General features: G+C 67.5%; 55 protein-coding genes. 36 read left to right on the top strand and 19 right to left on the bottom strand.

Annotated features, from left to right (window positions below; translation table 11 throughout):
• Positions 1 to 660: 660 nt before the first annotated feature.
• The 8 genes from AC07XP_RS04315 to AC07XP_RS04280 are packed head-to-tail and all read right to left on the bottom strand — an operon-like array spanning position 661 to position 5060.
• Positions 661 to 1200 carry an Xre family toxin-antitoxin system antitoxin gene (locus AC07XP_RS04315; RefSeq protein ID WP_495263900.1) on the bottom strand — a complete coding sequence of 180 codons (540 nt, stop codon included), beginning with the start codon at positions 1198 to 1200 and terminating at the stop codon, positions 661 to 663.
• Positions 1197 to 2057: a metallophosphoesterase gene (locus tag AC07XP_RS04310; protein WP_495263899.1), complete on the bottom strand. Its 861-nt coding sequence runs from the start codon at positions 2055 to 2057 to the stop codon at positions 1197 to 1199. The genes AC07XP_RS04315 and AC07XP_RS04310 overlap by 4 nt, the downstream gene beginning before the upstream one ends.
• The gene (locus AC07XP_RS04305) at positions 2054 to 2506 is read right to left on the bottom strand and encodes an HAD domain-containing protein (RefSeq protein WP_495263898.1); all 453 of its coding nucleotides are present in this window, start codon (positions 2504 to 2506) and stop codon (positions 2054 to 2056) included. The genes AC07XP_RS04310 and AC07XP_RS04305 overlap by 4 nt, the downstream gene beginning before the upstream one ends.
• Positions 2507 to 2537: 31 nt before the next feature.
• The gene (locus AC07XP_RS04300; protein ID WP_495263897.1) at positions 2538 to 3482 is read right to left on the bottom strand and encodes a metallophosphoesterase; all 945 of its coding nucleotides are present in this window, start codon (positions 3480 to 3482) and stop codon (positions 2538 to 2540) included.
• Positions 3479 to 4015 (bottom strand): HAD domain-containing protein, encoded by a 537-nt coding sequence (locus AC07XP_RS04295; RefSeq protein ID WP_495263896.1) that lies wholly within the window; start codon positions 4013 to 4015, stop codon positions 3479 to 3481. The genes AC07XP_RS04300 and AC07XP_RS04295 overlap by 4 nt, the downstream gene beginning before the upstream one ends.
• Before the next feature lie 26 nt (positions 4016 to 4041).
• Positions 4042 to 4257 (bottom strand): DUF2384 domain-containing protein, encoded by a 216-nt coding sequence (locus AC07XP_RS04290; RefSeq protein ID WP_119554461.1) that lies wholly within the window; start codon positions 4255 to 4257, stop codon positions 4042 to 4044.
• Between the two features lie 21 nt (positions 4258 to 4278).
• The gene (locus AC07XP_RS04285) at positions 4279 to 4719 is read right to left on the bottom strand and encodes a hypothetical protein (RefSeq protein WP_495263895.1); all 441 of its coding nucleotides are present in this window, start codon (positions 4717 to 4719) and stop codon (positions 4279 to 4281) included.
• A gap of 2 nt (positions 4720 to 4721) precedes the next feature.
• Entirely contained in the window at positions 4722 to 5060 is a 339-nt protein-coding gene (locus tag AC07XP_RS04280) for a hypothetical protein (RefSeq protein WP_495263894.1), read from the bottom strand.
• Positions 5061 to 5255: 195 nt separating this feature from the next.
• Between AC07XP_RS04280 and AC07XP_RS04275 the strand changes: the two genes are divergently transcribed.
• The 16 genes from AC07XP_RS04275 to AC07XP_RS04200 all read left to right on the top strand — a co-directional run bounded on the left by AC07XP_RS04275 (position 5256) and on the right by AC07XP_RS04200 (position 21389).
• A complete protein-coding gene (locus tag AC07XP_RS04275; RefSeq protein ID WP_495263893.1) occupies positions 5256 to 5510 on the top strand; it encodes a helix-turn-helix domain-containing protein in 255 nt (84 codons plus the stop codon).
• Positions 5511 to 6476: 966 nt separating this feature from the next.
• Positions 6477 to 7676: a pyridoxal phosphate-dependent aminotransferase gene (locus tag AC07XP_RS04270; RefSeq protein ID WP_495263995.1), complete on the top strand. Its 1200-nt coding sequence runs from the start codon at positions 6477 to 6479 to the stop codon at positions 7674 to 7676.
• A gap of 7 nt (positions 7677 to 7683) precedes the next feature.
• Positions 7684 to 8454 carry a 2-keto-4-pentenoate hydratase gene (locus tag AC07XP_RS04265; protein WP_495263892.1) on the top strand — a complete coding sequence of 257 codons (771 nt, stop codon included), beginning with the start codon at positions 7684 to 7686 and terminating at the stop codon, positions 8452 to 8454.
• Positions 8455 to 8468: 14 nt separating this feature from the next.
• The gene (locus AC07XP_RS04260) at positions 8469 to 9248 is read left to right on the top strand and encodes an SDR family oxidoreductase (protein ID WP_495263891.1); all 780 of its coding nucleotides are present in this window, start codon (positions 8469 to 8471) and stop codon (positions 9246 to 9248) included.
• 33 nt (positions 9249 to 9281) lie between these two features.
• Positions 9282 to 10070, top strand: a complete 789-nt coding sequence (locus tag AC07XP_RS04255) for an ABC transporter ATP-binding protein (protein WP_070063414.1) — start codon at positions 9282 to 9284, stop codon at positions 10068 to 10070.
• Between the two features lie 33 nt (positions 10071 to 10103).
• On the top strand, positions 10104 to 10892 hold the full coding sequence (locus AC07XP_RS04250; RefSeq protein WP_495263890.1) for a transporter substrate-binding domain-containing protein: 789 nt from the start codon (positions 10104 to 10106) through the stop codon (positions 10890 to 10892).
• A gap of 44 nt (positions 10893 to 10936) precedes the next feature.
• On the top strand, positions 10937 to 11629 hold the full coding sequence (locus AC07XP_RS04245; RefSeq protein WP_062480466.1) for an ABC transporter permease: 693 nt from the start codon (positions 10937 to 10939) through the stop codon (positions 11627 to 11629).
• A gap of 2 nt (positions 11630 to 11631) precedes the next feature.
• Positions 11632 to 12351: an ABC transporter permease gene (locus tag AC07XP_RS04240; RefSeq protein ID WP_062480468.1), complete on the top strand. Its 720-nt coding sequence runs from the start codon at positions 11632 to 11634 to the stop codon at positions 12349 to 12351.
• A 13-nt stretch (positions 12352 to 12364) separates the two neighbouring features.
• Positions 12365 to 13165: an inositol monophosphatase family protein gene (locus AC07XP_RS04235; RefSeq protein ID WP_206167823.1), complete on the top strand. Its 801-nt coding sequence runs from the start codon at positions 12365 to 12367 to the stop codon at positions 13163 to 13165.
• Positions 13166 to 13236: 71 nt separating this feature from the next.
• Complete coding sequence (gene pdxR / locus AC07XP_RS04230; RefSeq protein WP_492698929.1) at positions 13237 to 14721, top strand: MocR-like pyridoxine biosynthesis transcription factor PdxR; 1485 nt, start codon at positions 13237 to 13239, stop codon at positions 14719 to 14721.
• A 246-nt stretch (positions 14722 to 14967) separates the two neighbouring features.
• Entirely contained in the window at positions 14968 to 15348 is a 381-nt protein-coding gene (locus AC07XP_RS04225) for a hypothetical protein (RefSeq protein ID WP_062480474.1), read from the top strand.
• A 301-nt stretch (positions 15349 to 15649) separates the two neighbouring features.
• Positions 15650 to 16255 carry a DUF6891 domain-containing protein gene (locus AC07XP_RS04220; protein WP_495263889.1) on the top strand — a complete coding sequence of 202 codons (606 nt, stop codon included), beginning with the start codon at positions 15650 to 15652 and terminating at the stop codon, positions 16253 to 16255.
• Positions 16252 to 18048, top strand: a complete 1797-nt coding sequence (locus AC07XP_RS04215) for a VanW family protein (RefSeq protein ID WP_495263888.1) — start codon at positions 16252 to 16254, stop codon at positions 18046 to 18048. Before AC07XP_RS04220 ends, AC07XP_RS04215 begins: the two co-directional genes overlap by 4 nt.
• Before the next feature lie 16 nt (positions 18049 to 18064).
• Positions 18065 to 18670 (top strand): hypothetical protein, encoded by a 606-nt coding sequence (locus AC07XP_RS04210; RefSeq protein ID WP_495263887.1) that lies wholly within the window; start codon positions 18065 to 18067, stop codon positions 18668 to 18670.
• A 17-nt stretch (positions 18671 to 18687) separates the two neighbouring features.
• On the top strand, positions 18688 to 20352 hold the full coding sequence (locus tag AC07XP_RS04205) for an FxLYD domain-containing protein (RefSeq protein ID WP_495263886.1): 1665 nt from the start codon (positions 18688 to 18690) through the stop codon (positions 20350 to 20352).
• A 44-nt stretch (positions 20353 to 20396) separates the two neighbouring features.
• Positions 20397 to 21389 carry an LLM class flavin-dependent oxidoreductase gene (locus tag AC07XP_RS04200; protein ID WP_495263885.1) on the top strand — a complete coding sequence of 331 codons (993 nt, stop codon included), beginning with the start codon at positions 20397 to 20399 and terminating at the stop codon, positions 21387 to 21389.
• Between the two features lie 3 nt (positions 21390 to 21392).
• Here the strand turns inward: AC07XP_RS04200 and AC07XP_RS04195 are convergent, their stop codons facing one another.
• On the bottom strand, positions 21393 to 23111 hold the full coding sequence (locus tag AC07XP_RS04195) for a long-chain-fatty-acid--CoA ligase (RefSeq protein WP_495263884.1): 1719 nt from the start codon (positions 23109 to 23111) through the stop codon (positions 21393 to 21395).
• A 145-nt stretch (positions 23112 to 23256) separates the two neighbouring features.
• Here AC07XP_RS04195 and mnmA point away from each other — a divergent pair, with 145 nt between their 5' ends.
• Positions 23257 to 24357: a tRNA 2-thiouridine(34) synthase MnmA gene (mnmA, locus tag AC07XP_RS04190; protein ID WP_495263883.1), complete on the top strand. Its 1101-nt coding sequence runs from the start codon at positions 23257 to 23259 to the stop codon at positions 24355 to 24357.
• 7 nt (positions 24358 to 24364) lie between these two features.
• Here mnmA and AC07XP_RS04185 read toward each other — a convergent pair whose 3' ends face one another.
• The 3 genes from AC07XP_RS04185 to AC07XP_RS04175 all read right to left on the bottom strand — a co-directional run bounded on the left by AC07XP_RS04185 (position 24365) and on the right by AC07XP_RS04175 (position 26101).
• Positions 24365 to 24838 (bottom strand): NUDIX hydrolase, encoded by a 474-nt coding sequence (locus AC07XP_RS04185; RefSeq protein WP_307696908.1) that lies wholly within the window; start codon positions 24836 to 24838, stop codon positions 24365 to 24367.
• 28 nt (positions 24839 to 24866) lie between these two features.
• The gene (locus AC07XP_RS04180) at positions 24867 to 25295 is read right to left on the bottom strand and encodes a DUF4019 domain-containing protein (protein WP_307589863.1); all 429 of its coding nucleotides are present in this window, start codon (positions 25293 to 25295) and stop codon (positions 24867 to 24869) included.
• 83 nt (positions 25296 to 25378) lie between these two features.
• Entirely contained in the window at positions 25379 to 26101 is a 723-nt protein-coding gene (locus AC07XP_RS04175; protein WP_062481504.1) for a response regulator transcription factor, read from the bottom strand.
• Positions 26102 to 26503: 402 nt separating this feature from the next.
• On the opposite strand from AC07XP_RS04175, the gene AC07XP_RS04170 reads away from it, so the two are divergent.
• From AC07XP_RS04170 to AC07XP_RS04120, 11 genes are all read left to right on the top strand, one after another.
• The gene (locus tag AC07XP_RS04170) at positions 26504 to 27634 is read left to right on the top strand and encodes a Re/Si-specific NAD(P)(+) transhydrogenase subunit alpha (protein ID WP_095743297.1); all 1131 of its coding nucleotides are present in this window, start codon (positions 26504 to 26506) and stop codon (positions 27632 to 27634) included.
• A gap of 16 nt (positions 27635 to 27650) precedes the next feature.
• Positions 27651 to 28013, top strand: coding sequence for an aspartate 1-decarboxylase (panD, locus tag AC07XP_RS04165; protein WP_062481508.1), 363 nt, complete (start codon positions 27651 to 27653; stop codon positions 28011 to 28013).
• 49 nt (positions 28014 to 28062) lie between these two features.
• Positions 28063 to 28392: an NAD(P) transhydrogenase subunit alpha part 2 gene (locus tag AC07XP_RS04160; protein WP_062481510.1), complete on the top strand. Its 330-nt coding sequence runs from the start codon at positions 28063 to 28065 to the stop codon at positions 28390 to 28392.
• On the top strand, positions 28389 to 29888 hold the full coding sequence (locus AC07XP_RS04155) for an NAD(P)(+) transhydrogenase (Re/Si-specific) subunit beta (protein ID WP_307696911.1): 1500 nt from the start codon (positions 28389 to 28391) through the stop codon (positions 29886 to 29888). Before AC07XP_RS04160 ends, AC07XP_RS04155 begins: the two co-directional genes overlap by 4 nt.
• Before the next feature lie 100 nt (positions 29889 to 29988).
• Positions 29989 to 31668, top strand: a complete 1680-nt coding sequence (locus AC07XP_RS04150) for a long-chain-fatty-acid--CoA ligase (RefSeq protein ID WP_062481514.1) — start codon at positions 29989 to 29991, stop codon at positions 31666 to 31668.
• A 54-nt stretch (positions 31669 to 31722) separates the two neighbouring features.
• Positions 31723 to 32727, top strand: coding sequence for an ABC transporter permease subunit (locus tag AC07XP_RS04145; protein ID WP_095743299.1), 1005 nt, complete (start codon positions 31723 to 31725; stop codon positions 32725 to 32727).
• A 4-nt stretch (positions 32728 to 32731) separates the two neighbouring features.
• Positions 32732 to 33640, top strand: a complete 909-nt coding sequence (locus tag AC07XP_RS04140; protein WP_493195452.1) for an ABC transporter permease subunit — start codon at positions 32732 to 32734, stop codon at positions 33638 to 33640.
• 17 nt (positions 33641 to 33657) lie between these two features.
• Entirely contained in the window at positions 33658 to 34683 is a 1026-nt protein-coding gene (locus tag AC07XP_RS04135; protein WP_307636116.1) for an ABC transporter ATP-binding protein, read from the top strand.
• On the top strand, positions 34680 to 35702 hold the full coding sequence (locus AC07XP_RS04130) for a peptide ABC transporter ATP-binding protein (protein WP_495263882.1): 1023 nt from the start codon (positions 34680 to 34682) through the stop codon (positions 35700 to 35702). The genes AC07XP_RS04135 and AC07XP_RS04130 overlap by 4 nt, the downstream gene beginning before the upstream one ends.
• A 40-nt stretch (positions 35703 to 35742) precedes the next feature.
• Entirely contained in the window at positions 35743 to 37374 is a 1632-nt protein-coding gene (locus AC07XP_RS04125; RefSeq protein WP_495263881.1) for an ABC transporter substrate-binding protein, read from the top strand.
• A 36-nt stretch (positions 37375 to 37410) separates the two neighbouring features.
• Positions 37411 to 38151: a 5'-methylthioadenosine/adenosylhomocysteine nucleosidase gene (locus AC07XP_RS04120; protein ID WP_495263994.1), complete on the top strand. Its 741-nt coding sequence runs from the start codon at positions 37411 to 37413 to the stop codon at positions 38149 to 38151.
• Positions 38152 to 38160: 9 nt separating this feature from the next.
• Here the strand turns inward: AC07XP_RS04120 and AC07XP_RS04115 are convergent, their stop codons facing one another.
• Together AC07XP_RS04115 and corA are read right to left on the bottom strand one after the other, a co-directional pair.
• Positions 38161 to 38913, bottom strand: coding sequence for a YoaK family protein (locus AC07XP_RS04115; RefSeq protein ID WP_062481040.1), 753 nt, complete (start codon positions 38911 to 38913; stop codon positions 38161 to 38163).
• Positions 38914 to 38970: 57 nt separating this feature from the next.
• Positions 38971 to 39957 carry a magnesium/cobalt transporter CorA gene (corA, locus tag AC07XP_RS04110; RefSeq protein ID WP_056584267.1) on the bottom strand — a complete coding sequence of 329 codons (987 nt, stop codon included), beginning with the start codon at positions 39955 to 39957 and terminating at the stop codon, positions 38971 to 38973.
• A gap of 225 nt (positions 39958 to 40182) precedes the next feature.
• Between corA and AC07XP_RS04105 the strand changes: the two genes are divergently transcribed.
• The 4 genes from AC07XP_RS04105 to hprK all read left to right on the top strand — a co-directional run bounded on the left by AC07XP_RS04105 (position 40183) and on the right by hprK (position 44676).
• On the top strand, positions 40183 to 42300 hold the full coding sequence (locus AC07XP_RS04105; RefSeq protein WP_495263880.1) for an ATP-dependent helicase: 2118 nt from the start codon (positions 40183 to 40185) through the stop codon (positions 42298 to 42300).
• Between the two features lie 322 nt (positions 42301 to 42622).
• Entirely contained in the window at positions 42623 to 42952 is a 330-nt protein-coding gene (gene hpf / locus AC07XP_RS04100) for a ribosome hibernation-promoting factor, HPF/YfiA family (protein ID WP_013538898.1), read from the top strand.
• Between the two features lie 192 nt (positions 42953 to 43144).
• Positions 43145 to 43612, top strand: coding sequence for a PTS sugar transporter subunit IIA (locus AC07XP_RS04095; RefSeq protein ID WP_042581318.1), 468 nt, complete (start codon positions 43145 to 43147; stop codon positions 43610 to 43612).
• A 104-nt stretch (positions 43613 to 43716) separates the two neighbouring features.
• On the top strand, positions 43717 to 44676 hold the full coding sequence (hprK, locus tag AC07XP_RS04090) for an HPr(Ser) kinase/phosphatase (protein ID WP_062481041.1): 960 nt from the start codon (positions 43717 to 43719) through the stop codon (positions 44674 to 44676).
• A 59-nt stretch (positions 44677 to 44735) separates the two neighbouring features.
• Here hprK and fur read toward each other — a convergent pair whose 3' ends face one another.
• Positions 44736 to 45155, bottom strand: a complete 420-nt coding sequence (gene fur, locus AC07XP_RS04085) for a ferric iron uptake transcriptional regulator (protein ID WP_495263879.1) — start codon at positions 45153 to 45155, stop codon at positions 44736 to 44738.
• 85 nt (positions 45156 to 45240) lie between these two features.
• On the opposite strand from fur, the gene AC07XP_RS04080 reads away from it, so the two are divergent.
• From AC07XP_RS04080 to AC07XP_RS04065, 4 genes are all read left to right on the top strand, one after another.
• Complete coding sequence (locus AC07XP_RS04080) at positions 45241 to 45801, top strand: outer membrane protein assembly factor BamE (protein WP_495263878.1); 561 nt, start codon at positions 45241 to 45243, stop codon at positions 45799 to 45801.
• 175 nt (positions 45802 to 45976) lie between these two features.
• Complete coding sequence (gene dapB, locus AC07XP_RS04075; protein ID WP_139702236.1) at positions 45977 to 46777, top strand: 4-hydroxy-tetrahydrodipicolinate reductase; 801 nt, start codon at positions 45977 to 45979, stop codon at positions 46775 to 46777.
• 28 nt (positions 46778 to 46805) lie between these two features.
• Positions 46806 to 47501, top strand: coding sequence for a MotA/TolQ/ExbB proton channel family protein (locus AC07XP_RS04070; protein WP_095743304.1), 696 nt, complete (start codon positions 46806 to 46808; stop codon positions 47499 to 47501).
• Positions 47502 to 47516: 15 nt separating this feature from the next.
• Entirely contained in the window at positions 47517 to 47987 is a 471-nt protein-coding gene (locus AC07XP_RS04065) for an ExbD/TolR family protein (protein WP_062481048.1), read from the top strand.
• A 24-nt stretch (positions 47988 to 48011) separates the two neighbouring features.
• Here the strand turns inward: AC07XP_RS04065 and AC07XP_RS04060 are convergent, their stop codons facing one another.
• The 4 genes from AC07XP_RS04060 to glgX all read right to left on the bottom strand — a co-directional run bounded on the left by AC07XP_RS04060 (position 48012) and on the right by glgX (position 55527).
• Positions 48012 to 50495, bottom strand: a complete 2484-nt coding sequence (locus tag AC07XP_RS04060; protein WP_495263877.1) for a glycogen/starch/alpha-glucan phosphorylase — start codon at positions 50493 to 50495, stop codon at positions 48012 to 48014.
• Between the two features lie 43 nt (positions 50496 to 50538).
• Positions 50539 to 52008, bottom strand: a complete 1470-nt coding sequence (gene glgA, locus AC07XP_RS04055) for a glycogen synthase GlgA (protein ID WP_495263876.1) — start codon at positions 52006 to 52008, stop codon at positions 50539 to 50541.
• 14 nt (positions 52009 to 52022) lie between these two features.
• Positions 52023 to 53360, bottom strand: a complete 1338-nt coding sequence (gene glgC / locus AC07XP_RS04050; protein ID WP_495263875.1) for a glucose-1-phosphate adenylyltransferase — start codon at positions 53358 to 53360, stop codon at positions 52023 to 52025.
• Between the two features lie 91 nt (positions 53361 to 53451).
• Positions 53452 to 55527 (bottom strand): glycogen debranching protein GlgX, encoded by a 2076-nt coding sequence (glgX, locus tag AC07XP_RS04045; RefSeq protein WP_495263874.1) that lies wholly within the window; start codon positions 55525 to 55527, stop codon positions 53452 to 53454.
• Between the last annotated feature and the right edge of the window lie 141 nt (positions 55528 to 55668).

The raw sequence follows: 55668 nt of genomic DNA, 5'->3' as shown, positions 1-55668 counted from the left end.
AGCCCGCAAGCTTGCATGAAAGCCGACAGCAGTTGGCATCGAAGCCGACCCCGAGCGGTCATCTCCTTAGCTCAAGAGCAGGCAGTCACGTGACCGCCTAGCTCGTGTGTTGGTGCGGAGCAGCTATGCAATTCCGCTGCGTGGTTGGGCGACCTGGCCTCAGCGAGCCATGAACGGCTGGTAGGTAGCGCAGCGCAGGTAGCGCGATATGAATGGATTTTTCGGTTCTTTTCTGGCTCTTACGATAAATAAAAGTGACGCCTAGGCTTGACCAAGGCTCGGAAAGGAGAAAAACCATGATTCTGAAAATTCAACATTTCGGCTACCCGTTCAGGAACAACGAAAACGCCGTGGTTCTCGTGATTGGTGAACACCACTACTACGTGTGGTTGAAGGTTTAAACCTTCGAGACCCCTTCGGGGGTCTTTTTTGTGTGCTACGTCGATTCGCTGTAATAGTCCGACGATGGCCGTTCTTGCATGGCGCGCGCACCATGTGTCGGTGATGCCGAACAGGACCGGAGCACCGGCTTGCACGATACGCGCCGGCACCACGAGGAACCCTTGGCACTGCCTGTAGCCACCTGTGATCTCGGCGCCTTCATGCCATTCATCGGCGGTGAATCGGCAGTATCAGTTTCGATACGCCATAGCGCCAACGTCACGCGTAGGCGCCACTCTGAGCACGGGAGAGCATGTTCGATACGAACACTTGGCCCTCTGCAGTGTCCATCAGCTCCGCAGGTCGCTGCCCACCGAGAGCGGGTAAGGGCTGATCGAGCCATTGAGCCACCCATGTTGCCGCATCGAAGCCATCGGGATTTCCGGATGTCTCGATCATGGCTTGTGTCTGCCCAATGAGGCGACTGATTCCCAGCACTCTGGACGACTCTTCGGCCGACAAAGGCAGATTCTTCCTGGCCTTTCGCTGAATGGTCGCGCGCGGCAGGCCAAGAATGATTAGCAGCTTGTCTCTCGGCACGCCCATTTCACTGGCCACCAACTCGATCAAGAGTGCGGGTACGCCGTGTTTGACCAGTCCGACGTGTTCGAGGGGATCTTTCTTGAAAAGACTGACGAAGTCTTCTTTCCTGAGCTCCTTCGATCCGACCTTCGCGGTCCAGACGGACGTCGATTTCGTACGTGGGAGATCATTTGCCTGAGGGGTTAGCCGCGTCATTCGGCATGCGCCTTTGATCATGATTGAGTAATTCCACGAGCCGTTTCAATGGCGGAAGGTTTCACGTCGATGATCAGGGCAGGATCGAACGCTTTGTTCTCGATCCTGCCGCTCCAGTTCACGTAGCCGCGCGGGTTGCACACAACCCGGCAAGAGCGAACTCGATAGTCGAACTGCTGATGCGTGTGACCATGCACCCAGAGCACGGGCACCTCAAAGAAAGTATCTGGAAGCTCGGTGACGAAAGCGCCTGAAGACCAGTCATCAGCGTAGCGCTGCGCCAGTGAGCCGCGATGAGGCGCGTGGTGCGTCACCACCACCGTCGGTCCAGCGAATGGATCCGCGAGCCTGTTGCGCAGCCAGGCCCGCTGCGACTGATGAATCCGCAGCGTGTCGGCGGCCTGAAGTTTTCTTCCCTGCTTGTCGCGCCAAGTATCGGGTTCGGCCGACTCGTCGACCGTGCGGATCAACGCGTAGTCGTTCAGCAGATTGGTCGCCATCTTCATTGCGCGTCCGGCATCACTGACCGGACCTTCGGGCGTCTCGATGGCGAGCGCAAAGTCGGTCCACAGCGTTGCGCCAAGGAAGCGTACGCCATCGATCACCAACTCGTCACCATCGAGCAGATGGACATTGCTGCCTTCGGCTTCGCGGTGCGCCTCGGCCAGTGTCGTGTCCAGGCGACCATCGAAGTACTCGTGATTGCCCAGGAGGTAAATCACGGGCTTGCCGCGAAAGCGATCCGCCGCCCACTGGACGGCACGCTTCGCAGGCGAGTGAATGTCACCGGCGAGGATGACAACATCGAATTCGAGATCAGGTACCGGCTCGAAGGGCGCGAACTCGAGGTGAAGGTCGGAGAGGATCAGTACTTTCATCGAGGTGCTCCTTCAAAGCGAGCGCGAAGCTCGGCGCTGGCCTTGCCGTCGAAGCCGACGAACGAGCCACACAGCACCAGATGATCCTTGCAGTGATCGAACTGCCAATGGGCGTCGTCGAGCGCGACCCAGGACTCGTCGGCCGCATTGTGCAACTGGAGCCAAGCAAGGATCTCTCCTTCGCGCTTCCCATACGGCGGCGGAAGACCAAAGCCCGAATGAGGCGTGGCTCCGAGAATGCGGGCCCGAATGTCGCTGGAGAACGGCTTCAGCAAGGTCTTGTAGAGAAGCTGCTCGCGCCAGGATGAACTGATGACGATCTTCACGTGTGGGAACTCGCGCAGCAACGCCTCCAGGCGTGGCAGGAAGCAGAAGTCGACGCCGCCGTTGAGGATGTGATCTTCCCCCTCCGGATGCAGCACGCCGTCGAAATCTAGGAATAGGATCACCCTGAATCTCCTGGCCCATATCCATCGGCCCTCATACGACACCGCCGTGTTGAATGGCGTTGAGCATCGATCGCACCTTGTCAGAGCCACCCCCGGCCGCGAACGCCGCCGGCGTTTGACCATCGAGCAGTTCGTGCGGCTTGTTTAACCAGGCTTCGGTTGCTCCGCCGAACACTTGGGTCGCGAGATTCAGTAAGTCTTGTGGCGGGCTTTCCAACCCAGCTGCTTCCTGGGGACTCCGCGGCCACGCCAGGTGCGAGCCCATGTCGACGCCGAAGGCCCGGAACGGCGCCGCGGTGGTCATCAAGCCCTCCCCGACATAGTCGATGCACCGGTGGTGGTGGCCGTGAACCACCAGCTGGACGCCGAGCTTCTCGGCGAGCTCGTCGATCACCTGCCAGCCGTGCGGGTGAGCCGACGGCGCCTCGTGCGTCACCAGGATGTCGGCGGGTCCGCTCCGCAGCAACCGCTGGTACTCATCCGGGAAGATTGAGGACCGGTGCTTGCGGGAGATGCCGTCGCGCCACCGTTCCTCGCGCTTCATGGTGCGGCGCATGGCGTCGCTCGATTGGAACGCCGCCTCTTCGATCGGCCGCCGCGGATCCCAGATCTTGCTGCGGAAGATGCCACCCAGGCCCGCGACCTTGTACCCGGCGATCTCTACGATGCGCCCGTGCAGGTTGCGATCTGAGAGTTCGGATCCAAACAGGTGATCGAAATCACCATTCGAATCAGTGTCGTGATTGCCTGGGATCCATGCGACCTCGGTGAGATCCAGGATCGACCCCAGTTCAACGTGCAGAGGCCGGCGCGCCTGGATGTCGCCTAGCAGGATGATCGCCTCAGGCCGGAAGCGCTCGACCGCAGCGATCACGGGCTCGAGGTCGCCATGGGGGTCGCCGAAGAACATCAGCTTTGGCGCTGACTGCTCGTGCTCGGGTCGCGCATGGGGGCCTGACGGGGTGAGAGGTTTCATTTCATGTGCGCCGAAGTGGCGACGAAGCATCGGCCGGCCACAAACCGCAGGAAGTGCGAGCGCAGTTCCTGGAAGCTGTCTTGATCGAATGCAAGCTTGGGATCGGTGAGGACGAGCCGCGCGAAGCCCGCTTCGAAGTTCGAGGGCCAATCGTCAAGTGCGACCCATTCCGCGTCGCTGCGGCCATTCCCATCGAGCCAGGCCTGGATTTCCAACTGGCGCCGGTGGTGGACCACTACATGGGGGTCAATCTGCGGCGTCGCTCCGATGATCCGATGCTGGATGTCAGCACTGAAATAGCGCTGCAACTGCTCGATGCTTTCGGCTCGTCGCCAATCCGACGAGATGACGACATCCACAGACGTGAACTCACGAAGGATCTCCTCCAGGCGCGGCAAATGGCTGAAGAACCTGCTGCTGAACGAGTAGTCCACGCCGACAGGATGAAGAACACCGTCGATATCCAGGAACAGCAAATCGCTGGAATCACCCGTGCGGCCAACGGCATCCTGGGTCAGCGTCGCCTCTGCCATGGGTAGACGGCAAGTGCAGGGCCTCATCACCCAATAAACCCCGCCTGGAAGGACTCAAGGAGATGGAGCACATCGGCGGCTCGCCCCTCGGCTACCAGCGACTCGGCGGTCCTGCAATCAAACAGCGCGAGTGGCTCGTTCCTGTACCAGAGGATGGCCGCCTCGAGGTCCCCACCCGAGACCGCAGTCGCGGCAGCCAGCACTTGCTGGATCGTGCGGATAGATGACTGGATGTCACTCATAGCTCGACCACAGCAGCGTATTCAGGGCATCAGGATCGAGAGCTTGGCGTTCCAGGCCTCACCATCGGACCTGGAGAGCACGGCGACGCGGATCGTCGGGCGGTCGAAGTCACTGGTCTCGAAGAGGAAGTGCACGTGCTGAAAGCGAAAGACCGGATTTCCAGGATATTCAGTCCACTTGAGTTGCCAGCTGTTGAAGTACTCGGAATCGACCGTCCGGGCTCTCTTTCCGCCACTGACGATGCAGGCCTTGCGGGCATCGGGATCGAATAGGATGCAGGTCTCATCCCAATCGCCCAGCATGCGACGCGGGTCGACCGGGAAGAAGGTCGCACCGGATGCCTGGCTTTGCACCCGGAGCAACTGCGCGCGCCCGGTCTGGATAGAACGCGGGGACGCGATCCAGACCCAGTAGAAAAGAACCAAGACGACAGCGAGGGATAGCAGGAGCGGGATTTCCATGCTCAGTTGACCGGCCAGATCTGATGCCGAATGCGGAACGAAGTGCCCATGTAGTAGTGTGTGAACTGCGCTCCGCTCTCATCTTCGAGGACCAGATGTTCGACTTGATCGGCATCGCCGCTGGTTGCCGACCAGATCTTTCGAATGTCCCGAATTTTCCAGCGATCACGATCGCTCTCCATTGGCGCCAGATACTGAAGGTGTCGCAGCGACTGCGGCCCCACGCTCTCGAAGAGATCGAGGAAGTCGCTCTCATAGATCAGCAGAGCTCGCTCCGGAACCTCGAGGTCGTCTTCATGCACTACCCAGGTGGGAAAGAAGAACGGGATCGACAAGTTCAACTGAATCGCTCTCCAACATCTCGCACCAGGCCCGGCCAGCATGGAAGAGATCCTCACCTCATGCGAATCCATCGTCATAAACATAAAAATGAGCCCTATAGGTTGTAGCCCTATGGGATTCTAAATGACGCAATAGAGAGGATGAAATCTGCGGCGCATCGCCCCCCTCAATCCGACTTTGGACGCGCGTTGCGCATGGTCCGCAAGGCCAAGGGATTGCCGCAGGAGTCCTTCGACCAGGTATCGAGCCGAACCTACATCTCTTCGTTGGAACGAGGGCTGAAGCAGCCTACCGTTGCCAAGGTCGACGAACTGGCTGCGGTTCTGGGTGTACACCCGTTAACGCTCTTGGCGTGTTCCTATCTGCGCCACCCTACGCCCGCGTCCGTGCAAAAGCTCGCAACTCATCTGATCGAGGAGCTCGATGAGCTGAATCTTCTGGCGCGATGAGGCGATCGGGCCACGGCCGTGAAAATCGGCGACTCACTTCGCCGACAACCAGTGGGTATTTGGACGCTTAAGGTTCTACGTTGCGATTGGTGTCGCTTCGCAGATCGGAGCGTACTCGGTGGCAGTGCCGGACTAGGAAGATCTGAACAAGAGCACGTTTCTTGAGTGAGGGACTGAACCGTGCGAAGGAGCACGAACGATGGGCTAGATCATTTATGCGGCTCCCGAGCAAGCGGGCAAGAGGAAGAACACGAGCCGCGAAGTCTTCTTTGCCGAGATGAAGCTGTGGTTTCGTGGAAAGCGCTGCCCAAAGTCATTGAACCGAACCTTCCTGTCGCAGACCGAGGCCGTCGGCCCTACCGGCCAAGCGGGCCTAAACCGTATCAACAATCTGAGAGGTACTTTTGTCCTCAAGCATGATTCGAACCCTGGCATCAAAGGAACAATCAACACTTTTTATGGGGGTTAATTGTTTTGAAACCGGCTCCTCGAGCTTTTCAATGAAGGCCTGCCTTTTCGAAGGCAGGCCTTTTTTTTGCCCTTTTTATTTCGAATTCTCTCCATGGGCGGTCGTGCCCGGGAAAGTGCTGTCTTGCCAAGGAAATGCAGCCTCTTTGTTCGTCTGGCCGTTGAGCGCAGGGGAAGCGTTTGACGGGAGCCCCTTTTCGACGGCAATGACTGTGTTCAGAGGGGCAATTCCCGGCGGCAATCAACCCATTGGCTCCGGCCGTTCTGCTGAATAGCGCCGTTCAGCAGCGCATCGCCGGAGATGGTCGGCCGTCGCGAAGAAGCAGGGCGTCGCACGGCCACGCTGTCTGCGGACGTCGGGGTGGCCGCAGGGGGCCGCGCGCATCGCTGTCGGCCGGTTCGCCGCGATTGGTCCGCCTCGGCGCGCGGAATTGGTCCTTGTCCCGCACCGTGCGGCGTCGGAGCATGCAGGCCATAGAACACCGAGACAAGCACGACATGCAGAGCGCCGCCTCCCACTGCCCGCCATCGACCGTCGCACGCGCCGAAGTCCAGGCCCTGCGGTCCTCGAAGATCCGCGAGGTCGCCAATGCGGGCATGGACCGCAAGGACATCCTGCCTTTCTGGTTCGGCGAGCCCGACGAGGAGACGCCGGACGAGATCTGCGGCGCTGCGATCGCAGCCCTCGAGAACAGGCGCACCTTCTACGTCCAGACGCTGGGCGAGCCCGCGTTGCGCGAGGAGATCGCCCGGTACCTGTCGCGCTGGCATGGCCCGATCGGCGTCGAACGGGTGGCGGTGACGAGTTCGGGCACGCATGCGCTGATGCTGGCCCTGCAGGCGCTGCTGAACCCCGGCGACCGCGTCGTGGCCGTGACGCCGTTGTGGCCCAACCTGGTCGAGATGCCCAAGGTGCTGGGCGCGCACGTCGAGACCGTCGCATTGCAGTTCACCGCGGCCGGTTGGGTGCTCGACGAGCAGCGCCTTCTGGAAGCGCTTCGGCCGGGCACCCGCGCGCTCCTGCTGAACGCGCCCAACAACCCGACGGGGTGGACCCTCTCGCGCGAGGCGCAGGAAGCGATCCTCGCGCACTGCCGGCGCCTGGGCATCTGGATCGTCAGCGACGATGTCTACCAGCGCATCAGCTTCGATGCGCCGTGCGCGCCGTCCTTCCTGGACATCGCGAGGCCCGAGGACCGGGTCATCAGCTGCAACTCCTTTTCCAAGGCCTGGCGCATGACCGGATGGCGCCTGGGCTGGATCGTCGTGCCGCCGGCGATGCTGGGCGACATCGGCAAGCTGATCGAGTACAGCAGCACCTGCGCGCCGCCCTTCGTCCAGGCGGCGGGGGTGGTCGCCCTGTCGCGCGGGGAAGATGCCATTGCCCGCACCGTCGAGCGGTTGCGCCAGGGCAGGGACCACCTGGCGGCGCGCCTGGGGAGCGTGCCGGGGGTGGAGCTCGCCGCGCCCGCGCGGGGCGCGATGTACACCTTCTTCCGTGTCGAAGGCGTGACGGACAGCCTCGCGTTCTGCAAGCAGCTCGTGGCCGAGGCCGGGCTGGGGCTGGCGCCCGGCGTGGCCTTCGGCCCCGAGGGCGAAGGCTACCTGCGCTGGTGCTACGCGAGCGGCACGCCGCGCCTGGACGACGGCGTTCGCCGCCTGGCCGCCTACCTGGAACACCACCCAACCACACGATGAGGATGCGATGAACACCCAAGACATTGCGGGCGCCCTTTGGCAAGCCATGGAGGACGGACGCCACATGCCGTCGGAATGGGCCGGGAAGTTCTCCCTGCAGCAGGGCTACGAAGTGCAGCTGGCCCTGTTGCACAAGCGCCTGGCCAGGGGCGAGCGGCAGACGGGCTGGAAGGTCGGCCTCACCGCCGAGGCCATGCGCGTGCAGCAGCAGGTGCACGAGCCCTGCTTCGGCTATCTGCTGGAAAGCGGCCGGCATGCGAGCGGCCAGGCCTATCGCTTTTCCGATCTGATCGCGCCGGGCTTCGAGAACGAGCTGTGCCTGACCATCGGCAAGACGCTGCGCGGACCGGGCGTGAGCCTGGAGGAGGTCGCTGCCGCCGTGACGCATGCGGCGCCGGCCTTGGAGATCGTGGAGGTCCGCGGTCCGTTCGCGGGCAACCTGGCGCTGGCCATGGCGGACAACGCGCAGCAAAAGGCCTATGTGACGGGGGCGGCCGTGCCGCTGACGGCAGACAACCGCGACCTGGCCGGCGCCAACGTGACGGTGCAGGTCGACGGCACCGTCAGCGAGACGGCCTCCGGCTCGGCGGTCATGCAGGGCGGCGGGCTGCTCTCGGTGCTGTGGCTGGCGAACAAGCTGGCCGAATTCGGGCTGGCCCTCGAGGCGGGGATGCAGGTGATGTCCGGCTCCTTCACGCGGCAGTACCGCGCGTCGCAGGGCATGCGGGTGCAATCCTCGTTCGACCGCTTCGGCACGGTCGCCGCGAACTTCATCTGAGGCAAGGGGGCGCCATGGATCTGGGTATCAAGGGCAAGACGGCGCTGGTCTGCGCCGCGAGCAAGGGGCTGGGCCGGGCATGCGCGTTCGCGCTGGCGGAAGACGGCGCATCGCTCACCATCGTGGCGCGCGGCGCACAAGCGCTCGAGGCCACCGCTGACGACATTCGCGAAGCCACCGGCGTGCACGTGCGCACGGTGGCCGCCGACGTCACCACGGTGCAGGGGCGGGCGCTCGTCCTCGAGGCCTGCCCCGCGCCGGACATCCTGGTGACCAATGCCGCAGGCCCCAAGCCGGGCGACTTCCGCCAATGGACGTGCGACGACTGGATGGTGGCACTCAACGCCAACATGCTGACACCCATCGAGCTGATCAAGGCGACGGTGGACGGCATGATGGATCGCGGCTTCGGCCGCATCATCAACATCACCTCGTCCTCGGTGAAGGCGCCCATCGACATCCTGGGCCTGTCCAACGGCGCGCGCAGCGGGCTCACCGGCTTCGTGGCCGGCCTGGCGCGGCGCACGGCGCATCGCAACGTCACCATCAACAACCTCTTGCCCGGTTCGTTCGCCACCGACCGCCTGCGCGCCACGGTGGAGGCTGCCGCGGCCGGGTCGGGGCGCTCGTTCGAGGCCGAGCAGGCCGAATGGCAGGGCCGCAGCCCGGCCGCGCGCTTCGGCGATCCGATGGAGTTCGGCCGTGCCTGCGCCTTCCTGTGCAGTGCCCATGCCGGCTACATCAACGCACAGAATCTGCTGCTCGACGGCGGGGCCTATCCCGGGACCTTCTAGGCGAAGCGCCAGCACCGTTCAAAAGGAACTCACTTGAGCGACCCCCAACGACAACAGGGCAGGCAGATCGTGTCTGCCACCGGCATCGAGAAACGCTTCGGCGCGCTGGACGTGCTGCGCGGCATCGACCTGTGCGCCCACGAGCACGACGTGGTCACGCTGATCGGTGCCAGCGGCTCGGGCAAGAGCACCTTCCTGCGCTGCCTCAACCTGCTCGAAGTGCCCGACGCCGGCACCGTCGCCATCGATGGCGAAGAGATCCGCATGCGCCGGTCGTCGGCAGGGCAGGCGAGTCCCGCCAGCAAGAGCCAGGTGAACCGGTTGCGCGCGGGCATCGGCATGGTGTTCCAGAACTTCAACCTGTGGAGCCACATGACCGTGCTGGAGAACGTGGCCATGCCGCCCATGAAGGTGCTGGGGCTGTCGCGCCGCGAAGCGACGGAACGGGCCGAAGCGCTGCTGGCGAAGGTCGGGCTCGGCGACCGGCTTCGGCACTATCCGGCCCACATCTCCGGCGGCCAGCAGCAGCGCTGCGCCATCGCCCGCGCGCTGGCCATGGAGCCCAAGCTGCTGCTGTTCGACGAGCCCACGTCCGCCCTCGACCCCGAGCTCGTGGGCGAGGTGCTGAAGGTGATCCGCCTGCTGGCCGAGGAGGGGCGCACCATGGTGATGGTCACCCACGAGATGGCGTTCGCACGCGAGGTCTCGACCGAGGTCGCCTTCCTGCACAAGGGAAAGATCGAGGAACGCGGGGCCCCGGCCGACGTGTTCGGCAATCCGCGCAGCGAGCGTTGCCGCAAGTTCCTCGACAGCGTTCTGTAGCCACGACATCACGAACCAAGAACTGGAGACGAAATGAAGAAATGGTTGTTCGCAGGCCTGCTGGCCGCGTGCTCCGTCGCCGCCATGGGCCGCGAGATCAAGGCCGGAGTGCAGTGCACCTATCCGCCCTTCAACTACCGCGATGCATCGGGCGAGCTGAAGGGTTTCGAGATCGACATCGCCCGCGAGATCGGGCGGCGGATGAACGCCAACGTGCAGTTCGTCTGCCTGGGGTTCGACGGGCTGATTCCCGCGCTGCTTTCCAGGAAGATCGACATCGTCGCCTCGAGCCTCTCGATCACCGAGACGCGCAAGAAGAGCATCGATTTCTCCGTTCCCTACCGGGCCTCCACAGCGCGCTTCGTGGGCCGCAAGAACGGAGGGCTGCTCCCGATGAAGCCCGACAACACGCCCAACGCGGGCGCGCTCAAGGGCAAGGTGGTGGGCGTGCAGCGGGCCACCACGAACGACAGCTACCTTGCGGGCGAGTTCTCCGGCGTCGAGATCACGCGCTACGACTCGGCCGAGAACATGCTGCTGGACCTCGTGGCCGGCCGCATCGACCTCATGCTCGTGAGTCCGATGAAGGTTCGCACCGACTTCCTGGAGAAGTCGGAAGGGCGCAACTACGAGTTCGTCAGCCCCGAGATCGAGGCGCCCAAGTACCTGGGCGAAGGCGTGGCCGTCGGCTTGCCCAAGGGAGCCACGGCGCTGCGCGACGAGATCAACGCGGCGCTCAAGGGCATGTTTGCCGACGGAACCTTCAAGGCGATCAACCAGAAGTACTGGAGCTTCAGTGTGCTGCCTGCAGTCTGGCACTGACGCCGTCGTGCCGCCGAATCCGCTCATCGATTTCTGACGACACCATGGACATGTTCAACGGCTGGGGGCCGACCATCGCGCAGGGCGCCTGGACGACCGTGGAGGTGGCGCTGGTGTCGTCGGTGTTCGGCATCGCGCTGGGGCTTCTGGGCGCGGCGGCGTGCCTGTCCCGCTTCAAGGCGGTGCGCTGGCTGGCCGAGGCCTACATCACGGCGATACGGGGCATCCCGCAACTGCTGCTGATCCTGATGGTGTACTTCGGCAGCACGGTGGTCTTGAGCCGGCTGCTCGCGCTGGTCAGGCCCGACGCGGGCATGGTCGAGATCCCGCCGTATCCGGCGGGTGTGTTTGCACTGGCACTGATCTTCGGCGGCTACGCCTCGGAGGTGTTCCGCGGCGCGCTCACGGCCATTCCCCGCGGGCAGGTGGAGGCCGGCATGGCCGTGGGCATGGGCACCCTGCAGATCTTCTTCGTGATCCAGTGCCCGCAGATGCTGCGGCTGGCGCTGCCGGGCCTGGGCAACATCTGGATCTCGACGCTCAAGGACACCTCGCTGATCTCCATCGTGGGGCTGAGCGAGCTGATGAAGGCCTCCGAACTGGCCACCAGCGATACGCGCCGCGCCCTGTTCTTCTACCTCAGTGCCGGCGCCATCTACCTCACGCTGACCGTGCTGAGTTCGCTCGTGCTGCATCAGCTCGAGCGCCGCGGTGCCCGTGGCGAAAGGACGGCCTGACCATGGATGTCGAACTCATTGTCGAGAGCCTTCCGGTGCTCTGGCAGGGCGCGCTGCTCACGCTGGAGCTCTTCGCGATCACGATGGTGCTCGCGACGCTGCTGGCGGTGCCGCTGGCCATCGTGCGCGTCCAGAAGGCCTGGTGGCTGCGCTGGCCCGTCGAGGTCTTCTCGCAGGTCTTCCGGGGAACGCCGCTGCTGGTGCAGATCTTCATCGTGTACTACGGCATTGCCCAGATCGATGCGGTGCGCGACAGCTGGGCCTGGCCCTACCTGCGCAAGCCCTACTGGTGCGCCGTCATCACCTTCGTGCTGAACACGACGGCCTACGCCGTGCACATCTTCCGCGGGGCGATCCAGGCGGTGCCGCACGGGGAGGTCGAGGCCGGGCAGGCCTTCGGACTGTCGTTCGGTGCGCTGTACCGCCACGTCATCCTGCCGCGGGCGATGCTGCTGGCGCTGCCGGCCTATGGCAACGAGGTGATCAAGACGATCAAGCGCACCTCGCTGGCCAGCGCCATCACGCTCTCGGAGCTGACGGGCGTGGCCAACACCCTGGTGGCGCGCACCTTCGCCCCCTACGAGATCTTCATTGCGGCCGGGTTGATCTACCTTGCCTTCGCGTTCGCCGCCAACCACCTGGTGCGGCGGCTGGAGCACCGCATGTCTCGCCATCTTCGCCACTTGCCGGCGCAGCACGGCACCGGGCCCATGCCCACTTGATCCAGGAGACCGCGTGTCCACTTCTTCCGTTCCCGAGTCGGCGATGGCCGAATTCCTCGCCTTCGCCCATGGGCTGGCCGACGCCAGCGGCGCCATCCTGCGCGAGAACCTGTACAGCCGCAGGGGCTTCGAGTCCAAGGAGGACGACAGCCCCGTCACCGTCGTGGACAAGCATGTCGAGCAGACGCTGCGCACGCTGATCCGCCACCGCTATCCCTCGCACGGCATCCTCGGCGAGGAGTTCGAAGGCCAGGACCTCGATGCCGAGTACGTCTGGGTACTCGACCCGATCGACGGTACCAAGGCCTTCATCACGGGCATTCCCATCTACGGGACGCTGATTTCGCTGGCGCGCCACGGCACGCCGATCATCGGCGTGATCGACCACCCCATCACCAACGACCGATGGGCCGGGGCGCAGGGCCAGCCGTCCACCTTCAATGGCCAGCGCATCCGCAGCCGCGAGTGCCCGTCGCTGGCCGACGCGCTGGTGTCGTGCAGCAACCCGGAGCCCTTCGGGCCGCGCGAGCGTGAGGCGTTCGAGACGCTGCGCAGCGCCGCCAAATGGTGCGTGTACGGATCGAGCTGCTATGCGTACGGCTGCATCGCCAACGGAACGATCGACATCGGCATCGATTGCGGCCGCCACCGCGAGGTCGATTACTGCGCGCTGGTGCCGGTGATCGAGGGCGCCGGCGGCGTCATCACCGATTGGGAGGGGCGTCCGCTCACGATCTACTCCGGCAACCGGCTGGTCGCATCGGGCAACCCCCGCCGCCACGAGGAGGTGCTGCGCATGCTTGCGGGCGCCTAGCGCGGGCGACCGGGCCGTATATTCGAAGGCCGCCGCAGCCCTGTCCGGCATGGGCGGCATGGAGATCTCGTATGCCGCGGCACTTCAACTACCCGACCTGGAGTTCGCTCTCGCTGGACCGCAGCGGGTCCGATCCGCTGCACGTGCAGGTGTTCGAGCAGATCCGCCAGGCCATCGTGCAGGGCCGGATCTCCAAGAACTCGCGGCTGCCGCCCACCCGCCAGCTGGCCGCGGAACTCGGCGTGTCGCGCAACACCGTGGTCCTGGTCTACGAACGGCTGCTGGCCGAGGGCTATGTCAGCGGCCGCGTCGGGGCGGGCACCTACATTGCCGCCGTGCTGCCCGAGGAGCGCAGCGCGCCGGCCGGGGCGCCGTCGAGCGCCCCTGTCGCCGCGCCGGCGCCCCGGCACATATCGCGGCGTGCGCAGGCGATGTCCGAACTGGCGCTGCCGCCCGAGCGCAATGCCACGTTCGACCTCAGCCCGACCGTGCCCGCGCTCGACCAGCTGCCGTTCGAGCAGTTCGCCAAGGTCTCGTCGCAGTACTGGCGCTCGGCGCCGGCCGCGGAGCTGGGCTACGGCTCGCCGATGGGGCTGCCCGAACTGCGCCAGCAGATCGCGGACTATGTGGGCGAGGCACACGGCATTTCCTGCCTGCCGGACCAGGTGCTCGTGGTCGACGGCACGACGCAGGGCTTCGTGCTGGCAGGCCAGGTGCTGACCGACCACGGCGATCGCATCATCGTGGAAGACCCGGGCTACATCACGCGGCTTGCCGCCTTGATGGGCTTCGGCGCGGACCTGGTGCCGGTGCCCATCGACCTGCAGGGCCTGGACAGCAGCCGGTTCGACAGCCATGCGCCCGACGCGCGGCTGATCGTGGCGTCGCCCACCAACCAGTTCCCCTTCGGCAGCACGATGCCGCTGGAGCGGCGCCTCTCCCTCCTGCAGTGGGCGCACGAGCGCAATGCCTGGGTGATCGAGTACGACTTCAACAACGCCTTCCATTTCCGTGGCAGGCCGCTGCCTCCGCTGGCGGCGCTGGACCACGGGGGGCGGGTCATCTACATCGGGAACTTCAACCGTTCCATCTCGCCCGCGCTCAACCTGGCCTACCTGGTGGTCCCGCCCGACCTGGCGGACGCTTTCGCCTGCGCCACGCAGATCTTCTCGTTCAAGGCCTCCATGCCGACCCAGGGCGTGGTGGCCGACTTCATGGCGAGCGGGCAGCTGGCGGCCCACATCCGGCGCATGGGCGTGCGCTATCGCGAACGCGCGCAGCTCATGGAGCACTGCTTCAGGACGCTGGTGGGGCGCGATTTCGAGCTGTCGACCACGGGCTCGGGGCTGCACCTGTCGGCCATCTCGCGCACGCCGATCGACGATGCGGCGGTTTCCCAGGCGCTGCTGGCGCACCGCATCGACGTGCCCGCGATCTCCGCCTACTGCCTGAGCGAGCAGGTCCGCACCGGCTTCGTCTTCGGGTTCGGCAACACGCCCGCCGAGCGGATCGCCCCGGCGTTGGCGCTCTTTGGCAGTGCGGTCGCGAACGCCTGAGGCGCGCCCACGGCCTTCAATTGTTTCGAATCCGTGAACACCGCGGTTCGTTTTGCTACGGGTTTTTACCTAGATCGAGGCGCACAATTCATCTCACGGACCAGCCCTCAAAGCTGATCTGGGTGAACAGGGCCCCGAGCGAGGTGGCCGCCCTCCGAAAAAGAACAGAGGGGCGGTGACCCACCCAAGACCGGTTCGACATCCGAAGCAAGAACTTGAACTGAATTGAAGAAGGAAGAAATCCAAATGACCGCCTCGAAGATCCTCTCCGCCGTTGCTGTTGCCCTGATGGCCGTTGCCGGCGCCGCCCATGCCGAAAGCTATGAAGGCGTGCATCAACTGACCTCGGCCGCCAGCCGCGCCGATGTCGCCGCCCAAGCCGTCGTGGCCGCGCACAGCGCCAACCCCTACGCCACCGGCGCCAATGCAGGCCCCGCACAAGTGATCGTGTCGACCGCCAGCCGCGCCGCGGTGCGTGCCGACGCTGTCGCCGCCGCACACAGCGCCGACCCGTACGCCGAAGGCGCTTCGTCGGGCGTGGCCCCGATCGTCGCCAGCACCGTCGACCGCGCTGCGGTTCGCGCCGCAGCCCGCGCTGCTGCCCACGGCGACGCACTGCCGCTGTAAGCAATAGCCCGAATGCTTCGCCGACGGGATCGGCGAAGGTTCCAGGTCTTCATGAAAAGCCGGCCCTGCCAACGCAGGGTCGGCTTTTTTCATGGACCATGACCGTGAATTCTTGGCCGAAAGTCACATTGCCTTGGCCTTGCGCATCCCTCATGATTTGGGCGCGGGAGGGATGGCCGCCAGAGCGCATGCTTTCGCATTAACGCATCGCCGTGGTGCGGACACGCGAGAATCGAGCGTCGTTCCGACCGCGAAAAAATGAAAGCACATCCGTCGCCGACCAAGCGACGACCCACTACGCATGGCCCTCACTCTCGACCCCGAAGACACGCGCGGACGCATCCATGACCTGGTGTGGAGCGGCTTCCACGCCGATGCCGACATCGGCTGGATGATCACCGACGAGTACCTCGATCCGGATGAGCTCACGCCCGAGGACCGCGCCTGGATCAAGGCCGAAACCACGCGCGCCTGCGCCGCCAAGCGCGCCGCCGAGGCGCAGTGGCCCGCGCAGACCGAGTACGACCGGCTCGAGGCCGTGTTCGCGCAGCTGCGCACCGAAAAGATCATCGCCCTGCACCGCGCGGGCAACACGCTGTCCGACGGGCACGATGACGTGCGCGAGCAGTGGCGTGCGGCGGGCCGGCTCGAGTCCGGCATCCGCGGCTGCTGCTTCTATCACGCACAGGACCTGGACGGCGCCGTGCGCAACGGCCGTCTGTACCTCGCCTTCAGCGGCGGCATGATCCCCGAGATCGCGCAGCGCGAAGCCAACACCGTCGTGGTCGGTCGCCGCATCGTCGAGCTGCTGCGCGACGCCGGCTTCGGCGCGCAATGGAGCGGCAACATCAACGAGCGCATCGAAGCCGACCTCGGCCAATGGCGCAAGCGAGGCCCCGCCGCGTGAGTGCGCAGGCCTGGCAGCCGCCGCGCCGCATCGACGCGATCGACTTCTGGCTGCGCTCGCGGCTGCTCGCCACGGCCCACGCCCTGCGCGAAACCCTGCGGCCCTCGGCCCGGCGCTGGCCCGGCGGCACGCACGCACTGGCCGATGCGCCGGTGCTCGCGCAGTACCGAACCCCCTTGTGGTCCGACGGCCGGGCCGATGAATTCCCCTTGGTCGCCGGCAAGGTGCACAACCTGCGCGTGGCGCGGCCGGCCTTCGACGCCATCGAGGTGCCGGCCGGCGAGGTGCTGAGCTTCTGGCGCCAGCTGGGGCGGCCGGGCGCCGGGCGCGGCTTCGTGGTCGGGCGCGAGGTGCGCGGCGGTTGCGTGGTGCCGACGCTGGCCGGCGGGCTGTGCCAGCTGTCGAACGCACTGGCCACCGTGGCCGTGCGCGCGGGCTTCGAGCTGGTCGAGCGCCACGGCCACACGGCACGCATCGAGCAGGCCGACATGCCGGACGGCGACGCCGTCGATGCGACGGTGTTCTGGAACTACGTCGACGTGAAGCTGCGCGCCCGGCACGCCTGGCGGCTCGAAGTGGCGCTGACCGACACCGAGCTCGTGGTGCGCATCCGCGCGCGCACGCCGCGGGCGGTGCCGGTCGAGCCCGTCACGCTGCGGCGCACGAACGACGACGCGCCCACCGCGCTGCCGCTGGCGCGCGGCTGCCTGAGCTGCGACCAGACGGCGTGCTTTCGCCACCGTCCGCCGGTCGATGTCGGCGCCGAAGGGCGCACCGCCGTGCTCGTCGATGGCTGGACGCCGGAGTTCGCACGCCACCTGCGCGAGGCGCATCCGCAGGCGCAGCGCATGCAGCCCGTGCCGCTGCGGCTCGCGTTCTGGCGCGTGCCTTCCATCGGCTGGCATCGCGAGCCCGCGACGAACGAAGCGGTGACCACCGCGTGGGCCGCGAGCCTGCGCCGTGCCGTCTGGCAGCGGCTCTGGGCGCGGCAGGCGGGCCGGCGCCAGGCCAGCCTGATCGACGGCCAGTGCTGGCTCGCGCAGGCCTTCGCCGCGCGTCTCGCGCCTGCGCACACGCACCTGGTGGTCGAGCAGTCGCTGCTGCCGCACCTGCAGCGCCTCGGCGCGCTCGACGGGCGCCGCCTCACCGTGCTGGCCAGCGCACTGCCGATGGCCGACATTGAAAAGAAGCTCGATGCCGCATCGCAGCGCTGGCCCGGCGACGCCACCTTGCGCGACTTCCGCGCCGATGCATCGCTGGTGCGCGACGAGGCGCTGGCGCTCGCGCGCGCGGCGGTCGTCGTCACGCCGCATGCCGCGGTGGCGCGGGCCATGGCGCAGTACGCATCACAGGCCACATTGCAGCGGCTCGACTGGGCGCTGCCGCAGGTGAAGGCCGCGCACAGCAAGCGCGAAGAACCACCGCTCGTCGTGTTCGCCGCCAGCGCACTGGCGCGCAAGGGCGCGCGTGAATTTGCTGCCGCGCTGCAAGGCTGGCCGTGCCGCCTGCGCGTGCTGGGCGCGCCCTCGGACGACGCGCGGCTCTGGCAGGGCATCGAACCCCTTCAACACATGAACTGGCAAGGCGACTGGCTGGCCGGTGCGAGCGTTGTCGTGCTGCCCGCGCACGTCGAGCACGCCCCGCGCGCATTGCTGCGCGCCGTGGCGGCCGGCGTGCCCGTGGTGGCATCGACGGCCTGCGGCCTGGCCGGCGTGCCAGGTGTGCACGAGGTCGCACCCGGCGACATCGACGCACTGCGCACCGCCTTGCAGCAGGCCGTCCGCCTGACCTGAACGGAGAACAACCCCCGTGGCATCGATCGAACAGGCCCGCGCGGCCCTGGCTTCCCATGGCGCGCTGGCGCCGCAATCCGCCGCCGAGCACTGGCACGGCGAGCTGGCCTTGCCCGCGGCCCTCGCCAGCTTCTACGAACAGGTCGGCCCGCTCGGCGAGTGGGTCAACGAGCGCGTGGGCTACGCCGGCCTCACGGTGCCGACCACCGGCAACCCGTTCAGCATTCCCGCGCTCTCGCGCCTGTGGCAGTTGCAAGCCGGCTACCGCTGGCACGGCATCACCGGCGAGCGCATCGCCGACTGGCCCGAGCATTGGCTGGTGGTGGCCGACCAGGGCGCCGATCCGTTCATCTTCGACCTGCGCACCGGCGCGATCCAGTTCGCGATGCACGGCACCGGCGCCTGGGAGGAAGACGAACCGCTCTTCGCCGACATCTTCGAGATGGCCGCCTGCCTGGGCACCATCGGCCAGGTGTGGGACGAAGCGGGCGACACCATCTTCACCGACGAGGACGACTGCGAGGTCGACCCGGTGCATCGCGCGCGCCTGGTCGAGCGCCTCGTGCTGCTGCTGGGCAGTGCCGCGGCGGCCGAAGGCATCGTCGACGCGTTCGGCTGGTAAGACAAAAAAGAAAACACATGAGCATCGACCTGCAGACCCTCAAATGCGGCGAGTGCGGCAGCAGCGCGCTGCGCCGCACCGGCCTGAACGAATACACCTGCGCGCACTGCGGCTCGATGTCGCTGGTGGAAGACGACGTGTCCGACCGCCTCGAGCGCGTGCTGCAGCAGGTCAAGCACCACGCCGGCCAGCAGATCGCGGCCGAACAGGCGCTGCGCCAGAAGCAGATGGTGCGCACGATCGGCTTCGTCGTGATCGGCTTTCTCGGCGTGGCGGTGGCCGTCCAGGTCGCGATGCTGCTGTTCGGCTCCGGCAAGCGCAGCGATACGCCTTCGGTGGCGCGCTCGATCGTCGAGCGCACCATCGCGACCGACGGCCTGAAGCTGTCCGAGCCGCGCCAGGTGCTGGTCGGCGAGCGGCCGAAGCTCCTGGTGCTGGCGCGCAACGAGACCGGCCGGCCGCTCGAACGGCCCGGCCTGAAGGTGGTGTTCCACGACGGCGACACGCGGCTGAACGAGCGCAGCGAATCCCTGCCGATCGACGTGCTGATGCCCGGCGAGTCCGCGCCCGTGCTGGTCGATCTTCCCTCGGGCCAGAACGTCACGCGGCAGGACGTGACGGTCGAGAAGCTGTCCGAACCGCGCAGCGCCGCCGAAGGGCCGCGCCTGGCGTTCTCGCGCGTGCGGCTGGTGCAGCAGGGCGAGCGCGTGCGCCTGGTCGGGCGCCTCGTGCATGCGGGCGCCGCGGGTGTGCCGGCGTTCGGCAGCATCGAGGCGCTGGTCACGCTGTACGACGACGCGGGCCAGGTGATCGGCGTCGGTCGCGGCCATGCGCCGGGGTCCGAGCTGGCGCCCGGCGCACGCGCGGCGATCGATGTCGACCTCAGCCGCTTCGGCCGCGGCGCCGCCATCGCGGCGTGGGACTACCGCATTGGCTACCGCACGGTCACGCCCTCGGGCGCGCGCACCACGGTGCTGAGCGCCGACCGCGTGATCCGCACCGCCGGCGCGCCGGAGGCTTTCCACCCTGACCTGCGGCTGGGCACCGAAGACCTGCTGGCCGACGACAGCGAGCGCTTCGACCCGCGGCAGCTCGAACTGCTGCCGCTGGTGGCGGGGCGCAGCACGATCCAGCGGCCGCTGTTCATGACCGAGCTGGTGAACCGCAGCACCGACGCCATCGCCATTGCGCCCGGCGCCGTGATCTCGCGCTTCGGCGGCAGCACGGCCGACGGCACCACGCGCCTCGACGCGCTGGCCTCCCTGTACCCGGGCGAGCGCTTTCCGGTCCTGCTGGAGCCCAAGGCCGTGGACCGCATCACACAGACCCGCGTCGAGTGGAAGCCGATGCGTCGCGCCGCATTGCCCGGCCCGCGCAAGCCGCTGGAGGTGCAGGTGACGGGCACCCAGGCCGGCACCGGCAGCGTGCTGCTCAACTTCAGCCAGCGCTTCACCTACAAGAGCGTGGAGGTCACGGGCACGGTGAAGAACCCCGGCACGGCCATCGCGGCCAAGGTGCGGCTGTGGGTGAGCCTGCGCGACCGCAACGACCAGCTGACCGGCTTCAAGCTGATCGAGAACCTGCCGGCCATCGCGCCGGGCGAGAGCGTGCCCTTCCAGGTCCATGTGACGCAGCACGGGCGTGATTTCGCGAGCGTCGCGACGCTATACCAAACCGAATAGCCCCGCGCGTGACGGCATCGGGCGGTTCGCGCCATGATCGCGCCATGATTCCGCTTTCGATCCTCGACCTTTCCCCGATCACCGAAGGCAGCGATGCCGCGCAGTCGTTCCGCAACTCGCTGTCGCTGGCGCAGCACGGCGAGAAGCTGGGCTACACGCGCTACTGGCTGGCCGAGCACCACGGCATGCCGGGCATCGCGAGCGCGGCCACGGCCGTGCTGCTGTCGCACGTGGGCGCGGGCACTTCCACCATCCGCATCGGCGCCGGCGGCGTGATGCTGCCGAACCACTCGCCGCTGGTGATCGCCGAGCAGTTCGGCACGCTGGAGTCGCTGTACCCGGGGCGCGTCGACCTGGGCCTGGGCCGCGCGCCCGGCTCCGACCAGCGCACCGCGCGCGCGCTGCGGCGCAACCTGGAGTCGGACGCCGACCAGTTCCCGCAGGACGTGATGGAGCTCATGGACTTCATGTCGAAGAATCCGCAGCAGGCCGTGCGCGCCGTGCCCGGCGCGGGGCTCGAGGTGCCGGTGTGGATCCTCGGCTCGAGCACCTTCGGCGCGCAGCTGGCGGCGCACCTGGGCCTGCCGTATGCCTTTGCCTCGCACTTCGCGCCGCAGCAGATCATGCAGGCCATCCAGATCTACCGCGAGACCTTCAAGCCCTCGGCGCAGCTGCAGAAGCCGTATGTGATGCTGGGCTTCAACGTGTTCGCGGCCGACACCGACGCCGAGGCCGAGTTCCGCGCCACCTCGTGGCAGCAGGCCTTCGTGAACCTGCGCAGCGGCCGCCCGGGGCGCCTGCCGCCGCCGTTGGAGAACTACCGCCAGAAGGTCGGCCCGGCCGAGAACGCGCTGCTCGACTCGGTGCTGTCGTGCTCGGCGGTGGGCTCGGTCGAGACCGTGAAGCAGGGCGTGGAAGCGTTCGTGGCGCGCACCGGCGCCGACGAACTCATGATCACCTCGCAGGTGTTCGACCACGCGGCCCGGCTGCGCTCCTACGAGCTGCTCGCCGAGGCCTTCGGTCAGAAGAAGTCGTAAAGCCTAGGCCCGCTTGCGGGCTTCCTCGTCCACGAGGTCTTTCTTCGAGAGCTTGCCCACGGCGGTCTTGGGCAGCTCGGCGCGGATCTCGAGCGCGCCGATCATCTCGTGCTTGCCCAGGCGGTTCTTCAGGAAGGCCTTGAGCGCGTCGAGCGTGAGCGCGTCTGCGCCGTCCTTCAGTTTCACGAAAGCCTTTGGCGACTGGCCGCGGTACTCGTCGGGCACGCCGATCACGCAGACCTCGGCCACCGACGGGTGTTCGTACACCGCCTCCTCGAGCACGCGCGGGTACACGTTGTAGCCGCCGCACAGCAGCATGTCCTTGGTGCGGTCGACGATGTAGAGGTAGCCGTCGGCGTCCATCTTCGCGACGTCGCCGCTGCGGAAGTAGCCGTCGGCGGTCATCGACTCGGCGGTGGCCTTCGGGTTGTTCCAGTAGCCCTTCATGACGTTCGGGCCTTGCACGCACAGCTCGCCGGGCTCGCCGAACGCGGTCACGTCCTGGGTCGGGTCGTCCAGGCTCACGAGCTTGATGCGCACGCGCGGCAGCGGCATGCCGCACGAGCCGGCCTTGCGCACGCCGCGCGCGGGCGTGAAGGTGCCCACGGGCGAGGTCTCGGTCATGCCCCAGCCTTCGTTGAGGTGGCAGCCGGTGAGTTCGAAGAAGCGCTGCTCCACTTCCACCGGCAGCGGCGCGCCGCCGGAGCCGCAGAACTTCAGCGAGCGCAGGTCCATCTCCCTGGCCTTGGGGTGCGCAAGGATGGCGGTGTACATGGTCGGCACGCCGGGGAACACGCTGATCTTGCTGGCCGCGAGTTCGTTCATCACCGCGTCGACATCGAAGCGCGTGTGCAGCACCAGCGCCGCGCCCAGGCGCACGCCCAGCAGCATCGCGGCGCTGAGCGCGAAGATGTGGAACAGCGGCAGCACGACCAGGAAGCGCTCCTTGCCTTCGTCGAGGATCGGCGGCTCGCCGCGCGTCGATTCGTAGTACTGCGCCGAGGCCGACGTGAGGTTGGCGTGCGTGAGCATCGCGCCCTTGGGCAGGCCGGTGGTGCCGCCGGTGTACTGCAGCACGACGATCTCTTCGGCCAGGTCGCCCAGCGGGTAGGTCTGGTGCGTGCCTTCGCTCTTGAGCAGGTCGGTGAAGCGCACGTGGCGCGCGTCCACCGGCACGGGGGCGATCTGGCCCGCGGCCTGCAGCTGGGCCTGCACCTTGTCGCCCGCCGCGCCGTAGTCGCCGAGGCTGCCGACCACCAGCGTCTTCAGGCGCGAGCTGTCGAGCAGGCGCGCCATCAGTGGGTAGAGGTTCACGAGGTCGAGCGTGACGAGGATGTCGGTGCGGCTGTCCTCGATCTTGTGGGCCAGCACGCGCTCGGCGTCCAGCGGCGAGTAGTTCACCACCGTGCCGCCGGCCTTGAGCACGGCGAAGAAGGCGATGGGGTAGTGCGGCGTGTTCGGCAGGTACAGGCCGACATGCACGCCCGGCTTCACGCCCAGGTCCTGCAGGCCCTTGGCGGCGCGGTCGACCGCCGCGCCGAGCTGGGCGTAGGTGAGGACCTGGCCCATGAACTCCACGGCCGAGTGATCGGGCCAGCGCGCGACCGCCTCGTCGAGCATCTGCTGCACCGGCTTGACCGGCAGGTCGGCGTCCCAGCGCATGCCGGGCGGGTAGTTGCGCGTCCAGGGGGTGTTGTTGTCAGAGGGGGAAGGGGTCGCCATGCGTTGTGTCTCCGCTGTGTTTCGGGTCACTGTAGCGCTGGCCTTTCGCATCGTGGAGTGCGGGCTGACAAGCCGGCGACACGGGTTTTCCCGATTTCCCACACGCCGGATGCCCCTGTCGCCGGGCTGGGACAATGGCGGGCTTATGGCAAAACAACGGATCGTGGTCGGGCTGAGCGGCGGGGTGGACTCCGCGGTCACCGCGCACCTGCTCAAGCAGCAGGGGCACGAGGTGGTCGGCATCTTCATGAAGAACTGGGAAGACGACGACGACAGCGAGTACTGCTCGTCGAACATCGACTTCGTGGACGCCGCCAGCGTGGCCGACGTGCTGGGCATCGAGATCGAGCACGTCAACTTCGCCGCCGACTACAAGGACCGCGTGTTCGCCGAGTTCCTGCGCGAATACAAGGCCGGCCGCACGCCCAACCCCGACGTGCTGTGCAACGCCGAGATCAAGTTCAAGGCCTTTCTCGACCACGCCATGCGGTTGGGCGCCGAGAAGATCGCCACCGGCCACTACGCGCGCGTGCGCCTGAACGAGGCCACGGGCCGGCACGAGCTGCTCAAGGGGCTGGACAACTCGAAGGACCAGAGCTACTTCCTGCACCGCCTGAACCAGGCCCAGCTGTCGAAGACGCTGTTCCCGGTCGGCGAGCTGCACAAGACCGAGGTGCGCCGCATCGCGGAAGAAATCGGCCTGCCCAACGCGAAGAAGAAGGACTCGACCGGCATCTGCTTCATCGGCGAGCGGCCGTTCCGCGACTTCCTGAACCGCTACATCTCCAAGGAGCCGGGCCCGATCAAGGACGACCGCGGCCGCAAGCTCGGCGAGCACCAGGGCCTGAGCTTTTACACGCTGGGCCAGCGCCAGGGGCTGGGCATCGGCGGCGTGAAGGAAAAGGGCGCCCAGCGCGGCGCGGGCGACCATTCGCCCTGGTTCGTCGCGCGCAAGGACGTCGAGAAGAACACGCTGTGGGTGGTGCAGGGGCACGACCATCCGTGGCTGCTGTCGTCCGAACTGAAGGCGGACGACGCGAGCTGGGTCGCCGGCGAAGTGCCGACCGCGGGCAGCTACGGTTCGAAGGCGCGCTACCGGCAGGCCGACGCAGCCTGCGAACTGTCCGAGGGCGCCAACGGCGCCTTCAGCCTGCGCTTCGGTGCGCCGCAATGGGCGGTCACGCCGGGGCAGTCGGCCGTGTTGTACGACGGCGAGCGCTGCCTCGGGGGCGGCGTCATCGTCTGAACAGGCCTCAGCGGGGCTGCCGCACGCTGTCTTCGGTGTGGATCAGCGCGAGCGGGTGGCGCTTGCCGGCGAGGTAGTCCTCGATGCAGCGCAGCAGCAGCGGGCTGCGATGGCGCGCCACGCTGGCGCGGATCTCGTCCACGGTCATCCAGAGCGTGCGCACGATGCCTTCGTCGAGCGCACGACCTTCTTCGCGTGCGCCCAGCTCGCCGGTGAAGGCAAAGCGCATGTAGGTCACGTCGGGCTGCTCGGCCGAGCGCGCCATGTACACGCCGAGCAGCGCGGTCGGCGTGAAGGCGTGGGCCGTTTCCTCGAGCGTTTCGCGGATGCAGCCGTCCTCGGGCGACTCGCCGGGGTCGAGGTGGCCGGCGGGGTTGTTGAGCTTCAGGCCGTCGTCGGTCTGCTCTTCGACGAGCAGGAAGCGGCCGTCTTGCTCGATCACCGCGGCCACGGTGACATTGGGTTTCCAGCGTGTGGGCATCGTGGGCGCGAGTCTATCGGCATCTCGGCTATCGCACGACATAGCCGCTGAAGCGCCAGATGCGGTCGGCGTCGAGCCGGAAGCTCACCCGTTCGCGCAGCGTGCGATCGGGGGTGTTGCCGAAGCGGGTCTCGTACTCGACGCTGACGTACTGGCCGGCGGCATCGGCGTCCGGGTCGGTCACGACCTGCCGGTGCACGGCCACCCAGGTGCGCTGCTGCGGCCCGCCGAGCGGGGCGCGGCTCCTGGCCACCTTGCTGGCGAAGTCGGTGCGGGTGATGCGCTTGCGGGTGGCGGGCGTGGCGCCGTCCCACAGCTCGCCGGCCTCGTTCCGGTCGATCATCTGGATCGCCTGCAGGCCGCCGCGCACCATGTCGCTGGCCTCGACGTCTTCGGCGAGGGCGGGGAACAGGCCGCTGCACAGCAGGAGCAGTGCGGCCAGGAGGAGCCGGGGCATGGGGAAGGGCACTTGTTCGGACGGAACAAGTTGGAGGCCGACGGGAAGGAGGGGTTCCCCGCCCGGCCTGCCGGGGCGTGCGCTCAGCGAGCGTTGGAAGCTGCAGCGGCGGGCCGTGTGTCGACCTCGATGGTTTCCAGCCGGTAGCCCAGGCCGTACACCGCCAGCAGCAGGAAGCCATTCGAGGGGCGCAGCTCGAGCTTGGTGCGCAGGCGCGACACGTGGGTGTCGAGCGAGCGCGACAGCGCCTCGACGCCCAGCCCCCAGACCGCCTCGTGCAGGTGCTCGCGCGAGAGCAGGCGCCCCAGGTTCTGGAACAGGAAGAGCGCGAGTTCGTACTCGCGGTTCTTCAGCTCGACCAGCTCGCCGTGGACCCGGATGGTGCGCGAGGGCGGAAAGAAGTGGTACGGGCCGAACACCATTTCGGGCTCGTTGCGCGAGGGGTAGGCGCGGCGCAGCAGGGCGTTGATGCGGGCCTCGAACTCGATCGGGCGCAGCGGCTTGGCCATGAAGTCGTCGGCGCCGACATTGAGGCCTTCGACCATGTCGCTGTCGTCGTGGTGCTCGGTCACGAACAGGATCGGCATGCGGCTCTTGTAGTCCTGCCGGATCGTCTTGACGACGTCCGGGCCGTTCATGTCCGGCAGGCGCCAGTCGAGGACCAGCAGGTCGAAGGTTTCGCGGCGCATGGCGTGCAGCAGCGCCTTGCCGGCAGCGTACGTGTGGCACTCGTGACCGAGGCTCGCCATGGATTGGTTGATCAACCGGAGTTGGTCCGGCTCGGTGTCGAGTACTGCAATGCGCATTCCATTCCCTTGTTCCGCCCTGTGTGGACCTCTATGTGTCCGCAATATGAATCGAAGTGTATCTATCTGCGTCTGAAATCATTGCTGTGAATTGCTATTAATTCACGCAAATTGATTTTATGTATGTGGTTCAATTGCCAATTGAATCCAATTGGTGTTAGTTGATCGCAATCTAGAACCAGAGCGAGCGAAGGCGCCACAAGCGCTTCTGCGGCGGTCACCCGTGTTTCCCCCGGGGTCGTACCGGCCGCCAATTTGCTATCAATTAAATAGCTACATGTGCAGTGCCTGCGGGCGTTGAGCAGCAAAAAGAACGCGGCATTCTGGCGACAGGTGCGCTTGTAATCTTGCTGTAAGCTCTGCCCGCAATCCGTGCTGCCCCTTCCCCCTGAGGAGAACTCTATGTTGATAGGCGTGCCTGCCGAGACAGCGGCTGGCGAAACCCGAGTGGCCGTTACACCCGAAACGGTGAAGAAACTGGTGGCCTCCGGGCACACCGTGCGTGTGCAGGCCGGTGCCGGCATTGCAGCCAGCGTCACCGACGCGGCGTACCAGACGGCAGGCGCCGAGATCACCGATGCGGCCGGGGCGCTCTCCGCCGACATGGTGCTCAAGGTGCGCACGCCCAGCGACGCCGAGGCGGCGCAGCTGAAGGCCGGCGCGGTCGTCATCGGCATGCTCAATCCTTTCGACGCGGCCGGCCTGCAGCGCCTGGCCGCCGCGGGCGTCACGGGCTTCGCGCTCGAAGCCGCGCCGCGCACCACGCGCGCCCAGAGCATGGACGTGCTCAGCTCGCAGGCCAACATCGCCGGCTACAAGGCCGTGATGATCGCGGCCGACAAGTACCAGCGCTTCTTCCCCATGCTGATGACCGCCGCCGGCACCGTGAAGGCCGCGCGCGTCGTCATCCTGGGCGTCGGCGTGGCCGGCCTGCAGGCCATTGCCACGGCCAAGCGCCTGGGCGCCGTCATCGAGGCCTCGGACGTGCGTCCGAGCGTCAAGGAACAGATCGAGTCGCTGGGCGGCAAGTTCATCGACGTGCCCTACGAGACGCAGGAAGAGAAGGACGCGGCCGAAGGCGTCGGCGGCTACGCCCGCCCGATGCCCGCCAGCTGGCTCACGCGCCAGCAGGCCGAGGTCGCCAAGCGCGTCGCGCTGGCCGACGTGGTCATCAGCACCGCGCTCATTCCCGGCCGCGCCGCGCCCACCCTCGTCACCGAGGACATGGTCAAGTCGATGAAGCCGGGCTCGGTGATCGTCGACATCGCGGCCGGCAAGGGCGCCGACGGCATCGGCGGCAACTGCCCGCTGTCGGAGGCCGACAAGACCGTGGTCAAGCACGGCGTGACCATCGTGGGCGAAACCAACCTCGCGGCGCTGGTGGCGGCCGACGCGTCGGCGCTGTATGCGCGCAACGTGCTCGACTTCCTCAAGCTCGTCGTCACGAAGGAAGGCGCGCTCAAGATCGACCTCGAGGACGACATCGTCGCCGCCTGCCGCGTCACGCAGGACGGCCAGGTCACGCGCAAGTAAGAGCAGGCTGCCTTCCATGAACCGCACCATGCTCCGCGCGAAGCTGCATCGCGCCACCGTGACCGAAGCCGACCTGCACTACGAAGGCTCGTGCGGCATCGACGAGGACCTGCTCGACGCGGCCGACATGCGCGAGTACGAAAAGATCGAGCTGTACAACGTCAACAACGGCGAGCGCTTCTCGACCTACATCATCAAGGCGGCGCGCGGTTCGGGCGCCATCTCGCTCAACGGCGCGGCGGCGCGCAAGGCGCATGTGGGCGACCTGCTCATCATCTGCACCTACGCCCCCATGACCGAGGCCGAAGCCGCCGACTACAAGCCCAAGGTGGTGCTGCTTGGCGATGCCAACCGCATCAACGAAGTCAAGAAGCTCTGACAGAGCCCGGGACCAAGAGACAGAGACCGAACGAGGAGAACACAACACCATGGAAATCGTTTCGCACACCGTCATCAACCTGACCATCTTCGTGCTGGCCATCTACGTCGGCTACCACGTGGTCTGGACCGTCACGCCCGCGCTGCACACGCCGCTCATGGCCGTGACCAACGCCATCTCGGCCATCGTGATCGTGGGCGCCATGCTGGCCGCCGCGCTCACCACCACGCCGCTGGGCAAGACCATGGGCGTGCTCGCCGTGGCGCTGGCCGCGGTGAACGTCTTCGGCGGCTTCCTGGTCACGCGCCGGATGCTCGAGATGTTCAAGAAGAAAGACAAGAAGGCCGCCCCCAAGGCTGCAGAGGGAGCCGCCAAGTGAGCATGAACCTCGTCACGCTGCTGTACCTCGTTGCCAGCGTCTGCTTCATCCAGGCCCTGAAGGGCCTGTCCCATCCCACCACCTCGATCCGCGGCAACATCTTCGGCATGACCGGCATGGCGATCGCCGTGCTGACCACCATCGCGCTGGTCCACGGACAGGCGCGCGCCCTCAACGTCGACTTCACCACCGGCATCGCCTGGGTGCTGGCTGCCGTCGTGGTCGGTGGCGGCCTGGGCGCCTTCATGGCCAACAAGGTCGAGATGACCAAGATGCCCGAGCTGGTCGCCTTCATGCACAGCATGATCGGCCTGGCCGCGGTGTTCATCGGCGTGGCCGCGGTGGCCGAGCCCTGGGCCTTCGGCATCACGGCCGCACCCGTGGCGGCTGTCGTCGGTGCGCGCACGCCTGACGGCGCGGTCCTCTTCGAGGGTTTCGTGCGCCATGCCATTCCCTATGGCAACCGGCTCGAGCTGTTCCTGGGGGCGGCCATCGGCGCCATCACCTTCAGCGGCTCGGTCATCGCCTTCGGCAAGCTCTCGGGCAAGTACAAGTTCCGCCTCTTCCAGGGCGCGCCGGTGCAGTTCTCGGGCCAGCACATGCTGAACCTGGTGCTGGGCCTGGCGACCATCGCCCTGGGCCTGGTGTTCGTGGCCACCGAAAGCTGGCCGGCGTTCTTCGCCATGCTGGCGCTGGCCTTCGTGATGGGCGTGCTCATCATCATCCCGATCGGCGGCGCCGACATGCCGGTGGTGGTGTCGATGCTCAACAGCTACTCGGGCTGGGCGGCGGCCGGCATCGGCTTCAGCCTGAACAACGCGATGCTGATCGTGGCCGGTTCGCTGGTGGGCTCTTCGGGTGCGATCCTGAGCTACATCATGTGCAAGGCCATGAACCGCTCGTTCTTCAACGTGATCCTGGGCGGCTTCGGCGGCGAGGCGACCACGGCCTCCAGCGGCGACAAGGAGCAGCGCCCGGTCAAGAGCGGCAGCGCCGACGACGCGGCCTACATGCTGTCCAACGCCGAGACGGTGATCATCGTTCCGGGCTACGGCCTGGCCGTGGCGCGCGCCCAGCACGCCGTGAACGAACTGGCCGAGAAGCTCACGCACAAGGGCGTCAACGTGAAGTACGCCATCCACCCCGTGGCCGGCCGCATGCCGGGCCACATGAACGTGCTGCTGGCCGAGGCCGAGGTGCCCTACGACCAGGTGTTCGAGATGGAGGACATCAACGGCGAGTTCGCGCAGGCCGATGTGGCGATCATCCTGGGTGCCAACGACGTGGTGAACCCGGCCGCGCTCACCAAGGGCACGCCGATCTACGGCATGCCGATCCTGGAAGCCTACAAGGCCAAGACCGTCATCGTGAACAAGCGCTCCATGGCCGCCGGCTACGCGGGCCTGGACAACGAGCTCTTCTACATGGACAAGACCATGATGGTCTTTGGCGATGCGAAAAAAGTAGTGGAAGATATGGGCAAGGCCATCGAATAGGCCGAAGGTCCGTGCCCGCGATGCGGGCCTGATCGTCGCGGCGCCTCACGTGCGCCGTTTTCGTTTTTAAAAACTCATCCGACTCCGAGGAGACACATCCATGACCGAACGCCCCTGGCTCAGCAGCTACCCGCAAGGCGTGCCCGCCGACATCGACGCGTCGCACTACCCGTCGCTGGTGGCGCTCATGGAGGAGAGCTTCACCAAGTACGCCGACCGCACGGCCTACAGCTTCATGGGCAAGGACGTGAGCTACGGCGAGACCGACAAGCTCAGCAAGGCCTTCGCGGCCTACCTGCAGGGCCTGGGCCTCGTGAAGGGCGACCGCGTCGCCGCGATGATGCCCAACTGCCCGCAGTACCCGATCGCGGTGGCCGCCATCCTGCGCGCCGGCCTGATCCTGGTGAACGTGAACCCGCTGTACACGCCGCGCGAACTCGAGCACCAGCTCAAGGACTCGGGCGCCAAGGCGATCGTCATCATGGAGAACTTCGGCACCACGCTGCAGCAGTGCATCGCGAGCACGCCCATCAAGCACATCGTGCTGGCCTCCATGGGCGACCGGCTCGGCTTCCTGAAGGGCGCGCTGGTCAACTACGTGGTGCGCAACGTCAAGAAGCTGGTGCCGCACTTCAGCCTGCCGGGCGCCGTGCGCTTCAACGATGCGCTCGACAAGGGCGCGGGCGGTTCGCTCAAGCCCGTGGCCACCGGCCCCGACGACGTGGCCGTGCTGCAGTACACCGGCGGCACCACCGGCGTGTCCAAGGGCGCGGTGCTGCTGCATCGCAACGTGATCGCCAACGTGCTGCAGTCCGAGGCCTGGAACGAGCCCGTCATGGCCAAGGTGCCGGCCAACGAGCAGCCCACCAGCGTGTGCGCGCTGCCGCTGTATCACATCTTCGCGTTCACGGTCGGCATGATGCTGAGCATGCGCACGGGCGGCAAGCTGATCCTGATCCCGAACCCGCGCGACATTCCCGGCGTGCTCAAGGAACTGTCCAAGCACACCATCCACAGCTTCCCGGCCGTCAACACGCTGTTCAACGGGCTGGCGAACCACCCCGACTTCAACACCGTCAACTGGAAGAACCTGAAGGTCTCGGTCGGTGGTGGCATGGCGGTGCAGGCCGCAGTGGCCAAGCTCTGGCTCGAGAAGACCGGCTGCCCCATCTGCGAAGGCTACGGCCTCTCGGAAACCTCGCCCTCGACCACCTGCAACCCGACCAACAGCACGGCCTACACCGGCACCATCGGCCTGCCGCTGCCGAGCACCTGGCTCAAGCTGCTGGACGACGACGGCAACGAGGTGCCCACCGGCGAGCGCGGCGAGATCGCCATCAAGGGCCCGCAGGTCATGGCCGGCTACTGGCAGCGCCCCGACGAGACCGCCAAGGTCATGACGCCCGACGGCTACTTCAAGAGCGGCGACATCGGCGTGGTCGACGAGCGCGGCTACTTCAAGGTGGTCGACCGCAAGAAGGACATGATCCTGGTGTCGGGCTTCAACGTGTACCCGAACGAGATCGAGGACGTGGTGGCGATGCTGCCCGGCGTGCTCGAATGCGCCGCGGTCGGCGTGCCCGACGAGAAGACCGGCGAGGCCGTGAAGCTCGTCATCGTCAAGAAGGACGAGTCGCTCACCGAAGCGCAGGTGCGCGAGTACTGCCGCGCCAACCTCACGGGCTACAAGCAGCCGCGCGTGATCGAGTTCCGCACCGACATGCCCAAGACCCCGGTGGGCAAGATCCTGCGGCGCGAGCTGCGGGATAGCAAGAAGTAGTAAGGGTTCCGCCCGGGTGGGGCCGGGGCATCGATCTTGCATATTCGCGGGTCGATGCTCAGATTCATTTACGTTCGCCTAGGCTTGCTCGTGCCGACCTTCATCGGCATGACGCTGCTGGCCTTCTTTCTCATCCGGCTGGTGCCGGGTGACCCCATCGAGACGATGGCCGGCGAGCGCGGGATCGACCCCGCGCGCCACGCCGAACTGCGCACCGCCATGGGCCTGGACAAGCCCCTGCTCGTGCAATACGGCATCTACATCGGCCGCGTGCTGCAGGGCGACCTGGGCAAGTCGCTCATCACGCAGGACACGGTGATGAGCGAGTTCCTCGCGCTCTTTCCGGCCACCGTCGAGCTCGGCGTGTGCGCGATTCTCTTCGCGCTGCTGCTGGGGCTGCCGGCCGGCATTCTCGCGGCGGTGCGGCGCAACTCCATCTTCGACCACGGCGTGATGGCCACGTCGCTCACCGGCTACTCGATGCCGATCTTCTGGTGGGGCCTGCTGCTCATCCTGTTCTTCTCGGTGCAGCTGGGCTGGACGCCGGTGTCGGGCCGCATCTCGGTGCAGTACTTCGTCGAGCCGCAGACCGGCTTCCTGCTGATCGACGCGCTGCGCGCCGGCGAGACCGAGGCCTTCTGGTCGGCGCTGCACCACCTCATTCTTCCGGCCATCGTGCTGGGCACCGTGCCGCTGGCCGTCATCGCGCGCATGACGCGCTCGGCCATGCTTGAGGTGCTGGGCGAGGACTACATCCGCACCGCGCGCGCCAAGGGCCTGTCGCGCTTTCGCGTGGTGGGCCTGCATGCGCTGCGCAACGCGCTGATCCCGGTCGTCACGGTGATCGGCCTGCAGATCGGCGTGCTCTTCACCGGCGCGATCCTGACCGAGACCATCTTCTCCTGGCCCGGTGTCGGCAAGTGGCTCATCGAGGCCATCGGGCGGCGCGATTACCCGGTGCTGCAGGGCGGCATGCTGTTGCTGGGCGGCATCGTGATGCTGCTGAACCTGCTGGTGGACATCGCCTACGGCGTCATCAACCCGCGGATCAGGCACTGAGTCGATGACGAGCAACACCCACGCAGTTCCCCCCAGCTCGCAGGCCTCGGCGCCTCCCGGTCCCTGGCGCGAGTTCTGGACCGCCTTCTCGGCGAACCGGGGCGCGGTCATCGGTCTCGTCACCATCGTGGTGCTGCTGCTGGTGGCGCTGTTCGCACCGTGGATCGCGCCGCATGCGCCGAACGAAACCAACGCCGCCGCGTTCCTCAAGCCGCCGGCCTGGCAGGAAGGCGGCTCGTGGACCTACCTGCTGGGAACGGACGCCATCGGACGCGACATCCTGTCGCGGCTCATGCACGGCGCGCGGCTGTCGCTGTCGATCGGCGTCGCGGTGGTGGCGCTGTCGGTGGTGGTGGGCGTGGTGCTCGGGCTCGTCGCCGGATTCTTCCGCGGCGCGCTGGAGATCGCGATCATGCGGATGATGGACATCATCCTCACGATGCCCAGCCTGCTGATGGCCATCGTGATCGTCGCGATCCTCGGGCCGGGGCTCGTCAATGCCATGCTCGCGGTGGCCATCGTGGTGCTGCCGCACTATGTGCGCATCACGCGCGCCACGGTCATCGCCGAGGTCTCGCGCGACTACGTGACCGCGGCGCGCGTGAGCGGCGCCAGCACGCTGCGCCTGATGTTCCGCGAGGTGCTGCCCAACTGTTCGGCGCCGCTGATCGTGCAGGCCTCACTGGGTGTCTCGACCGCCATCCTCGATGCGGCGGCGCTCGGCTTCATCGGCCTGGGCGCACAGCCGCCGTCGCCCGAGTGGGGAACGATGCTGGCCGATGCGCGCGAGTTCGTGCTGCGCGCGTGGTGGGTCGTGACCTTCCCGGGACTCGCCATCCTTGCGGCCGTGCTGGCCTTCAACCTGCTGGGCGACGGGCTGCGCGATGCGCTCGACCCGAAGCTCAAGCGCTGACGCAAAGGAGAGCACAGATGCCTTTGCTGGACATCAAGGACCTGCACGTCGAGTTCCCCACGCAGGGCGGCGTGCTGCACGCCGTCGACGGCGTGAGCCTCACGCTCGAAGAAGGCGAGGTGCTCGGCATCGTCGGCGAATCGGGCTCGGGCAAGAGCGTCACGATGATGGCGCTCATGGGCCTCGTCGGCTTCCCGGGCCGCGTGCGCGCGGACCACATGCGCTTTGCGGGCAAGGACTTGCTCGGCATCTCCGACAAGGCGCGCCGCACGCTGGTCGGCAAGGAGGTCGCGATGATCTTCCAGGAGCCGACCACCAGCCTCAACCCCTGCTTCACCATCGGCTTCCAGCTGATGGAAACGCTGCGCCTGCACCTGAAGCTCGACAAGCGCGAAGCGAAGAAGCGCGCGACCGAACTGCTCGAACAGGTCGGCATCCCCGCCGCCTCGTCGCGCCTGGGCAGCTACCCGCACCAGCTCTCGGGCGGCATGAACCAGCGCGTGATGATCGCCATGGCCATCGCCTGCAACCCGCGCCTGTTGATCGCCGACGAGCCGACCACCGCGCTCGACGTGACCATCCAGGCGCAGATCCTCGACCTGCTGCGCGACCTGCAGAAGGAGCGCGGCATGGCGCTGGTGCTCATCACGCACAACATGGGCGTGGTCAGCGAGATGGCGCAGCGCATCGCCGTGATGTACGCGGGGCAGGTGATGGAGCACCAGCGCGTCGACCGCCTCTTCGCATCGCCGCAGCATCCCTACACCGAGGCGCTGCTTGCGGCGCTGCCCGAGCGCGCCGCGCCCGAGGGCCGGCTCGCCACCATCAGCGGCGTGGTGCCCGGCGTGCACGACCGGCCCGCGGGCTGCCTGTTCGCGCCGCGCTGCGGCTACGTCACCGAGCGCGCCTGCCAGGTGCGACCGGCGCTGCGTGCGTGGCAGGGCGCCGAGGTGCGCTGCCACTTTCCGCTCGGCGAGCCGGGGCGCGCCGAAGCCATTGCGCACGACCCGCCGCGCGCCGCCGTCGCGGAGGTGCTGCCATGAGCGACGCATCGCCACCGGAGATCGTCGCCGAGGCGCGCAACCTGCAGCGCACCTACGCCGTGCGGCGCGGGCTGTTCCGCGCGCCGGCGCAGCTGCGCGCCGTGGGCGACATCTCGTTTCGCCTCGAACGCGGGCGCACGCTCGCGGTGGTGGGCGAATCGGGCTGTGGCAAGTCGACGCTCGCGCGCATGGTCGCGCTGATCGAGAAACCCACGGCCGGGCAGCTGACGCTGATCGGCGCCGATGCGGTGAGCCCGCCGCATGAACGCAAGCGCGAGCTGCGCCAGGCGGTGCAGCTGGTGTTCCAGAACCCGTACGGCTCGCTCAACCCGCGCAAGAAGATCTCGGCGGTGCTCGAAGACCCGTTGGCCATCAACACCACGCTGAGCAAGCCGGAGCGTGCCGAAAAAGCACGCGAGATGCTGGCCCGCGTCGGCCTGCGCCCCGAGTACGCCAACCGCTACCCGCACATGTTCTCGGGCGGCCAGCGCCAGCGCATCGCCATTGCGCGCGCGCTCATGCTGTCGCCGCGCCTGCTGGTGGCCGACGAGCCGGTGTCGGCGCTCGACGTGTCGATCCAGGCTCAGGTGCTGAACCTGCTGGCCGACCTGCAGGCCGAGCTGGGCCTGGCCTACCTCTTCATCTCGCACGACCTGGGCGTGGTGCGCCACATCGCGCACGACGTGCTCGTGATGTACCTGGGCCATGCGGTGGAGCAGGGCCCCAAGTCGCGCATCTTCGCGCGGCCGCTGCATCCCTACACGCAGGCGCTGCTGGCCTCGACGCCGGGCCTGAGCAGCCAGCGCATCGTGCTCAAGGGCGAGCTGCCGTCGCCGTTGAATCCGCCTTCGGGCTGCGTCTTCAGCACGCGCTGCCCGCACGTGCAGCCGCGCTGCCGCGAGGAGCGCCCCGCGCTGCGCGCGCTCGACGAGCGGCTGGTGGCCTGTCACTACGCCGAGCAGTTTCTCGATGGCGCGCCGGCCGTGCGCGCCGATGGTCCCGTGCTCGCCGCGTCCTGAGGACGCGGCGATTTTTTCAACCCTGTCTCGAGGAGTCCCCATGAAGACCCAGTCCTCCGTTTCGCGCCGCTCACAAAAGCTGGCGCTCCTGGCACCGGCAGCGCTCACGGCCCTTACCCTGGCCTGCAGCGCCGTGTCAGCCAAGACGTTGGTGTACTGCTCCGAAGGAAGCCCGGAAAACTTCTATCCGGGCATGAACACCACCGGCACGTCGTTCGACGTGACCACGCAGGTCTACAACACCATCGTCGAGTTCGAGCGCGGCGGCACCAAGGTGATGCCGGGGCTGGCCGAAAAATGGGACATCTCGGCCGACGGCACCGTGTACACCTTCCACCTGCGCAAGGGCGTGAAGTGGCACACCACGAGCAAGAGCTTCAAGCCCACGCGCGACTTCAACGCCGACGACTTCATCTTCATGCTCGAGCGCCAATGGAAGGAGAGCGACCCCTTCTTCAAGGTCACGAGCCAGAACCACTCCTACTTCAACGACATGGGCATGCCCAAGCTCTTGAAGTCGGTGGACCGCATCGACGACCACACGGTGAAGATCACGCTCAACCAGGCCGAAGCACCGTTCCTCGCGAACCTGGCGATGCAGTACGCGGGCATCCAGTCGAAGGAGTACGCCATCGCGATGCTCAAGGCCGGCACGCCCGAGAAGGTCGACCAGGACCCGGTCGGCACCGGCCCGTTCTACCTCGTGCAGTACCAGAAGGACGCGATCATCCGCTTCAAGGCCTTCCCGCAGTACTGGGGCGGCAAGGCCAAGATCGACGACCTCGTGTTCGCAATCACGCCCGATGCCTCGGTGCGCTGGGCCAAGCTGCAAAAGGGCGAGTGCCACGTCATGCCGTACCCGAACCCGGCCGACCTCGACGCGATCCGCAAGGACCCGAACGTGCAGGTGCTGGAGCAGCCCGGCCTGAACGTGGGCTACCTCTCGTACAACACGACGAAGAAGCCCTTCGACGACGTGCGCGTGCGCAAGGCCATCAACATGGCGATCAACAAGAAGGCCATCATCGACGGCGTGTACCTCACGACCGGCGTGGCCGCGAAGAACCCGATTCCGCCGACGCTGTGGTCCTACAACGATGCCGTGAAGGACGACCCGTACGACCCCGAAGCCGCCAAGAAGCTGCTGGCGCAGGCCGGCTTCCCCGACGGCTTCAGCACTGACCTGTGGGCCATGCCGGTGCAGCGCCCGTACAACCCGAACGCCAAGCGCATCGCCGAGCTGATGCAGGCCGACCTGGCCAAGATCAACGTCAAGGCCGAGATCAAGAGCTTCGAGTGGGGCGAGTACCGCAAGCGCCTGCAGGCCGGCGAGCACCAGATGGGCATGCTGGGCTGGACCGGCGACAACGGCGACCCGGACAACTTCATGTACACCCTGCTGGGCTGCGCCTCGGCCAAGTCGGCCAGTGGCAGCAACATCTCGAAGTTCTGCTACCAGCCCTACGAAGACCTCGTGGTGAAGGCCAAGAGCGCGACCAAGCAGTCGGAGCGCGACGCGCTCTACAAGAAGGCGCAGGTCATCTTCAAGGAGCAGGCGCCGTGGTTCACCATCGCGCACGCGGTGCAGCTGAAGCCGGTGCGCAAGGAGGTGGTCGACTTCAAATTGAGTCCGTTCGGCCGCCACACCTTCTACGGCGTGGACATCAAGTAAGCCGTGGTCGCTGCGCCCATCGCCATCGTCGCGGCCATGCACGAGGAGCTCAGTGCGCTCCTCGCGCGCATGCCCGACGAGCAGCGCGTGCGCGTGGCCGGCCGCGACTTCTGGGTCGGCCACCTGCAGGGCCAACCCGTGGTCGCGGTGCTGTCGCGCATCGGCAAGGTCGCGGCGGCGCTCACGGCCACGGTGCTGCTCGAGCGCTTCGGCGTGCGGGCGATCGTGTTCACGGGCGTGGCGGGCGGGCTGGCGCCGGACGTGAACGTCGGCGACGTGGTCGTGGCGACCGAGCTGCTGCAGCACGACATGGACGCCTCGCCGATCTTTCCGAAATACGAGGTGCCGCTGATGGGGCGTTCGCGCTTCGCGGCCGATGCGGCCATCGGCGATGCGCTGGCGGCGGTGGCCGAAGGCACGCTGCGCGATCCGGTGGGCCTGGTGGGGCAGAAGGCGGTCGATGAGTTCCATCTGCGTTCACCGAAGGTGCATCGGGGCCTGCTGATCAGCGGCGACCGTTTCGTGTCGACCACCGCGGAGTGTGGGGCCCTGCAGCGCTCGCTGCCCGACGCGCTCGCCGTCGAGATGGAGGGAGCGGCCATGGCGCAGGCCTGCCACGACTACGGCGTGCCCTTCGCGGCGCTGCGGACCATCTCGGACCGCGCCGACGATGCTGCGCACGGTGACTTCACGCGCTTCGTGGCCGAGGTGGCGAGCCGCTACAGCCTCGCGCTCGTCGACGCCTGGCTCGCCTCCCTGCCGCGCGACGCGGCCTGAAGAACCCGCCTACGGCGCGAGCCGGCGCAGCTGCGGCAGGTCGCGCAGCAGCGGCGGGATCGATAGCGCCAGCAGCAGCGCGGCCAGCGGCACGACGCAGATGAATCCCACGTGCTTGAAGCCCAGCGCGCCCACGGCGCCGCCGAGCACGAACATGGCGACCAGGCCGCCGCAGCGGCGCAGCCGGCTGCGGTCGTGGCGCACCGGCAGCGGTGTGGATGGCGCGCGCCGGTTCCAGTAGAGCATCTTGCCCAGCTCGATCCCCACGTCGGTGATGTTGCCGGTCATGTGGGTGGTGCGCGTGCTGCCGCCCGAGGTCTTCGACGCCACGGCGTTCTGCAGGCCCATGATGAACGACAGCAGCAGCACCGTGAGCGGCACCGCGAACGGCGTGGCCCAGGTCAGCGTGATGGCGCCGGCGAGCCCGAACGGGAACATCAGCGCGGCCTCCAGCAGCAGGGGCAGCGCGTACACGCCATGCAGCCGGTGCTGCCGTGCCCAGTTCACCAGCACCGCGCAGACCGCGGCGCCGCTCACGAACGCCAGGATCGCGCCCAGCGCGTTCAGCAGCAGCGTGAGGTTGCCCAGCACCATGCCGTCCGCCAGCTGCGAGGCGAAGCCGGTCATGTGCGAGGTGTACATGTGCAGCACGAGGAAGCCGCCCGCGTTGATGGCGCCGGCGTTGAAGGCCAGCAGCAGTCCGAGCGCGGTGTTCGTCGACGGCGCGCGGTGGCGGTTGGTGAGGAAACGAAGTCTGCGCACGGGGCTCTCCAGGGGCAGCTGCCTGCCGACAGCCACTCTAGCACCCGCTGTGCGGCGTTATTTGAGCCAGCCGCGCCGGCGGAAGTACCACATCGGCACCAGCGCGCTCGCGGCCATCAGCGCGATGGCGTAGGGGTAGCCCATGGCCCAGTCGAGCTCGGGCATGAACTTGAAGTTCATGCCGTAGATGCTCGCGATCAGCGTGGGCGGCAGCAGCGCGACGCTGGCCACCGAGAAGATCTTGATGGTCTTGTTCTGGTTGATGTTGATGAAACCGACGGTCGCATCCATCAGGAAGTTGATCTTGTCGAAGAGGAAGGCCGTGTGGTTGTCCAGCGACTCGATGTCGCGCAGGATCTGCCGCGCCTCCTCGAACTGCTCGGCGTTGAGCATCTTGCTGCGCATCATGAAGCTCACGGCGCGGCGCGTGTCCATCACGTTGCGACGGATGCGGCCGTTCAAGTCTTCCTGGCGCGCGATGGCGCCGAGCACCTCGCCGGCCAGCTCGTCGCTGACGTTGCCCGACAGCACCTTCTTGCCCGCCACCTCGAGCTCGTCGTAGATGTTCTCCAGCGTGTCGGCCGAGTACTCGGCGTCGGCGTCGAAGAGCTTGAGCATCACTTCCTTGGCGTCTTCGATCAGCCCCGGCGCGCGGCGTGCGCGCATGCGCAGCAGGCGGAACACGGGCACGTCTTCGTCGTGGATCGAGAACAGCACGCCGCGGCTGCGCAGGTCGGTGTTGTGCTGGTTCAGGATGAAGGCGACGCGCACCGTGCGCGGGTCTTCGTCGTCGTCGATCAGGAAGTCGGAGCGGATGTGCAGTTCGCCGTTGTCTTCCTCGTAGAAGCGGGCCGATTCCTCGATGTCCTCGTCCATCGCGTCTTCGGGAATCGAGAGGCCGTAGTACTGCTTGATCCAGCGCTTTTCCTCGAGCGTGGGCGACTCGAGGTCGACCCAGATCGGCTGGAACTTGGAGAGCTCTTCGAGCGACTCGATCTCTTCCTGGACGAGGCGGCCGTTGGCGAGCGTAAAGATGTTGAGCATGGGCTCACTCCCGGGGGTGACTGAACGATGGGCGAGGGCGGGGCGCTTTCAATTCCCGCGGACCCGGCGTCAGTACATCACGCGCAGCGTCGCCAGGGAGTTGAAAGCTGCCGAGACGGGGCGGTTTCCAAGGGGAGTCTCCGGTTGCAGCGAGGCGCGATTATGTCACCGGCCACAGGGCGACAAGGCACGCGAACTGGACGGACATACAGTAAAGTCGTGCCCATGCAGACCCCTGCGTCCCCCGTTCTTTCCACCCCGCCGAAGACGCAAGCCGAGCGCCTGGCCGCGGCGCTCGCCGCGCTCAACGACGACCAGCGCGCGGCGGTCGAGCACGGCGTGGGCACGGCAGTCGGCGCCGACCACCGGCCGCTGCTCGTGATCGCCGGCGCCGGCTCGGGCAAGACCAGCACGCTGGCGCACCGCGTGGCACACCTGATCGCGGACGGGGTCGATCCGCAGCGCCTGCTGCTGCTCACCTTCTCGCGCCGCGCCGCGCAGGAAATGGAGCGCCGCGCGGGCCAGGTGCTGGCGCGTGTGCTGGGGCTGAAGTCGGAGCGCCCGCCCGCGCTGCCCTGGGCCGGCACCTTCCACGGCATCGGCGCGCGACTGCTGCGCGAGTACGCCGCGCAGATCGGGTTGGACGAGAACTTCACCATCCACGACCGCGGCGACGCCGAAGACCTCATGGGGCTGGTGCGGCACGAGCTGGGCCTGTCGTCCACGGTCAACCGCTTTCCGCGCAAGGGCACCTGCCTGTCGATCTACTCGCGCTGCGTGAACACGCGCGCGCCGCTGGCCGCCGTGCTGAAGGACAGCTTTCCCTGGTGCGCCGAGTGGGAGGCCCAGCTCAAGACGCTGTTCGGCGCCTACGTCGAGGCCAAGCAGCAGCAGAACGTGCTCGACTACGACGACCTGCTGCTCTACTGGGCCGAGATGGTCGCCGAGCCCGCGCTGGCCGCGCACGTCGGCGCGCGCTTCGACCACGTGCTGGTCGACGAGTACCAGGACACCAACCTGCTGCAGGCGGAGATCCTGCGCGCGATGAAGCCCGACGGGCGCGGCGTGACGGTGGTGGGCGACGACGCGCAGTCGATCTACTCGTTCCGCGGCGCCACGGTGCGCAACATCCTCGACTTTCCGTCGCAGTTCTCGCAGGCCGCGCGCATCGTCACGTTGGAGCGCAACTACCGCTCGACGCAGCCAATCCTCGACGTGTCGAACCGCGTCATCGCGCAGGCCGCCGAGCGGCACGCCAAGACGCTTTGGACCGACAAGCCCTCGGCCGGCAAGCCGGTGCTGGTGCTCGTGCCCGACGAGGCCGGGCAGGCGCGCTGGGTGGCCGACAAGATCCTGGCGCACCGCGAAGGCGGGCTGGCGCTGAAGTCGCAGGCGGTGCTGTTTCGCACCTCGTCGCACAGCGCGGCGCTCGAGCTGGAACTGGCGCGGCGCAACATCCCGTTCGTGAAGTTCGGCGGGCTCAAGTTCCTCGAGGCCTCGCATGTGAAGGACCTGCTCGCCGTGCTGCGTTTCGCGCAGAACCCGCGCGGGCGCATGGCGGGCTTCCGGGTCACGCAGCTCATTCCCGGCGTGGGCCCGGCCACCGGCACGCGCCTGCTCGACGCGATGGACCAGGCGGCCGACCCCGCCGCGGCCGTGCGCGACTTCGTGCCGCCGTCGGCCGCGCGTGAACAGTGGGCCGACTTCGCCCAGGCCTATGCCGCCTTGCGCGCGCCGTCGCTGCAGTGGCCGGCCGACGTCGAGGTGGCCATGCAGTGGTACCAGCCGCACCTGGAGCGGCTGTACGAAGACACCTCGGGCGTGCGGCGTGCCGACGTCGAGCAGCTGGCGCGGCTGGCGGCCGGCTATGGCTCGCGCGAACGCTTTCTCACCGAGCTCACGCTCGACCCGCCCGAGGCCACGAGCGACCGGCCCGGCCCGCCCTCGCTCGACGAGGACTACCTGATCCTGTCGACCATCCATTCGGCCAAGGGGCAGGAGTGGAACTCGGTGCACGTCATCAACGTGGTCGACGGCTGCATGCCGGCCGACGTGGCGCAGGGCGCGCACGAGCTGGAAGAAGAACGGCGCCTGCTCTACGTGGCGATGACGCGGGCCCGCGATCACCTGCACCTGGTGATGCCGCAGCGCTTCCACATCACGCAGCAGGCGGCGCGTGGCGACCGGCACCTGTACGCCAACCGCACCCGCTTCATCACGGAGTCCGACCTGGCGGGCTTCGAGCTGCAGACCTGGCCGCCGCCGCCGGTGCTGCCGCCCGCCGTGCCGCCACCGGCCGCGGTGATCGACCTGCGCAACCGCATGCGCGCCGCCTGGCGCTGAGCGGGCCGGCCCTTCGGGCGGGAGGGGCACTGCGCGCTGCACATGGAAACACTTGCTTCCAATGTGCCGCAACGGCATGCCACTGCACGGGGGCAGCTATGGAATCAATAGCGGATTAGGGCATGCAATACACCGGCCCGTCACTCGGGCAAGCCCCGGTATTGCAATACCGTGACAGCTTGGGCATAGTGAATCCGACCGCCCCCTTTCTTCATCTCCCTTCCTCTTCTCTCCCTCTCTCCCAACCTCACCTGTTTCGCCGGCCACGCTTCATCCCGGAGCGCGGTCATTTCCCCAACCGTCAATTCTCAGGAGGTCATTCATGAATTTGACGATCAGCGGTCATCACCTCGACGTCACACCTGCCTTGCGCACCTACGTCACGAGCAAGCTGGACCGGATCACGCGACATTTCGACCAGGTGGTCGATGTCAAGGTGATCCTCACGGTGGAAAAGCAGAAGGAAAAGGAACGCCGCCAAAGGGCGGAGTGCAACATTCACGTCAAGGGCAATGACATGTTCGCGGAATCGAGCCACGCTGATCTGTACGCCGCGGTTGATGAGCTGGTCGACAAGCTCGACCGCCAGGTGGTCCGCCACAAGGATCGCCTGCAGGACCACCATCACGTGGCGCCCAAGCGCGTGATGTAAACGCCGGGCCCCGCGCCCCGCATCTCAGGCCGCCTTCGGGCGGCCTTTTGTTTGTCCGACCACATTGGTGGGGCTTTGCAAGGGCCTCCAGAGGAAGCGACGCCTCACGGCAACACATGTAGACGAAAGTAATTAGGGGGACTGGGGGTTTTTACCGAGGAGGTGCATAATCGCCCCCGCTCTGACCCCACCATGAATCGCCTCGCGTCCATCCTGCCGCCCGCTCAAGTGCTCGTGAGCGTTGACGCCACCAGCAAGAAACGTGCTTTCGAAGAAGCCGGCCTGCTGTTCGAGAGCCTTCACGGTCTGGGCCGTGCCCTCATCACCGACAGCCTGTTTGCGCGCGAGCGCCTCGGCTCCACCGGCCTGGGCCACGGGGTGGCCATTCCCCATGGCCGCATCAAGGGCCTCAAGGCGCCGATGGCCGCGGTGTTCCAGCTGGCGAACCCCATCGGCTTCGACGCCCCCGACGAGCAGCCCGTGGCGCTGCTGATCTTCCTGCTGGTGCCCGAAGCGGCCACGCAGAAGCACCTCGAGATCCTGTCCGAAATTGCCGAGCTGCTGAGCGACGCCGGCCTGCGCGAGCAGATCAAGTCCAGCACCGACGCCGCCGCGCTGCACGGCCTCATCGCCGGCTGGCAGTCGACCCAGGTCGCCTGAGCGCCCGTGCCGGGCCTGCCGCTGCTGCTGATAAGCTGCGGCGACGCTTTTCTCTCCCTCCATCCTGACCAGAATGCCGGCGCCCCGCGCCGGCCGCCGCACGCATGAAGCCGACCGTCATCAGCGCCGATGCCATGTTCGAGGAGTTCCGCGGGTCGCTCCGCTGGGAATGGCTCGCGGGCCTGGGCGCCTCGGAGCGCCAGTTCGACCCCGACGTCATCAGCCGCGCGCAGTCGGCCGCCGACCTGGTCGGCTACCTGAACTACATCCACCCGTACCGCGTGCAGATCCTCGGCGCGCGCGAGGTGGCCTACCTCACGCGCGGCAGCAAGGAAGACTGCGTGCGCCGCATCGGCCGCATCGTCACGCTGGAGCCGCCGATGCTGGTGCTGGCCGACGGCCAGGCCGCGCCCGACGAGCTGCTGTCGATCTGCGAGCGCGCCCAGCTGCCGCTGTTTGCCACGCGCGAGTCGTCGGCCTTCGTGATCGACCTGCTGCGCGCCTACCTGTCCAAGCACTTCGCCGAGCGCACCTCGATGCACGGCGTGTTCATGGACATCCTGGGCATGGGCGTGATGATCACGGGCGAGTCGGGCCTGGGCAAGAGCGAGCTCGGCCTGGAGCTGATCTCGCGCGGCAACGGCCTGGTGGCCGACGACGCGGTCGACCTGTACCGCATCAACCAGAACACCATCGAGGGCCGCTGCCCCGACCTGCTGCTGAACCTGCTGGAGGTGCGCGGCATCGGCCTCCTGGACATCCGCGCGATCTTCGGCGAGACGGCCGTGCGCCGGAAGATGCGCCTGAAGCTCATCGTGCACCTCGTGCGCCGCGACAGCTTCGAGCGCGACTACGAGCGCATGCCCTCGGCGCCGCTCACGCAGGACGTGCTGGGCATCCCGGTGCGCAAGGTCATCATCCAGGTGGTGGCGGGGCGCAACATCGCCGTGCTGGTGGAAGCCGCGGTGCGCAACTCGATCCTGCAGCTGCGCGGCATCGACACCTATGCCGACTTCGTGGCGCGCCACCACAAGGCGATGGAGAGCGGGCGCGATCCGGACTGAGCAAAGAAAAAAGCCCTTCAAAGTGAAGGGCCGCTTTCTGCTTCAGCAGGTCTTCAGCGTCAGCGCTTCTTGACGCAGTCGCCGCACAGGCCGTACAGCGACATGGCGTGGTCCTGCAGGAACCAGCCCTTGTCCTTGGCGATCATCTGCTGGCGCCGCTCGATCTCGGCGTCGTAGAACTCCTCGACCTTGCCGCACGAGGTGCAGACCAGGTGGTCGTGGTGCGTGCCTTCGTTCAGTTCGTAGACCGCCTTGCCGCTTTCGAAGTGGCTGCGCTCCAGGATGCCGGCCTGCTCGAACTGCGTGAGCACGCGGTACACGGTGGCCAGGCCGATGTCGGAGTGTTCGTTGAGCAGCACGCGGAAGACGTCTTCCGCGGTCATGTGCCGCTGGCTGCCGGTCTGGAAGATCTCGAGGATCTTCAGTCGCGGCAAGGTGGCCTTGAGGCCGGTGTTCTTGAGTTCGTCGATGTTGGCCATGATGGTTCCTGCGCCCTGGGCTGAGGCCGGGCCTTCAGGCTCGGCCGCTACAATGTTCGATCATATCGCTACCCCCTCTTCTCCCATGCCTGCCATCCTCCAACGCCGGCCCTGGTTGCTGGTTGCTGCCATTGCGGCGACGCTCGCCCTCGGTGCCTGCAGCGGTTTCAGCGAACGCACGCGTGGCGCGCTGTCTGCCGTCACCCCCTACAAAGTCGAAGTGGTGCAGGGCAATTTCGTGTCGAAGGAACAGGTCGCGGCACTCAAGCCCGGCATGTCGCGCCAGCAGGTGCGCGAGATCCTCGGCACCTCGCTGCTGAACGACGTCTTCCATGCCAACCGCTGGGACTACGTCTTCACGATCCGCCGCCAGGGCGTCGATCCGCAGGAGCGCCGCCTGACCGTGTTCTTCAACGGTGAACTCATGGACCGCTTCGAGGGCGATGAAATGCCCAGCGAAGAAGAGTTCGTCGCCACGCTCGACACCCGCCGCAAGAGCGGCAAGGTGCCGCAGCTCGAGGCCACCGAAGAAGAGCTCAAGAAATTCGCGCCCAAGGCCGACAAGAAAGCCGACATCACCGGCACCCCGGCAGCCCCCATGCCCGCGCTGCCGGCCGCCTACCCCCCGCTCGAAGCCGCGCGCTGAGCGTGCGCGGCAGGGCTCCGGCGGCGGCCACCCCTCCTGTGGGCGGTGCCCGCCGGACCGGTGGGGTGGCTTTCGTCGGTGTCCATGGCTCCCGTAGGGACTTTTCAATGACCGAATCCCCGTGACTGAACCGACCATCACCCCCACCTCCGATTCTTCTTCCTCCGCTCCCGCGCTGCGCCGGGTGGCGATCGCCGGCGCCTCGGGCCGCATGGGCCACATGCTCATCGAAGCCGTGCGCAACGCGCCCGACTGCCGCCTGGCCGGCGCGCTCGACATCGCAGGCAGCGCCGCCCTCGGCGCCGATGCTGCGGCCTTCCTGGGCTTCACCAGCGGCGTGCCCATCGTGGCCGACCTGCGCACCGGCCTGCAGGACGCCCAGGTGATGATCGACTTCACCCGCCCCGAAGGCACGATGGCGCACCTGGCCGTGTGCCGCGAGCTGGGCGTGCAGGCCGTGATCGGCACCACCGGCTTCAGCGACGCGCAGAAGGCCGAGATCGCCGAGATCGCGAAAGACATCGCCATCATGATGGCGCCCAACATGAGCGTGGGCGTCAACGTCACGCTCAAGCTGCTCGACATGGCCGCCCGCGCCATGGCCACCGGCTACGACATCGAGATCGTCGAGGCCCACCACCGCTTCAAGGTCGACGCGCCCTCGGGCACCGCGCTCAAGATGGGCGAGGTGATCGCCGACGCGCTGGGCCGCGACCTCAAGGACTGCGCCGTGTACGGCCGCGAAGGCATCACGGGCGAGCGCGACCCGTCGACCATCGGCTTCGCCACCATCCGCGGCGGCGACATCGTGGGCGACCACACCGTGCTGTTCGCGGGCATCGGCGAGCGCATCGAAATCTCCCACAAGTCGTCCAGCCGCGTGACCTACGCGCAAGGCGCGCTGCGTGCGGTGCGCTTCCTGAGCGGCCAGCGCAACGGCCTGTACGACATGTTCGACGTGCTGGGTCTGCGTTAAGCATCGCGGCCAACAAAGGACGACGCGAATGAGCGTGCTCGAACTGCTGACCCACGGTGACGGCGTCAGCCGTTCGGTGGCCGCGCTGCTGCTCGCGATGTCGATCGCCAGCTGGGTCGTGATCCTCTGGAAAGCCTGGCTGTTGCGCGGCGGCACGCGCGACGTGCTGCGCAGCATCGCGGCGTTCTGGCAGTCGGCCACCCTGGTCGAGGCCGAGCAGAAGCTCCAGGCCTTCGACCGCGCCGAACTCGTGCGCCCCGCTGTGGCCGCGCTGCGCCAGGCCGCCACCGAAGCGCCCGGCGGCACGCTGGGCGCCACGGTCGACCGCAACCAGCGCCTCACGCGCGTGCTGCGCGGTGCGCTGCACGGCGCGCTGCGGCGCCTGCAGGCCGGGCAGATCCTGCTGGCCACCGTCGGCGCCACCGCGCCCTTCGTCGGTCTGCTCGGCACCGTCTGGGGCATCTACGGTGCCCTGGCGGGCATCGCGGGCCAGACCGGCGGCTTCACCATCGACAAGGTGGCCGGGCCGGTCGGCGAGGCGCTTGTCATGACGGCCTTCGGCCTCGCGGTCGCCATTCCGGCCGTGCTGGCCTACAACGTGTTCGGCCGTGTCGTGGGCCGCGTCGAGGCCGAGCTCGAAGGCTTCGCGCACGACCTGCTCGGCAGCTTCGGCGAAGCGCCGGCACCCGCCGCACCGCCGCCGGCGCGGCCGATGCCCGTTTAAGGCGCCACGCACACCATGGCCTTCGGACGCACCTCACTGGGCAGCAGCGCCGCAGGCGGCGGGCGGGCCATGGGCGCGGGCGGGCAGCGTCCGCTGTCCGACATCAACGTCACGCCGCTGGTCGACGTGATGCTGGTGCTGCTGGTGATCTTCATCATCACCGCGCCGCTGATGGCCAGCTCGATCAAGCTCGACCTGCCGCAGACCGACGCGGGCCAGCCCAACGACACGCCGAAGTTCGTGAGCCTGTCGGTCGATGCGTCGGGCAAGGTCTTCCTGAACGACAAGCCGGTGACCGATGAAGAGCTGACCGCCCAGCTCGAAAAGGCCGCCGCCGACAGCAAGGACACCGAGGTGCAGTTGCGCGCCGACCAGACCGTGCCCTACGGCAAGGTGGTGGCGCTCATGGGCATCGCGAACAAGGCCGGGCTGAGCCGCATCGGCTTTGTCACCGAGGCCGAGGCGGCCCCCGCCAAAACGCGCTGATCTTGCGGGCCCGGCCCGCTCGCCTCAGCCGAGCATCACCGGCTTGGTGTGCCAGATCTCATGCGCGTACTCCGCGATCGTCCGATCCGACGAGAACGCCCCCATTCCCGCCACGTTGAGGATCGCCATGCGCGTCCATGCCTCCGCGTCGCGGTACAGCGCATCGACCTCGGCCTGCTTCGCGACATAGCTCGCGTAGTCGGCCAGCAGCAGGTAGTGGTCGCCCCAGTTCACGAGCGCGTCGTAGATGCCCTGGTAGCGCGCCGGCTCGCCCGGCGAGAACGCGCCATCGCGAATCGCGTCGAGCACGCGCTTGAGTTCGGCGTTCTCCTCGTAGATCTCGCGCGGCTGGTAGCCGCGGGCGCGGATGTCGGCCACCTCGGGCGTGGTGTGGCCGAAGATGAAGATGTTCTCGGGGCCGACGTTCTCGCGCATCTCGACATTGGCGCCGTCGAGCGTGCCGATGGTGAGCGCGCCGTTGAGCGCGAACTTCATGTTGCCGGTGCCCGAGGCTTCCGTGCCTGCGGTGGAAATCTGCTCTGACAGGTCGGCCGCCGGCATGATGATCTCGGCCAGGCTCACGCTGTAGTTCGGCAGGAACACCACCTTCAGCAGCTTGCCCACGCGCGCGTCGGCGTTCACGGTGGCCGCCACGTCGTTGATGAGCCGGATCACCTGCTTGGCCATCGCATAGGCCGAGGCCGCCTTGCCCGCGAACACGACCACGCGCGGCACGATGTCGACCGGCGTGCCGCTGGCCTGCGCATCGAGGATGCGGTGGTACCGCGCGATCACGTGCAGCACGTTGAGCAGCTGCCGCTTGTACTCGTGGATGCGCTTGACCTGCACGTCGAACATCGCGTCGGTGTCCAGGTCGAGCTTCAGGTGCTCGCCGACCCAGTTGGCCAGCCGCAGCTTGTTCTCGCGCTTGGCATGGCGAAAGGCGCGCACGAAGGCGGGCTGCGCGACCATCGGGCGCAGCGCTTCGAGCTGCGACAGGTCGCGCCGCCAGCCCTTGCCGATGCGCTGGTCGAGCAGCGCGGCCAGCGGTGGGTTGGCCTGGGCGAGCCAGCGGCGCGGCGTGACGCCGTTGGTCTTGTTGTTGAAGCGCTCGGGAAAGATCTTCGCGAAGTCGGCAAAGATCGACTGCTTCATCAGCTCCGAGTGCAACCCCGACACGCCGTTCACCGAATGGCTCGCGAGCACCGCCACGTAGGCCATGCGCACGCGGCGTTCGCCGGTCTCGTCGATCAGCGAGAGGCGGCGCACCAGCTCGACGTCCTGGCCGTGCGTCTGCGTCACGGCGGCCAGGAACTTCGCGTTGATGTCGTACAGGATCTGCAGGTGGCGCGGCAGGATGCGGCCCAGCATCTCGACCGGCCAGGTTTCCAGGGCCTCGTGCATCAGCGTGTGATTGGTGTAGCTGAACACCTTCTGCGTGTGCGCCCAGGCCACGTCCCACGCCAGGCCATGCTCGTCGAGCAGCAGGCGCATGAGCTCGGGCACGGCGAGCACCGGGTGCGTGTCGTTCAGGTGGATGCTGACCTTTTCCGACAGCTGCTCGAAGCTCGTGTGGTTGCGCAGGTAGCGGCGCAGCAGGTCCTGCACGCTGGCGCTGCAGAAGAAGTATTCCTGGTGCAGCCGCAGCTCGCGGCCCGAGGGCGTGGAGTCGTCGGGGTAGAGCACGCGCGAGACGTTCTCGGAGTGGTTCTTGCTCTCCACCGCCGCCATGTAGTTGCCGCGGTTGAAGGCCGACAGGTCGATCTCCTCGGTGGCGCGCGCCGACCACAGCCGCAAGGTGTTGGTGGCCTGCGTGCCGTAGCCGGGAATGATGGTGTCGTAGGCCACGGCCAGCACGTCGTGCGTGTCGACCCAGTCGGCCGCGCCGTAGGGCGCGTTCTTGCCTTCGCGCTTTTGCACGTGGCCGCCGAAGCGCACGCGGTAGTTCACCTCGGGCCGCTGGAACTCCCATGGGTTGCCGCGCGTGAGCCAGTAGTCGGGCGTTTCGACCTGCTGGCCGTCGACGATGCGCTGGCGGAACATGCCGTACTCGTAGCGGATGCCGTAGCCCATGCCGGGCACGCCGAGCGTGGCCATCGAATCGAGAAAGCAGGCCGCGAGCCGCCCGAGGCCGCCGTTGCCGAGCGCCGCATCGGGCTCGCGCTCGGCCAGCGCCGCCATGTCGACGCCGAAGTCGGCCAGCGCTTCGCGCACGGTGCCGTACAGGTCGACGGCGAGCAGCGCGTTGGTGAAGGTGCGCCCGATGAGGAACTCCATCGAGAGGTAATACACGCGCTTGAGGTCCTGCGCGTAGTTGGCGCGCGTGGTCGTCATCCAGCGCTCGACGAGCTGGTCGCGCACGGCCAGCGCGGTGGCGTGCAGCCAGTCGTCCTGGCTGGCGGCCACGGGGTCCTTGCCGACGGCGTAGATCAGCTTGTTGGCCACCGCGCGCTTGAAGGCGGCAACGTCGCGGTCGGGGTGGTCGTAGGCGAAGTCCTTGATCGTCATGGAGGCGTTCCCGGAGTGGGTGGTGGGGTGTGGGGCGGGGGCTTCAGGCCAGCGCCCGTTGGTACACATCGATGTACTGCGCGGCCGCCGTGCCCCAGTCGGCCGGGGGCCGCATGGCGTTGCCGCGCACGCGGCGCCAGTCGGGGGCGCGCTCGTACAGCGCGAAGGCGCGGCGCAGGGCGCGGTCGTAGTCGGTGTCCTCGAAGCGGTCGAACACGAAACCGGTGGCGGCGCCGCTGGCCATGTCTTCCAGCGTGCAGTCGACGACGGTGTCGGCCAGCCCGCCCACGCGACGCACCAGCGGCAGGCTGCCGTACTTCAGGCCGTACATCTGCGTGAGGCCGCAGGGCTCGAACAGCGAAGGCACGAGCGTCACGTCGCCCGCGCCGAAGAGCTGGTGCGCCAGCGTCTCGTCGTAGCCGATGGTGACGCTCACCGAGGCGGGCGCCGCCGCCGCGCGCTGGCGGAAGGTCTCTTCGAGCCAGCCTTCGCCGCTGCCCAGCAGCGCCAGCTGGCCGCCCCGCGCGAGCAGCGTGTCGAGGCCTCCGAGCACGAGGTGCAGGCCCTTCTGTTCGGTGAGCCGGCTCACCACGATGAACAGCGGCGCGTCGGGGCGCTCGGCCAGCCCCAGCTGGCGCTGCAGCACCGACTTGCAACGCGCCTTGCCGGCCATGTGGCGGCCCTCGGGCGCCTGGTAGCCCTGCACGAGCGCGGCGTCGGTGGCCGGGTCCCAGACCTGGTCGTCGACCGCGTTGAGGATGCCGCTGAGCACGCCGGCGCGCTGGCGCAGCAGGCCGTCCAGGCCGCAGCCCTGCTCGGGCGTCTGGATCTCCAGCGCGTAGGTCGGGCTCACGGTGGTGAGCTGGTCGGCGAAGCACAGGCCGCCCTTCATGAAGGAGATCTGGCCGTGGTACTCCAGCCCGTTCATGTGGAAGGCCGACGCCGGCAGGCCGAGTTCGGCGAAGTGCCCCGGCGCGAACAGGCCCTGGTAGGCGAGGTTGTGCACGGTGAACACGCTGCCCGTGCGCGGGCCGTCCGCGCGCCGCGCGAAGGCCAGGTAGGCGGGCGCGAGCGCCGCGTGCCAGTCGTGCGCGTGCACGATGTCGGGCCGCCAGCCGGGGTCGAGCCCCTGCGCGAGCTGCGCCGCCGCCCAGCCCAGCAGCGCGAAGCGCCGGTGGTTGTCGCCGTAGGGCTGGCGCGTGGTGTCTTCGTAGGGATTGCCGGGCCGGTCGTACAGCGCGGGTGCGTCGATCACGTAGGTGGGAATCGGCGGCGCGCCGGTGATGGCGACGTGCCCGGCGCGCAGGCCGAAGCGCTCGCCCCAGGGCGCGGCGAACTCGGCCACCGGCGCCAGGTCGCGCACGCCGGCCACGATGGCGGGAAAGCCCGGCAGCAGCGCGCGTGCCTCCTGCCCCGCGGCCATGAGCGCCAGGGGCAGGGCGCCGGCGATGTCCGCCAGGCCGCCGGTCTTCAGGAGGGGAAACAGCTCGGCGCTGACCTGGAGGATGCGCATGGTGGTGCGGTCGATCAGGCGGCGGCCGCAGGCGCGGGGTCCGGCGCGAGCCGCTTGAGCATTTCGCGCGTGACCAGCACCACGCCCGTTTCCGTGCGCTCGAAGCGCGCGGCGTCGGCCTCGGCGTCTTCGCCGATCACCGTGTCGTCGGGGATCACGCAGGCGCGGTCGATCACCACGCGGTTGAGCCGGCAGCCGCGGCCCACTTCCACGTCGGGCAGCAGCACGGCCTCGTTGATCTCGCAGAAGGAGTGGATGCGCACGCCCGAGAACAGCACCGCGCTGCTGATCTTCGAGCCCGAGACGATGCAGCCGCCCGAGACGATGGTGTTGACCGTCATGCCGTGCTTGCCCTCGCGGTCGAGCACGAACTTGGCCGGCGGCAGCTGCCGCTGGTAGGTCCAGATGGGCCAGTCCGTGTCATAGATGTCGAGCTCCGGGGTGATCGAGGCCAGGTCGAGGTTGGCTGCCCAGAATGCATCAATCGTGCCCACGTCGCGCCAGTAGGCCTTGGCGTCGGGCCCGCGCGAGGCGCGCGTGACGCACGACATGCTGAATGGATGCGCCAGCGCGCGGCCCTCGGCCACGGCGCGCGGGATGATGTCCTTGCCGAAGTCGTGGCTCGAGTCGGGGTTGGCGTTGTCTTCCTCGAGCAGCCGGTACAGGTAGGCCGAGTCGAAGATGTAGATGCCCATGCTGGCCAGCGCCAGGTCGGGGTGGCCGGGCATGGCGGGCGGGTCGGCGGGCTTCTCGAGGAAGCTGGTGATCTGGCGGCCGTCGTCCACCGCCATCACGCCGAAGGCCGTGCCCTCGTGGCGCGGCACCTCGATGCAGCCGACCGTGCAGCCCAGGCCGCGCTCGGCGTGGTCCTTGAGCATGATGGAGTAGTCCATCTTGTAGATGTGGTCGCCGGCCAGCACCACCACGTAGTCGTGCGGCGTGGAGCGGGTCTGGATGATGTCCAGGTTCTGGAACACCGCGTCGGCCGTGCCGCGGTACCAGTGCTCGTCGCCCATGCGCTGCTGCGCGGGCAGCACGTCGACCATCTCGTTGAGCTCGGCGCGCAAGAAGCTCCAGCCGCGCTGCAGGTGGCGCATGAGCGAGTGCGACTTGTACTGCGTGACCACCGCCATGCGCCGGATGCCGGAGTTCAGGCAGTTGGACAGCGCGAAGTCGATGATGCGGAACTTGCCCCCGAAGTACACGGCCGGCTTGGCGCGCCGGTCGGTGAGCTGCTTGAGGCGGGAGCCCCGGCCGCCGGCCAGCACCAGCGCGATGGTGCGGCGGACCAGTTGATGGGCCTGCAGGGGGGGCTGCGGGGCTTGCGTGCCCTGGGTGTTGAGCTTGTCCATCTGTGTCTCCGTTCGTTCGTTCGCTTGTTGAGTTCGTCGTCGTCTTCAGAGTGTCCGCACCGAGTCTGGCACTGCGCCGTGGGCTTGGCTCCTACGTTCTTGCAAGCCAGAGGCTCGAAACCGGCACCTCCACCGCGCGGCCCAGCGGGCGGGGCGCGGCGCGCAAGGCGTCGGGGTCTTCGGCATCGGTCGCCAGGCAGCAGCGCCAGTCTCCATTCGGCAGCGTGAAGGTGACGGGGCCCGGGCCTGCATTCACCAGCACCAGCCAGGCGTCCTCGGCATGCCCGAACAGGATCGCAAGGGCCGTGCCCGCGTGCCAGTCGGCCGGCGCCATCGGCTGGCCGTCGGGGCGCAGCCAGCGCAGGCCCGGTAGGGCGTCGACAGGAGGTTCGGCCGGCCACCAGCGCGCGCTGCGCAGCGCCGGCGCTTCGCGCCGCAGGGCGGTGAGCCGCGCGACGAAGGCCGTCAGGCGCGCGCGTTCGCTGGCCGGGTCGGACAGCCCGATCCAGCCGAGCCAGGTGGTCTCGTTGTCCTGGCAGTAGGCGTTGTTGTTGCCGCCCTGGCTGTGGCCGAGCTCGTCGCCGGCCAGCAGCATCGGTGTGCCCTGGGACAGCAGCAGCGTGGCGAGCAGCGTGCGCTGCAGGCGCGCGCGCATCGTGCGCACGGCGGGGTCGTCGCTCGGGCCTTCGACGCCGCAGTTGGTGCTCAGGTTGTGGGCATGGCCGTCGCGGTTGTCTTCGCCGTTGGCGAGGTTGTGGCGCTGTTCGTAGCTCACGAGGTCGCGCAGCGTGAAGCCGTCGTGCGCGGTGATGAAGTTGACGCTCGCGGTCGGTGCGCGGCCATCGTGTGCGAAGCTCGCGCTGGAGGCCGTGAAGCGGTGCGCGAAGTCGCCCAGGCCGGCGGCGCCCTCGCGCCCCTGGCGCAGCCAGAAGCCGCGTTGCGTGTCGCGGAAGCGGTCGTTCCATTCGAGCCAGCCGGGCGGGAACTCGCCGAGCCGGTAGCCGCCGGGGCCGAGGTCCCAGGGCTCGGCGATGCGCAGCGTGCGCGACAGCACCGGGTCTTGCGCGATGGCCGCGAAGAAGGGCGCGCGCGCGTCGAAGCCGCGCTGCGTGTCGCGGCCCAGCACCGGGGCGAGGTCGAAGCGGAAGCCGTCGACGCCCATCTCGCAGGCCCAGAACCGCAGGCTGTCCATCACCAGCTGCAGCACGCGCGGCTCGCCGAGGTTCAGGCAGTTGCCCGTGCCGGCCCAGTTCTCGTACAGGGCGCGGTCGTCTTGGCGCAGGTGGTAGTACAGGGCGTTGTCGATGCCGCGCAGCGAGAGCGTGGGGCCGAGTTCGTCGCTTTCGGCGCTGTGGTTGTAGACCACGTCGATCACCAGCTCCATGCCGCGCGCATGCACCGCATCGGCCATGGCGCGGAACTCGCTGGCGGGCGTGGTGCCGGGGCGGCCGCTCCAGAAACGCGCCTCGGGGGCGAACCAGCCGATGGTGTTGTAGCCCCAGTGGTTGGTCAGGCCCTTGGCGAGCAGGCGCTGTTCGTCGGCGCGGTGCTGCACGGGCATGAGGCTGAGGGTGGTGATGCCCAGGCGTTGCAGGTGGTCGAGGACGGCGGGTTCTGCGAGGCCTGCGTAGGTGCCTCTTAGCGGTTCGGGCACGCCGGGGTGCTGGTGGGTGAGGCTGCGGATGTGGAGTTCGTAGAGGACGCGGTCGGTGGGGGGGATGTGAGCCTGGCCTGCTGTTCTTGGGGCGTTGGCGGGTGCTGTGACGCGGGCCTTGAGGGCGATGGGGGCGTTGTCCCTGTGGTCGCGTTGGGTCGGGTCTGTGGGGGCGTGGCCCAGGAAGAGGTCGCTGCCGTTGTAGTGGCCGAGGATTTCTCGGGCGTAAGGGTCGAGGAGGAGCTTGGCGGGGTTGAAGCGCTTCCCCTCATGGGGTGCCCACGGGCCGTGGACTCGGTAGCCGTAGATCAGGCCGGCTCTTGCGTTGGGAAGCAGGCCGTGCCAGATGCCGTCGGTGCATTCTGGGAGTGGAAGGCGCTGTTGTTCGCTCTTGCCTGTGCTGTCGAAGAGGCAGAGTTCTACTTTGCTGGCTGATGGCGCTGTGAGGGCGAAGTTGACGCCTTGCTGCGTGAGTGTTGCGCCTAGGGGGTGGGGGTGGCCTGGGCTCAGCATGTTGTGGGCCTCCCCGTGGGTTTGTTTTCCGAGGCCGGGACTCGCCCCGGCGGGCGACTCACTTTCTTTGCTTCGCCAAAGAAAGTAAGCAAAGAAAGGCGACCCCACTGTCTGCGACCCTCCGCTTCGCTACGGGCAAGC

It is taken from the genome of Variovorax sp. GW531-E2, from assembly GCF_059423125.1.
This window is presented reverse-complemented; position numbering and strand designations above follow the sequence as displayed.

What these genes read in the sequence shown, in the direction of transcription:
- AC07XP_RS04315 (WP_495263900.1), bottom strand. Translation starts at nt 1,200, where the DNA reads ATGATCAAAGGCGCATGCCGAATGACGCGGCTAACCCCTCAGGCAAAT.
- AC07XP_RS04310 (WP_495263899.1), bottom strand. Translation starts at nt 2,057, where the DNA reads ATGAAAGTACTGATCCTCTCCGACCTTCACCTCGAGTTCGCGCCCTTC.
- AC07XP_RS04300 (WP_495263897.1), bottom strand. Translation starts at nt 3,482, where the DNA reads ATGAAACCTCTCACCCCGTCAGGCCCCCATGCGCGACCCGAGCACGAG.
- AC07XP_RS04295 (WP_495263896.1), bottom strand. Translation starts at nt 4,015, where the DNA reads ATGGCAGAGGCGACGCTGACCCAGGATGCCGTTGGCCGCACGGGTGAT.
- AC07XP_RS04290 (WP_119554461.1), bottom strand. Translation starts at nt 4,257, where the DNA reads ATGAGTGACATCCAGTCATCTATCCGCACGATCCAGCAAGTGCTGGCT.
- AC07XP_RS04285 (WP_495263895.1), bottom strand. Translation starts at nt 4,719, where the DNA reads ATGGAAATCCCGCTCCTGCTATCCCTCGCTGTCGTCTTGGTTCTTTTC.
- AC07XP_RS04275 (WP_495263893.1), top strand. Translation starts at nt 5,256, where the DNA reads ATGGTCCGCAAGGCCAAGGGATTGCCGCAGGAGTCCTTCGACCAGGTA.
- AC07XP_RS04270 (WP_495263995.1), top strand. Translation starts at nt 6,477, where the DNA reads ATGCAGAGCGCCGCCTCCCACTGCCCGCCATCGACCGTCGCACGCGCC.
- AC07XP_RS04265 (WP_495263892.1), top strand. Translation starts at nt 7,684, where the DNA reads ATGAACACCCAAGACATTGCGGGCGCCCTTTGGCAAGCCATGGAGGAC.
- AC07XP_RS04260 (WP_495263891.1), top strand. Translation starts at nt 8,469, where the DNA reads ATGGATCTGGGTATCAAGGGCAAGACGGCGCTGGTCTGCGCCGCGAGC.
- AC07XP_RS04250 (WP_495263890.1), top strand. Translation starts at nt 10,104, where the DNA reads ATGAAGAAATGGTTGTTCGCAGGCCTGCTGGCCGCGTGCTCCGTCGCC.
- AC07XP_RS04245 (WP_062480466.1), top strand. Translation starts at nt 10,937, where the DNA reads ATGGACATGTTCAACGGCTGGGGGCCGACCATCGCGCAGGGCGCCTGG.
- AC07XP_RS04240 (WP_062480468.1), top strand. Translation starts at nt 11,632, where the DNA reads ATGGATGTCGAACTCATTGTCGAGAGCCTTCCGGTGCTCTGGCAGGGC.
- pdxR (WP_492698929.1), top strand. Translation starts at nt 13,237, where the DNA reads ATGCCGCGGCACTTCAACTACCCGACCTGGAGTTCGCTCTCGCTGGAC.
- AC07XP_RS04225 (WP_062480474.1), top strand. Translation starts at nt 14,968, where the DNA reads ATGACCGCCTCGAAGATCCTCTCCGCCGTTGCTGTTGCCCTGATGGCC.
- AC07XP_RS04220 (WP_495263889.1), top strand. Translation starts at nt 15,650, where the DNA reads ATGGCCCTCACTCTCGACCCCGAAGACACGCGCGGACGCATCCATGAC.
- AC07XP_RS04205 (WP_495263886.1), top strand. Translation starts at nt 18,688, where the DNA reads ATGAGCATCGACCTGCAGACCCTCAAATGCGGCGAGTGCGGCAGCAGC.
- AC07XP_RS04200 (WP_495263885.1), top strand. Translation starts at nt 20,397, where the DNA reads ATGATTCCGCTTTCGATCCTCGACCTTTCCCCGATCACCGAAGGCAGC.
- AC07XP_RS04195 (WP_495263884.1), bottom strand. Translation starts at nt 23,111, where the DNA reads ATGGCGACCCCTTCCCCCTCTGACAACAACACCCCCTGGACGCGCAAC.
- mnmA (WP_495263883.1), top strand. Translation starts at nt 23,257, where the DNA reads ATGGCAAAACAACGGATCGTGGTCGGGCTGAGCGGCGGGGTGGACTCC.
- AC07XP_RS04185 (WP_307696908.1), bottom strand. Translation starts at nt 24,838, where the DNA reads ATGCCCACACGCTGGAAACCCAATGTCACCGTGGCCGCGGTGATCGAG.
- AC07XP_RS04180 (WP_307589863.1), bottom strand. Translation starts at nt 25,295, where the DNA reads ATGCCCCGGCTCCTCCTGGCCGCACTGCTCCTGCTGTGCAGCGGCCTG.
- AC07XP_RS04175 (WP_062481504.1), bottom strand. Translation starts at nt 26,101, where the DNA reads ATGCGCATTGCAGTACTCGACACCGAGCCGGACCAACTCCGGTTGATC.
- AC07XP_RS04170 (WP_095743297.1), top strand. Translation starts at nt 26,504, where the DNA reads ATGTTGATAGGCGTGCCTGCCGAGACAGCGGCTGGCGAAACCCGAGTG.
- panD (WP_062481508.1), top strand. Translation starts at nt 27,651, where the DNA reads ATGAACCGCACCATGCTCCGCGCGAAGCTGCATCGCGCCACCGTGACC.
- AC07XP_RS04160 (WP_062481510.1), top strand. Translation starts at nt 28,063, where the DNA reads ATGGAAATCGTTTCGCACACCGTCATCAACCTGACCATCTTCGTGCTG.
- AC07XP_RS04150 (WP_062481514.1), top strand. Translation starts at nt 29,989, where the DNA reads ATGACCGAACGCCCCTGGCTCAGCAGCTACCCGCAAGGCGTGCCCGCC.
- AC07XP_RS04145 (WP_095743299.1), top strand. Translation starts at nt 31,723, where the DNA reads ATGCTCAGATTCATTTACGTTCGCCTAGGCTTGCTCGTGCCGACCTTC.
- AC07XP_RS04140 (WP_493195452.1), top strand. Translation starts at nt 32,732, where the DNA reads ATGACGAGCAACACCCACGCAGTTCCCCCCAGCTCGCAGGCCTCGGCG.
- AC07XP_RS04135 (WP_307636116.1), top strand. Translation starts at nt 33,658, where the DNA reads ATGCCTTTGCTGGACATCAAGGACCTGCACGTCGAGTTCCCCACGCAG.
- AC07XP_RS04130 (WP_495263882.1), top strand. Translation starts at nt 34,680, where the DNA reads ATGAGCGACGCATCGCCACCGGAGATCGTCGCCGAGGCGCGCAACCTG.
- AC07XP_RS04125 (WP_495263881.1), top strand. Translation starts at nt 35,743, where the DNA reads ATGAAGACCCAGTCCTCCGTTTCGCGCCGCTCACAAAAGCTGGCGCTC.
- AC07XP_RS04120 (WP_495263994.1), top strand. Translation starts at nt 37,411, where the DNA reads ATGCACGAGGAGCTCAGTGCGCTCCTCGCGCGCATGCCCGACGAGCAG.
- corA (WP_056584267.1), bottom strand. Translation starts at nt 39,957, where the DNA reads ATGCTCAACATCTTTACGCTCGCCAACGGCCGCCTCGTCCAGGAAGAG.
- AC07XP_RS04105 (WP_495263880.1), top strand. Translation starts at nt 40,183, where the DNA reads ATGCAGACCCCTGCGTCCCCCGTTCTTTCCACCCCGCCGAAGACGCAA.
- hpf (WP_013538898.1), top strand. Translation starts at nt 42,623, where the DNA reads ATGAATTTGACGATCAGCGGTCATCACCTCGACGTCACACCTGCCTTG.
- AC07XP_RS04095 (WP_042581318.1), top strand. Translation starts at nt 43,145, where the DNA reads ATGAATCGCCTCGCGTCCATCCTGCCGCCCGCTCAAGTGCTCGTGAGC.
- hprK (WP_062481041.1), top strand. Translation starts at nt 43,717, where the DNA reads ATGAAGCCGACCGTCATCAGCGCCGATGCCATGTTCGAGGAGTTCCGC.
- fur (WP_495263879.1), bottom strand. Translation starts at nt 45,155, where the DNA reads ATGGCCAACATCGACGAACTCAAGAACACCGGCCTCAAGGCCACCTTG.
- AC07XP_RS04080 (WP_495263878.1), top strand. Translation starts at nt 45,241, where the DNA reads ATGCCTGCCATCCTCCAACGCCGGCCCTGGTTGCTGGTTGCTGCCATT.
- AC07XP_RS04070 (WP_095743304.1), top strand. Translation starts at nt 46,806, where the DNA reads ATGAGCGTGCTCGAACTGCTGACCCACGGTGACGGCGTCAGCCGTTCG.
- AC07XP_RS04065 (WP_062481048.1), top strand. Translation starts at nt 47,517, where the DNA reads ATGGCCTTCGGACGCACCTCACTGGGCAGCAGCGCCGCAGGCGGCGGG.
- AC07XP_RS04060 (WP_495263877.1), bottom strand. Translation starts at nt 50,495, where the DNA reads ATGACGATCAAGGACTTCGCCTACGACCACCCCGACCGCGACGTTGCC.
- glgA (WP_495263876.1), bottom strand. Translation starts at nt 52,008, where the DNA reads ATGCGCATCCTCCAGGTCAGCGCCGAGCTGTTTCCCCTCCTGAAGACC.
- glgC (WP_495263875.1), bottom strand. Translation starts at nt 53,360, where the DNA reads ATGGACAAGCTCAACACCCAGGGCACGCAAGCCCCGCAGCCCCCCCTG.
- glgX (WP_495263874.1), bottom strand. Translation starts at nt 55,527, where the DNA reads ATGCTGAGCCCAGGCCACCCCCACCCCCTAGGCGCAACACTCACGCAG.